At 39.9% G+C, this 57,671-nt stretch carries 37 protein-coding genes, 1 other RNA gene, 2 pseudogenes and 1 riboswitch (1 of these 41 running past the window's edge); of the genes and pseudogenes, 18 read left to right on the top strand and 22 right to left on the bottom strand.

Annotated elements, in window-relative coordinates:
* A protein-coding gene (locus OQ5_RS0108805; RefSeq protein WP_016777138.1) for a pectate lyase family protein crosses the window boundary here: on the top strand, positions 1-1,209 show its 3' portion. It extends 321 nt beyond the left edge of the window; 1,209 of the gene's 1,530 nt are visible here — the last part of the coding sequence; its start codon lies beyond the left edge, outside the window; it ends in the stop codon at positions 1,207-1,209.
* 3 nt (positions 1,210-1,212) lie between these two features.
* Here OQ5_RS0108805 and OQ5_RS0108800 read toward each other — a convergent pair whose 3' ends face one another.
* The 15 genes from OQ5_RS0108800 to OQ5_RS0108735 form a co-directional block, all read right to left on the bottom strand.
* The gene (locus OQ5_RS0108800; RefSeq protein WP_016777137.1) at positions 1,213-2,391 is read right to left on the bottom strand and encodes a glycosyltransferase family 4 protein; all 1,179 of its coding nucleotides are present in this window, start codon (positions 2,389-2,391) and stop codon (positions 1,213-1,215) included.
* Positions 2,392-2,548: 157 nt separating this feature from the next.
* Entirely contained in the window at positions 2,549-3,607 is a 1,059-nt protein-coding gene (locus OQ5_RS0108795) for a glycosyltransferase (RefSeq protein WP_016777136.1), read from the bottom strand.
* Positions 3,608-3,630: 23 nt separating this feature from the next.
* Positions 3,631-5,076, bottom strand: coding sequence for a glucosamine inositolphosphorylceramide transferase family protein (locus OQ5_RS0108790; RefSeq protein ID WP_016777135.1), 1,446 nt, complete (start codon positions 5,074-5,076; stop codon positions 3,631-3,633).
* Positions 5,073-6,164 carry a glycosyltransferase family 4 protein gene (locus OQ5_RS0108785; RefSeq protein ID WP_026055191.1) on the bottom strand — a complete coding sequence of 364 codons (1,092 nt, stop codon included), beginning with the start codon at positions 6,162-6,164 and terminating at the stop codon, positions 5,073-5,075. The genes OQ5_RS0108790 and OQ5_RS0108785 overlap by 4 nt, the downstream gene beginning before the upstream one ends.
* Positions 6,165-6,167: 3 nt before the next feature.
* On the bottom strand, positions 6,168-7,298 hold the full coding sequence (locus tag OQ5_RS0108780) for a glycosyltransferase (protein WP_016777133.1): 1,131 nt from the start codon (positions 7,296-7,298) through the stop codon (positions 6,168-6,170).
* A 250-nt stretch (positions 7,299-7,548) separates the two neighbouring features.
* Positions 7,549-8,772 (bottom strand): asparagine synthase-related protein, encoded by a 1,224-nt coding sequence (locus tag OQ5_RS0108775; RefSeq protein ID WP_016777132.1) that lies wholly within the window; start codon positions 8,770-8,772, stop codon positions 7,549-7,551.
* Between the two features lie 4 nt (positions 8,773-8,776).
* Positions 8,777-9,952, bottom strand: coding sequence for a sugar-transfer associated ATP-grasp domain-containing protein (locus tag OQ5_RS0108770; RefSeq protein WP_016777131.1), 1,176 nt, complete (start codon positions 9,950-9,952; stop codon positions 8,777-8,779).
* A gap of 10 nt (positions 9,953-9,962) precedes the next feature.
* Entirely contained in the window at positions 9,963-11,066 is a 1,104-nt protein-coding gene (locus OQ5_RS0108765) for a sugar-transfer associated ATP-grasp domain-containing protein (RefSeq protein ID WP_016777130.1), read from the bottom strand.
* 111 nt (positions 11,067-11,177) lie between these two features.
* Positions 11,178-12,020 carry a glycosyltransferase family 2 protein gene (locus OQ5_RS0108760; protein WP_016777129.1) on the bottom strand — a complete coding sequence of 281 codons (843 nt, stop codon included), beginning with the start codon at positions 12,018-12,020 and terminating at the stop codon, positions 11,178-11,180.
* 2 nt (positions 12,021-12,022) lie between these two features.
* Complete coding sequence (locus tag OQ5_RS0108755) at positions 12,023-13,276, bottom strand: glycosyltransferase (protein WP_016777128.1); 1,254 nt, start codon at positions 13,274-13,276, stop codon at positions 12,023-12,025.
* A gap of 817 nt (positions 13,277-14,093) precedes the next feature.
* Entirely contained in the window at positions 14,094-15,476 is a 1,383-nt protein-coding gene (locus OQ5_RS0108750; RefSeq protein WP_016777127.1) for an MATE family efflux transporter, read from the bottom strand.
* Positions 15,451-16,701, bottom strand: a complete 1,251-nt coding sequence (locus tag OQ5_RS0108745) for an O-antigen ligase family protein (RefSeq protein ID WP_016777126.1) — start codon at positions 16,699-16,701, stop codon at positions 15,451-15,453. The genes OQ5_RS0108750 and OQ5_RS0108745 overlap by 26 nt, the downstream gene beginning before the upstream one ends.
* Positions 16,685-17,416 carry a tyrosine-protein kinase family protein gene (locus OQ5_RS24510; protein ID WP_016777125.1) on the bottom strand — a complete coding sequence of 244 codons (732 nt, stop codon included), beginning with the start codon at positions 17,414-17,416 and terminating at the stop codon, positions 16,685-16,687. Before OQ5_RS24510 ends, OQ5_RS0108745 begins: the two co-directional genes overlap by 17 nt.
* Positions 17,359-19,032: a GumC family protein gene (locus OQ5_RS20640; RefSeq protein ID WP_255297454.1), complete on the bottom strand. Its 1,674-nt coding sequence runs from the start codon at positions 19,030-19,032 to the stop codon at positions 17,359-17,361. The genes OQ5_RS24510 and OQ5_RS20640 overlap by 58 nt, the downstream gene beginning before the upstream one ends.
* Positions 19,029-19,799 carry a polysaccharide biosynthesis/export family protein gene (locus OQ5_RS0108735; protein ID WP_016777124.1) on the bottom strand — a complete coding sequence of 257 codons (771 nt, stop codon included), beginning with the start codon at positions 19,797-19,799 and terminating at the stop codon, positions 19,029-19,031. The genes OQ5_RS20640 and OQ5_RS0108735 overlap by 4 nt, the downstream gene beginning before the upstream one ends.
* Positions 19,800-20,465: 666 nt before the next feature.
* Here OQ5_RS0108735 and OQ5_RS0108730 point away from each other — a divergent pair.
* Complete coding sequence (locus OQ5_RS0108730; protein ID WP_016777123.1) at positions 20,466-22,175, top strand: asparagine synthase-related protein; 1,710 nt, start codon at positions 20,466-20,468, stop codon at positions 22,173-22,175.
* A gap of 40 nt (positions 22,176-22,215) precedes the next feature.
* Here the strand turns inward: OQ5_RS0108730 and def are convergent, their stop codons facing one another.
* The 7 genes from def to rho form a co-directional block, all read right to left on the bottom strand.
* The gene (def, locus tag OQ5_RS0108725) at positions 22,216-22,773 is read right to left on the bottom strand and encodes a peptide deformylase (protein WP_016777122.1); all 558 of its coding nucleotides are present in this window, start codon (positions 22,771-22,773) and stop codon (positions 22,216-22,218) included.
* A 500-nt stretch (positions 22,774-23,273) separates the two neighbouring features.
* Positions 23,274-23,693 (bottom strand): Holliday junction resolvase RuvX, encoded by a 420-nt coding sequence (ruvX, locus tag OQ5_RS0108720; RefSeq protein WP_016777121.1) that lies wholly within the window; start codon positions 23,691-23,693, stop codon positions 23,274-23,276.
* Between the two features lie 88 nt (positions 23,694-23,781).
* Positions 23,782-26,493 (bottom strand): pyruvate, phosphate dikinase, encoded by a 2,712-nt coding sequence (ppdK, locus tag OQ5_RS0108715; protein ID WP_016777120.1) that lies wholly within the window; start codon positions 26,491-26,493, stop codon positions 23,782-23,784.
* A gap of 199 nt (positions 26,494-26,692) precedes the next feature.
* Positions 26,693-27,703: a dihydroorotate dehydrogenase-like protein gene (locus OQ5_RS0108710; protein WP_026055190.1), complete on the bottom strand. Its 1,011-nt coding sequence runs from the start codon at positions 27,701-27,703 to the stop codon at positions 26,693-26,695.
* 818 nt (positions 27,704-28,521) lie between these two features.
* The gene (gene nifJ, locus OQ5_RS0108705; protein ID WP_016777118.1) at positions 28,522-32,058 is read right to left on the bottom strand and encodes a pyruvate:ferredoxin (flavodoxin) oxidoreductase; all 3,537 of its coding nucleotides are present in this window, start codon (positions 32,056-32,058) and stop codon (positions 28,522-28,524) included.
* Positions 32,059-32,574: 516 nt separating this feature from the next.
* Positions 32,575-33,777 (bottom strand): AAA family ATPase, encoded by a 1,203-nt coding sequence (locus OQ5_RS0108700; RefSeq protein WP_016777117.1) that lies wholly within the window; start codon positions 33,775-33,777, stop codon positions 32,575-32,577.
* A gap of 227 nt (positions 33,778-34,004) precedes the next feature.
* Positions 34,005-35,756 (bottom strand): transcription termination factor Rho, encoded by a 1,752-nt coding sequence (gene rho / locus OQ5_RS0108695; RefSeq protein ID WP_016777116.1) that lies wholly within the window; start codon positions 35,754-35,756, stop codon positions 34,005-34,007.
* A 526-nt stretch (positions 35,757-36,282) separates the two neighbouring features.
* On the opposite strand from rho, the gene OQ5_RS0108690 reads away from it, so the two are divergent.
* The 16 genes and pseudogenes from OQ5_RS0108690 to OQ5_RS20625 form a co-directional block, all read left to right on the top strand.
* Entirely contained in the window at positions 36,283-37,152 is an 870-nt protein-coding gene (locus tag OQ5_RS0108690; protein ID WP_016777115.1) for a sigma-70 family RNA polymerase sigma factor, read from the top strand.
* Between the two features lie 420 nt (positions 37,153-37,572).
* Positions 37,573-38,222 (top strand): annotated as a pseudogene (gene rpe, locus OQ5_RS20635) (ribulose-phosphate 3-epimerase).
* A 244-nt stretch (positions 38,223-38,466) separates the two neighbouring features.
* Positions 38,467-38,868, top strand: a transfer-messenger RNA (tmRNA) gene (gene ssrA / locus OQ5_RS22445).
* A 966-nt stretch (positions 38,869-39,834) separates the two neighbouring features.
* A riboswitch (SAM-I-IV-variant riboswitch) is annotated at positions 39,835-39,933 on the top strand.
* 216 nt (positions 39,934-40,149) lie between these two features.
* Positions 40,150-40,455 carry a hypothetical protein gene (locus OQ5_RS0108675; protein ID WP_016777112.1) on the top strand — a complete coding sequence of 102 codons (306 nt, stop codon included), beginning with the start codon at positions 40,150-40,152 and terminating at the stop codon, positions 40,453-40,455.
* A 66-nt stretch (positions 40,456-40,521) separates the two neighbouring features.
* On the top strand, positions 40,522-41,151 hold the full coding sequence (locus OQ5_RS0108670; protein ID WP_016777111.1) for a hypothetical protein: 630 nt from the start codon (positions 40,522-40,524) through the stop codon (positions 41,149-41,151).
* Between the two features lie 15 nt (positions 41,152-41,166).
* Positions 41,167-41,925, top strand: a complete 759-nt coding sequence (locus tag OQ5_RS0108665; RefSeq protein WP_016777110.1) for a hypothetical protein — start codon at positions 41,167-41,169, stop codon at positions 41,923-41,925.
* A 34-nt stretch (positions 41,926-41,959) separates the two neighbouring features.
* Positions 41,960-42,277: a hypothetical protein gene (locus tag OQ5_RS0108660; RefSeq protein ID WP_016777109.1), complete on the top strand. Its 318-nt coding sequence runs from the start codon at positions 41,960-41,962 to the stop codon at positions 42,275-42,277.
* 139 nt (positions 42,278-42,416) lie between these two features.
* Complete coding sequence (locus OQ5_RS0108655) at positions 42,417-45,806, top strand: helicase-related protein (RefSeq protein WP_016777108.1); 3,390 nt, start codon at positions 42,417-42,419, stop codon at positions 45,804-45,806.
* Positions 45,807-45,816: 10 nt separating this feature from the next.
* On the top strand, positions 45,817-46,152 hold the full coding sequence (locus tag OQ5_RS22440) for a KilA-N domain-containing protein (protein WP_016777107.1): 336 nt from the start codon (positions 45,817-45,819) through the stop codon (positions 46,150-46,152).
* A gap of 64 nt (positions 46,153-46,216) precedes the next feature.
* Positions 46,217-50,035: an Eco57I restriction-modification methylase domain-containing protein gene (locus OQ5_RS0108645; RefSeq protein WP_016777106.1), complete on the top strand. Its 3,819-nt coding sequence runs from the start codon at positions 46,217-46,219 to the stop codon at positions 50,033-50,035.
* Complete coding sequence (locus OQ5_RS0108640; protein ID WP_016777105.1) at positions 50,032-50,448, top strand: EVE domain-containing protein; 417 nt, start codon at positions 50,032-50,034, stop codon at positions 50,446-50,448. Before OQ5_RS0108645 ends, OQ5_RS0108640 begins: the two co-directional genes overlap by 4 nt.
* Before the next feature lie 206 nt (positions 50,449-50,654).
* Entirely contained in the window at positions 50,655-52,349 is a 1,695-nt protein-coding gene (locus OQ5_RS0108635) for an FHA domain-containing serine/threonine-protein kinase (RefSeq protein WP_016777104.1), read from the top strand.
* Between the two features lie 17 nt (positions 52,350-52,366).
* Entirely contained in the window at positions 52,367-54,139 is a 1,773-nt protein-coding gene (locus OQ5_RS0108630; RefSeq protein ID WP_016777103.1) for an AlbA family DNA-binding domain-containing protein, read from the top strand.
* A 196-nt stretch (positions 54,140-54,335) separates the two neighbouring features.
* Positions 54,336-55,442, top strand: a complete 1,107-nt coding sequence (locus OQ5_RS0108625) for a DEAD/DEAH box helicase (protein WP_016777102.1) — start codon at positions 54,336-54,338, stop codon at positions 55,440-55,442.
* Between the two features lie 163 nt (positions 55,443-55,605).
* The gene (locus OQ5_RS0108620; RefSeq protein ID WP_010416888.1) at positions 55,606-57,210 is read left to right on the top strand and encodes an IS1634 family transposase; all 1,605 of its coding nucleotides are present in this window, start codon (positions 55,606-55,608) and stop codon (positions 57,208-57,210) included.
* 183 nt (positions 57,211-57,393) lie between these two features.
* Positions 57,394-57,671: pseudogene (locus OQ5_RS20625) on the top strand (hypothetical protein); the annotation flags it as partial.

Below are 57,671 nucleotides of genomic sequence, written 5' to 3'. Positions count from 1 at the left end.
CTAAGGTATGCCCTTGAGGTAGAGTCGGGTCCACGAATTGTTCTTTTCAAAGTTTCCGGAATTATTGAACTAACCAGTAACATTAAAATAACAGAGCCCTATGTTACCATTGCAGGTCAGACTGCCCCTGGCTCAGGTATCACATTGAAAAATGGTGGGATACAAATCGAAACGCATGATATCATTTTGCGGAATTTCAGGATCAGACCCGGAGATGATACTGAAACAGGAATGCTACCCTCGGCTCGTGACGCTCTGTTTATATATAAATACAGAGATTGTCATAACATCATGATCGACAATATGTCACTCACATGGGGTATTGACGAAAATATGGATATTTCAACTGAATCCAGAAATATTACCATTCAAAGGAGCATCATAGCAGAAGGCCTTTCGAACAGTCTTCATGACGAAGGTGAGCATTCCAAAGGTTTGTTAATGCTCAACGACTTGCATGAAATTTCGATCATCAAAAACCTGTTTGCCCACAATATGAACAGGAATCCGTTGATTTCAAGTAACAGTCAGGACATTCATGTTGTGAATAATCTTATATACAACTGGGGACCAATCAAGCCCGGATACGGCACACACACGCAGATATACAAAGAAGAGCTGCCCATTAACGATGCGGTAATTTATCGTAACTTCTATCGCAAAGGTCGCACCAGCTCTGATCTGCCACTTTACAGAACAGGCAACTGGTATCTTGTTGACGGTTCAACCTTCTTTATTGATGAGAACTATATTGACGACGGAGGAAACGTTAATCCCATTAAAGAGGTAAGTACTTCATTCAACAAATTTCCTGATTTTTATGCCGAATTCATGGTTGATGAAGCTCCTGCCAACTGGGATTCTCATTATTCTGAGATACTCAAAATAGATGAAGTTGCTGACTACGTTTTGAACAATGCAGGGGCACGATACCCGATTTTGGACGATGTGGATGCACGGATTATTGAAGAAACAAGAAACTACACCGGCGACTTTGTAGATTCTCCCTCTGACAGAGGTGGCTATCCGGCTCAATTTCAGGAAACTGCACCAAAAGATACAGATGAAGACGGTATTCCTGACAAATGGGAAATTGCAAAAGGTCTCGATCCTGATTCACCTGAAGATGGAAATGAATATACCATTTCTTCTTACTACACAAATGTGGAAATGTATCTTAACGAATTAGCAGGCGATTACGAGCTTTAATATTTAACCTGCTTTATATTCATCATTCCCCTGAATTTCAGAATCACCTGAATTCAGGGGTTTTTTAGTTTCTATAAGTCTCCAATAAATCTTCGAATATTGTTCAGCCAAAATTTTCCAGTTATATTCACGCTTAAGCCTTTCATAAGCTTTTTGGGCCACCTCAACAGCCAGAGGTCTGTTGCTTAGCACCTGCTCAATTTTTTTTGCAAGATCGGTTGAATTTCCTGTTTCGAAAAAGAAAGTTTCATCATCGTTAAAAACCTGCTTATTTTCCGGAATATCACTACAGATCAATGGTACACGAGCAGAAGCCGCCTCGAGTAACATATTCGACATTCCCTCATGATAACTCGGAAAGACAAATAATCCGGCGTTCTTCAAATAAGCCATTAATAATTGTTTATCCTTAATAAGATCTATAAAACGAATATTCAACGATTTGGAGATTTCATCAAGTTCTTTAGCATATTCCGGCGAATGAGAACGATTTCCAATTATCAAAACACGTCCTGTATATCCTATTTTCACAAGGGCTTCAAGCATTAAATGCACCCCTTTGGATGCGATGATCCTGCCAGAGGCAAAAAGTACATAATCTTTTTCTTCTATTTGCAGAATCTCGCTTTTTTCATCAAAAACAATTCCATTCGGAATAAAAAGAATTTTTCTTTTGGTGCGGGTTTGAAACAATTCTGCAACCGGACGACTGACTGAAGTTATTACATCAGCAGGCATCTTAAAAAACAACCATTCCATAAATCGGAAGTATTGACGAACCAGCCAGCTCCATTTGGCAGCAAACTGCGGACGAGCCCTGTGGCCCGACACAACCCGGTAACGAAGACGCAGCAAAGGAATAATAAAGGCCGCATCGACATGAAAAACATGAATTACATCAAAACTTCCATCCCATAAACAATGCAATGTTGAACGCAGATAATAATAAAAGGTATTTAACGCGCCTATAAAAAATTTAGGATATACGATCTGTTCGATTCCGTTGTAAGTACCTGTTTTACGCGATGTGTGAGTATTTGTATTAAAGACAACAAAATGGAATTCATCTTTTAAATAAAACATCATGTTCTCCCCCGCTCTTGCTGAGCCGCCAAATGCAGGAAAGCCTTTCAATCCGATAACTCCTATTTTGGGTTTATAATTCCTGTTCTTGTTTGTCATCACTAATTAGTATTCGTCTATAAACTTTCAAAAATTTTCACAACATGTGTGTCTGTTCAGAAAGTGTCATTTACAAGGCTTGCGAAGTCCGAAAATACGGAGTTTACTCATCGTAAATGAGTAATTTTCGGACGAGCGTAACACAGTAAATGGCGCTTTATGGACAGACACTAATTAATGCTTTATATCGGTTCAAAAAAAGACTGGTCGAAAATTTGTCTTTCAACCGTTGAAATCCTTCCCCTCCCATCTGCAGAATAGATTGATAATTGTCAAGGAGCTTTTCAAGAGCATCGGCTACCTGAACAGGTGACTTTCTGTCTACTAAATAACCAGTACGTCCATTCTCTACCAATTGCTCATTATCGCCGACATTTGTAGCAACAACAGGCAAGGCGGCAGCCATAGCTTCCATGATCGAGTTAGACAAACCCTCCTTTAACGAAGTAGATAAATAAATATCTGCCTGCCGATACAGCTCTTTAATATTGTCAGGAGCAATTTTCATTTCTGTGCAGTCTTTAATTTCTAATTTCTCTATACCAGCTTTGATTTCATTCTCCTGCAGGCCGTATCCGGCTATAACATAGCGAAAGTTTCTGCCCCTTCTTTTAAGTATCTGAATGGCCTCCAATGCGGTAAAATAATCTTTCTGGGGAAGGAATCGTGCTGCCGTAAAAATAACGGGCACCAAAGCTTCCTGTCGGAGGTGTATTTCCCCGTCAACATCAATGCCGTTATGAATTACCAGCATCTTATCCTTTCTGAATCCCTGTTTTGAAAGGGTAACGGTTCCGGCATAATTATTAAATATGGTGTGATGTGAAATATAATTATGCACAATTTTTTGCCATAATAATTTTCCTGACGCTATCTCACAATTACGAATACCCCCGTAGATTTTTCGTACACGGGCAAGCCTTCCTGTCAAGCCGCCCACAAAATTATTGAGTAACAAAAAATTGAATAAGCAGGAAACCCTTTTCTCTTTAAAAAAACGCCAAAGAAAGAACGCTTTATGCAATGCCGTACCTTCCAAAAAAATAACATTCAGGTTGTTCATTTCAATAAAATCCTGATAGCCGGGGGAAACTATCTTCCGGCTCCAGACAACCAGATAAGCAGGATAATGCTTTTGTAGTTCCCTGGTAAGCAAAAGACTTTGTTTTTCGGCACCTCCGACACTTAATTGTTTTATAAAAACTGCTATTGCCATGCAAATTAGATTAACAGATAAAATTAATAATAACAATCTCCCATCAGCCGGTCTTTGTAAACAGCAATGGTATGGAATGATGATAATTTACTGTACCAGGGAAAAAGAAATTCTCCACATATCTGCTCTTCATAATCATCGTCGGTCAACCTTATTATCTCACACAACATCAGGCTGCCCCCGTATTTGTGCAGGCAATTCTGAGCCGGACGGAATAATCTTCCACGATATGAAAAGACCGCTCCGGCCGAACGGGCTTGCCGAACATCGGAAACCACCGGATTTTTAGGGTGGGAATACCATTCCCCGTTAATGATATCATTCGAATAGAACAAAAACAGATCCTGGTAGGAAGATGCATAATCAACCTGTTTTTTCACCGAAAAAATCCACCACTTTCCATCGTGGAAAAAAGGTGTTGTATCTACCCATTGTTCATCTTCGAAAACATTCCTGACCGGCACCCAGACCAGGGGGAACTGCAATGATTTATATATGGTCATTTTTCTTTCTTCACTACTCTCGGGTATCATATACCAATCGGAACCAACTCTGAAAACAAATGGATATGACATATGGGTGGACTTCTCCATAATTTTTTGCGGAGTGTCGGCAAAAGTCAGAGTCTCTCTGTTTAAACGAACTACCGAAATGTGCCCTTTGTCATTCACTTCTTCTTCAATAAAAAGAAACAATCCTTCATTCGAATCGGCCAGCATCGGGTCTGCCCACTCAAAACCGGCAGGCGGAGAAATCACTTTAGCATTAATCCGTCTCATCTCTTTCAGAGAATCTATATCCATTGTAATTAACCGCCATCGGGGAGCAAGAAATCTTTCACGATATTTCTGAAAAAATTCCCAAAACGGATACTTGAGTATTTTGAACAACTTGTCTCTCAGAATATCAGACGATTTGGCTTTCGGAAAACCATGATTTCTTTCAAAAATCAGTTGATTCAGTAGCTTTTCGATATTGAACCGTAAAAACCCGACATTCTTTTTAAAGCTGTAGCTGCCAACCTGAAAAAATGCATGATAGCTGCAATTCGCATCTTCATCCTTAATTACCAGAGGAGAAGAAAGTGCAAAAAAGTGCCAAAGAAAAAACCAGGTACCCTTATATCCTCCGGCACTTATCTTATTCCCCTTTTCCAAAAACAATCCTTTGTAAAAATGATTACCGGTATCCGGGATTAATTTCCGGGATCTGGGTGAAACCATTCCCAAAAGGGGAGAATCGTAATCACCAGAAACAGGAGGAAACAAACCGGTTATATCGACTTTACTGAAAATTTTCCAGAGTTTTGGGGGTAAAAATCTGTCTAAGAACCGACTTCTTGTTTTTGTTTGCTTCATGATGAGGAGATTTATCTCCAAACCGTTTCCGGAAGAAAAATCTTTAAGCATTTCTGCCACCCATCTGGCAACGTAACCATTCTCAATTGCTATGACCACCCTTTCCTTCATAGACGAATAACTTCTTCGTAAATATTTTCGTATCCGGCTACCATTTGATCAATTGAATACCTGGATTCAACAGTTTTTCTGCCTTCTTTTCCCATCTTAACAGCAAGCGTCGTGTCATCCAGGAGTTTAGAAATTTTCATTCCCATTTCCATAAAATTATCATGGGCCACTAAGTAACCGTTAACTCCGTCTTCTACAACCTCATTAATGCCAAAAACATTCGTTGCAACCACTGGTTTCTCAAAAAGCATGTACTCCAACAGACTGTTTGAGGTTCCTTCACCATAAGAAGCCAACACTCCCACATCAAACAAGGAGACTATCTCTTCAACATTGCGGATTTTTCCGGTGAAAAAGAAATGGTGTTTTTTTTCTTCAGGAACCATGGCCTCTATCTTTTCCTTATCCGGGCCGTCGCCTACAACAAAGAAAAGAGTATCATTTCTTTTCTTTAACACCGACAATGCAGCATTTACATACATAGGAAAATTCTTACGCCAGTCGATGGTAGCTACCATACCAACAATTTTTTTATCACCGTGAATTCCAAGGCGGTCTCTCACATCCTTTCCACTACTCTGATGAACAATCCGGTCAAAATTAATCCCGTTTCTTATCAATCTTTTCTTACGCCCGGGAACCTTATATACTTTAAGGCCGATTTCCGAATTTGAGATTATTACGTCTGAAAATGGAAAGGTGCATTTCACCCTGAACCATTCCGGAGAAAAAAGCTTAAGCCTGGAATTGGCAATCATCCCGTTAACAAAGGGCTTACGATACAACAACACATAAGGCAACGCAACTACGGCCGGGAGTCCCCCCCAGGCATGAACCAAATCGGGCTCAAACTTCCGGGCTTCATGAACAAAAGAATAAAACACACGGGGGTCGGAACGAAACCTGCGTTCTAAATAAAATGTTTGCACTCCGGGAAGATTATATATTTCTTCATAATGAACAGAGTTCTTAAGAAAAAGTACCATTACTTCATACTTCTTACTGACAGAAAGTACCCTTAACAACTCAACCATTCGTCGTTGTTTCCCTCCATCCCTCAAACTTTCTATTATCATTAAAACCTTCATAATTCAATTCTTTAACCGGCCAAGTAACCATTGCAAAATGGATTCGGCTCTCTTACCCCAGGTATACTCTTCACAAAATTTCTGATAGGCATTTCGTGCAATCTGTTCTCGCTTTTTTTCATCGTTTTTCAGAATATCTATAGCATCTACCCATGCATTCTCGTCCGATGGGGCAACCAACATAGAGGAGGTATCCGATAACACCTCCCTCAAGACAGGCATATCACTTACAATAATTGCTCTCCGGGCCGACATATACTCAAATATTTTCAGTGGCGACATATATGAACTGGTTGAATAGGCTTGCTTTTTGGAGACAAACACTTCCGGCTGATAAGGTGCTAAAAGTAAATCGCATGCGTTACGGTACAAATGAACTTCAGAAGGAGGCAGAAAACCATAAAAAAACAGGTTATCAGGGAGTTCAGGGTTTCCGGGTAGGTCCTCTGCAATTCCGCCGAAAATGTGAAAACCAATTTCGGGTTTCTTGTTCGCCATGGCAACAATGATTTCAACGCCACGGCCTTTGTATACATTTCCAAAATATCCGGCATTAAAGCCAAAATTACCTTTTAATTCCCCCTTTTCATCCATAGGCTTGGCGTCGGCTGCATCATGTGCGACAAATATATCTTCGGGAGGGGTTCCTTTTTCAACAAACATCTTTTTCAACGCTGAAGAAATAACCACCAGCCCCAGAAAGTTATTTACCCTGGAAAAATGCTGAAAAAATGTAGAAAGCCATTTATGTGCGGATTGGTCCAATATGACATGCCCTTCGAAAGCAAACGGCCGGTTCAGGAGAGAAAAAAACAAAGAGGACACAGGCGAACGGGTATATGCAATATGGGGCCGGAAAAAAAGAACCTCGAACATCGCCCTTAAAGCCATATAAAAAGCTGCCAATCTTCCGGTACCGGGACTTCTCAATAGTTTAATTTCAAAACTGTCATCAATACCATAATAATTGTACAAATGTTCAACACCAGAGTACTGCTTCGACCGGAACGCCAACAGTCTGACTTTCAGATTCTGTTCAGAGAATGCTTTGCACATACGCATTACATGGATACTACTGGCCTTACGGCCGGGAAGGTGCACTTCTGCAACATATAATAACTTCATTTTTCTCATTCGTAAATATTTAGTTTAAGTATTCAGTCGAATAACCTGCCCCGGTTTATCGGGAGAATTCGCCCCAATTATCAGAAACTTGTTTTATTTTATCAATATTTGCTATAAACATAAACGCAGTTCTTGTCAAAGAGGGACACAGAGAAACACGGACTTTTTAGACACCTTCGTTATTTCTTTTCAACTACATATCGATTTACCTTTCTGCCCTCCTGCCTTTTTACATTTCTACCTTTTCTTCATGCCTGTATCATAACTTTTTCCCGGCTTTCAGATGAATCTCCAGAGAAGCAAGACCCTGAATTATTTTACCATGATCCTGAATCCTGTCCTGGTGGTCTTTCCATAATTTCAGGGGATTTATTGCTTCCGGCAAAATTTTTCGCTGATCCAGATCGCTCAGCTGTGACCACACAAGCTGTTTGAATACATCATCGTCAACAACCCGTGCTGAAAAATTGAAATAATTGATATTAGGATCCTTGCGGTTTCCAAGTCTTTTCCTGAATCCAATCCATTTCTTTCTGAACTTCAACCGCCATCCGGCTACACCAAGAGGATATCCAAGATTGTTTTTTACAGGCAAATTGAAGAGACCGGGTTTCCACCATTGCAGGAATTCTTTAAAGAAAAACTGATGTCGTTTTTGCGCCTCACTCAATCCAAGAAAAAACTTAATGACTTCAGGATCATTGAAAGGAGCCCGATGCTCAAATTCTTTCAGCATAACATGAGGTGCTATATATTTGTTTTGACGATTCAATAAGTCCAGACCTTCTTCAAAGGTTAAAAAACCCTGAGTAGGTCGCGGACGATCAAGTTTCTTTTGGGCGTATGACATGCCATCAGATAACAAAGCACTGTCCTCCCCTTTCACAAACCGGTTGAAATTCAAAAATTTTCTTTCTGCTTCATCGAGCGAACTGGCCAGATTGCCGCGAATATGATCGCCGGTAATTGCTTCGCCTAAAAAGCCCGACCAATGAACACCTCCGCCAAAATCACGCTTAACCATTCTGTAAGGAGCATGAAAAAATAATAAGGTCTGATGATCCATGGCTTTCGACACGGCTAAAAGTTCCTCCAGCGAAAACTCATACTTTTCCAGGGGAATTCTGATATTATTGACGCCAACAGACCTGGCAACTCTTGCTGCTATTTCGTAGTCAAACGACCCGGGAATACCAAAAGTATAAGTAATGATGTTGGAAGCCTCACTAAACTGAAGCAATCCACCCAAAACAGCGCGACTGTCAAGACCACCGCTTAACGGAACAACACAAACCTGTCCGGGTGAATAACCGGCACTGAACGACTTTAACAATTTCTGCCTGGCAGTAATAAACAACTCCTCCTGAAAAAGGTCTCCCTGCTCTACTGGATAAATTTTATCCGGAAGCCGCACAGTTTGCTCCGAATAATCCATAAAGTATCCCAATTCAAGAAAGGAGGCTATTTTTGAGTGTATTTCCATTATGTCAACGAATTATATATTTGAAAGATTTTTTTTTCCTCCTGCAATAGTCTATAATTTCATCAGTAAAATCGCCAAATAAGGGACCGTTGCATTTTTGCACACGTTCAATTCCCACATCATAATTGTTTAATTCGATCAATAAACCTTTCTCCTGCTCATTCACACAAAAGTCAAATCCAATTAACCTGGAATAGTATTGAGCTTCTGCAACCACTTTGGCTTTTCGGATCACATCTTCAAATCCCACGACCTTCCCATGTAAAGTCAGGTCAACATTTCCAACACTCTTATAGGTTTTTCCCTCGTAATCATTAGCAATTCCATTTAGTCTTCCATCCGCAAACAATCCACACGCTTTTCCTCCCAGACTTATATTGTCAATAAAAGATCCTGGTTTCCCAACTCTCAACATAGAAGAAAGTATATGAACCTTTTCATCTTTTACCGACCGGTAAGTATAAATCCTCAAAGTATTCAAAGACGAGGGATTAAAGGCAGAGTAGAATGGATGTTGTTGGACATATTCCTGAATCAAAAAGTTGTCATTATATTCTTTGGACAGCCAGCTCAGGGTTACATGTGCATTCCCAAAAAAAAGTTTACCGTCCCTGGATTCGAGAAGCCGAATACGTCTACCCCCCTGAGAAGAAATTGAAGGCTTAATGATAACCCGCTCATAATCAGCTGCCAAAACTGAAAGAAAATCATCTATGTTATAAACTGTATGATAATCACCATCTAAAAAGCGTCCATGCATTCTTCTTAGCAGAACCTTAGGTAGAAAGCTATGGTCTATCAAAAGAGAATACATATTCTTATCTGCAAAACTGCGTGAAAACTCCACATTATTCATAATCGGCTCAATGTGAGTAAAAAAAATACTATCCGGAACAAAATCCGATGTTTTTATTTCGGAAAAAGGTTGGTAAATCTCTAAAAATACTTTTGGAACATAATTCGAAATTCCTTCCCATCTTTTTTTAAATTCTCCTACCTCCTGCGAAGATACCCTGTCAGAAAAGCAACTTTTGCCTTTTGAAAGATAGGCAGTGGCAAGACAACCGGAATAGATATGATGATTAGATGCCAGGCGTACCATTTTTTTCATGGCTCTGTAAAAGAAATCAAAAATCATCCGATATTTTATTATAAGCTCATATTTTACTACCGTTTCCATTGTAAGTTGATTAAATCATCAAATAATCGTTTTTCTTCTGTTCTTTACAGTATGAAATCACCTCATCGGTAAATTCTCCAAAAAAGGGAAATCCATAAACCTGCATTGCAAGCCCTGGATAAAAAGTATTCAATTCTATCAATCGAGGCTTTCCATCACTATCTATATTTATATCAAATGCCACGACACGACTAAATGGTATTTTTGTTGCAACAAACAAGGCCAGATCATGAATATCTTTTAATCCCGGTAGTTTACCCAAATCGGGCAACTTAATTGATGGATCGCCGGGAATCCATTCAACTCTTCTGTAATCGTGATCAAATCCATGTAACAACCGACCATCAGGCATCACATAAAAACCTATACCTCCAGCCTTTACATTATCAACTAAGCTTCCAGCCCTACCTACTCTCAACATAGTATGCAATACATGAGGAACCTGGTCAATCACTGACCGGTAAACATAAACTCTCAGGGTGTTGAATGAAGTCGGGTTTAGCTTTTTATAGAAAGGATGCTGTTCCAAATATTCCTGGATAACATAATTATTGTTGTAGATAGTATCTAAATCAGATAATTCCAGGTTGATTCTTTTATTGTTAATACATTTCCATTCTCCGGACAAATTTTTTTCAAATGATAGTACATTTTTCCCTCCCCAAGATTCTGATGCCGGTTTAATTATAATTTTTTTTAGCTTTTTCAATTCTGTCTCCAAAAAATCTTTAGGACTATTGATATTGTTGCCTTTAAAATCAAAAAAAAGACCATTCAAGTTTCTCAGGATAGTAACAGGCTCATTGTCAATACCAAAAAGTTGATAATAATTACCTTTCTGGGCATATGCCCATGCCATCATCTTATTATTAAGAATTGGATTTACTGTGGTAAAATACACGTTAATTGGTAAAAATTTTGGTGTCTGAATACCACTCAAAGTCCTGTATAAATGTAATGACCTCTTGGATAAAAAAGCAGACGCACTCCATCCAAGCCACATTTTTTTATGAGCATTAAACACCTCTTTATCAACCGTTTTTATTGGATGAAGTTTCTTTAAAGCATTTCTATTGCTTTCATCGAATTCGAAATCGGCACGCAGGTAATACATTTTAGCTGCGGACGAACGCAATACCTTATAGGCAAAACTTACGCCTTTTGAGAGTTGTATCATCGCACTTGAATTACAGTCATTAAATCACCTAAACAACATACAGAGTATTTAACTATTACCATTATCAAAGATCAAATCGCGAACTTCCTCCTTCAATAATCGCCGTCTACGTTTGTTTTTTTCATATGCCTGCTGAAAAACATTAAAATATCTCATGCCTCTTCTCAGGTATTTTATTCTGGAAAAAAAAGTGGAATAATTTCTTCTAAGATATTTTACTTCAGTAATTGCTCTTTTCGAAACAGTCTTTCCCAGCCCGTATACCGATTTCGACTCGTCATGATTGCGATAGGCCCCCATAAAAACAGGGATATGGAAAAAGTGTGTTTCTTCCAGGAAACGATACCATAGATCAGAGTCCATCACAAAATGCAACTCCGTGTTCAACCCTCCTACTTTATGCCATATCCGTGAAGTAAAAAATGTTGTTTCCTGAGGTATACGAAGCGCAAATCTTGCCATACGTTTCGAGACCGACACCGGTTCAAAAACATCGAGTATTCTCCCCTTATTATCAATAACAACCCTGTCGCCGTAAACCAACTCGTACTGAGGATATTTTTGCATAAAATGAACAGCCACACTTACCGCTTCCGGATAGAGGATATCATCCGAGTTGAGCCAGTTATATATTTGGCCTGTAGCATGAGAAAACCCCTTGTTAATGGCATCGCTCTGCCCGTTGTCGGGCTCACTCACCCACCAGGCCAGCCGGTCTTCGTACTTTTTAATAATATCTACGCTCCCATCTGTTGAACCACCATCCACAACAATATATTCGATGTTCGGATAAGTTTGATTCAGCACCGAGAGCATGGTTTCTTCCAGGAAATCGGCCTGATTATAAGATGGTGTTACAATGGTAACTTTAGGTAAACTCGTTTTACTCATATTTATTTTTGCGTTATAGATTCAAAGATTTGCTTAAGTCTTTTCCCAACAACTTCGGGGGAATAATTAGTTTCAATTTTATTGCGGGCAGCCGACTGCATCTTACGGTACTGATCGTCCGGCATTTTTACCATTCGTTCCAGAGCATCGGCAAGCTTTTTGGTATCTGTTTCTTCTACCAACAATCCGTTTTGCTCATGGTCTATCATATCCGAAATTCCTCCGATATTGAATGCCACAACAGGAGTTCCGCAGGCCAGTGATTCCAGAACAGTATTGGGCAGATTATCTTCCAGTGATGGCAGTACAAAAGCGGAGCTTGCGGCATAATACTTTGCCAGTTCGCTTTTCTCACGAATAAAACCAAGGTTTACAACCTTAAAAGGCACTTTCTCAAGTTCAGGAGATTCTTTCGCACCAAAAACAAGGAAGACAAGATCATCGGCAGGTACCTTTCCTTCAAGCCTTGTAAGAGCATCAACCAGCAGGTGGGCACCTTTGCGCGTATCGTGCATGGAGTTGACCGCCCCAAAGAGTAAAACTTTCTGGTCTTGTCTTATTCCCAAAGATTCCCTGAGAGCAACAGAACCCATTGGCTTAAACACATCAAGTTCGATGCTGTACGGGCAAACTTCGATGCGTTTATCTCCAAAAAGAAGGCTCTTCTTAACCATACCGGCCATCCAGTTACTGGGACATAATACGGTTATGTCCAAATCTTTCCAGTTCTCATATTTTTGAAGCCACAAATACCGGCTCCAATCGTGCTCATGCGAATATTTTAACTTAGGGCAGTTTCCGCATCCCGTTTGGAGTCCCGTACAATCGCCCGGATAATGGCATCCGCCGGTAACTCCCCACAGATCATGAAACACCCATACTATCGGAACTTTGAACTTACCTATTTCAGGCACAGACAGAAAATCGTCGTTAATCCAGTTCAGGCACAACATTTCGGGCTTCAGACGTTTTATCCTGCGGTACTGAAAGCGGGAATACATGGATACCGACCAATAACCTTCGCCGGGAATTTTCCGTCTAAAAGTTTTTCGTTTCTCCTTTTTAAAGAAATACTTCACCAGCTTCCGAAACGGGAGACTGTGTTTTAGATTAACATAACCATTGCCTGGCTCCTCCAGATTCAGCGCAGCGAAAGTAGATTCACCTCCAACACTTCTAAATGCATTAAAGTACCGGTTAGCTGCAATTGCTGCCCCTCCTCTGGTTTGATTGGTATTTAAAAAAACAACATGCATTATAATAGATTGTTAGATTATTAGATTGTTAGATCATTAGATTATTCTTTCATCTAACTTTTTACTACTCCCATTGTCAAAGACAATTTGAAAAAATTTTCCGTCCTGTATTTGGTTACAATACTCCGTTAAACTTTTGCAAAACGCTGCAAACCAATTGTTTATGCTTAAAAAGACTCGCTTGTTAAAATGCAGCATATCAAGGCTTTACGAAACGAGCACGGCAGGGCTTACCAAAGCAAAAACATGTATAAATTCTGACATGCGAGTTCCATTCGATCTAAAAAAATTTTTTACACGGACGAATCATCTTACATCTAACAAAACCACAAACCGCTCAAAACATGTTATTTAGTGCTTGTCTATAAATTACGCAAAACTTGTTTCTGGTTATGTGTCTGTTCAGAAAGTGCCAGTTGCAAGGCTTGCGAAGACGCCAAAACCGGAGTTTACTAATCGTAAATGAGGATTTTGGCGGCAAGCGTAACACAGCAAATGGTACTTTATGGACAGACACTATTTATGCACTTTTGCTTGCTTCTGAAATATGTTAGTACCTCTAAAACATTGCTATTGACTATTGACTAAAAACTACTGACTAAATTACTTATATCTAAAAGTCTAACGATCTATTGTAATTATGCCGTTTTATTTTTGCCACATAATTTCCCTTTTTGGGCATTCCTTGTATCTCAATACATCAATCTCATATCCATCCCCACCACTTTTCTACCTTAGCACCTTCTAACCGTTCTACCACTGGAAGAGTTCAATCCATAACTCCATGCCCCATGCTTTCTGCCCTCTGCTCGCTGAATCACTTATCCCATATTCCCCGGGCGGTTCCGTTGATGATCTTTTTATATTGAACCGGGTGCAATACTGCTCCAATGGCAAGGCAGGCAATAGTTCCCAGAATGACACCCGCCGAACCCATGTTAAGGTATCTGGCAAAAAATATCGATAACGGAATATTTATCACCGCAATAACAATCGACATATAGAGCTGTAAACGTATCTTTCCCACTCCATTGATGAGATATACAAAAACATTATTCCATGTTTTTATCATAAAAAACAACATCATCAATACCGAAAGATGAAACGGGACCGTAATCATATCTCCGATCCAGATTTCATAGACCCACCCCGAAAGTGCAAGCATGATAAGACTCCCGGCAAGAGAAATACCCCAAAGAATAAGCAACTGATTGATCGACTTTCGTATCCATCTGAATTCCTTTTTTACATATGCCTGAGTAAATGCCGACCAGAACGGCTCAAGCACAATCATGAACAACATCTCTACAATGCCAAAATATTTTCGCGCCACGTTATAGGGAACAACATCAGCCGGTCCGGTAATCTGGGCAATGATGATATTATCGGTCGAAAACATCACAATAACCGATATCTGAACGATAAAAAACTGAATTCCGATTGATGCAAGACTCCTGAATTTTCGCCAGTCGACGTATTTTACAGATGGCCGGATGTGCCTGTACCTGCCCGAAAACAAAACTATTGTAGCCACAGCCTGAACCAACAAAACCGACCCACTTGACAACACACCAATAACAACCAGGTTTCCATACATGATCCGGTATTTCAATGCAACCCATATCCCGATGAAAAACAGAACACTGGATATAGAGCGTAAGGCCTGACTTAAAGCTGGTCTTTGATCAGCTACCAAAACAATACCAACCAGTTTCAGTACAAATCGAATCGTAAAGAAAGAAAAAACAATTAAAAGAGTGGAAATCAGCATACTCTCGTAACTGTCCGAAACGGCTACAATCTCAGGCCAGTCAAAAGTAAAAACACTGATCATCAATAAACCCAATAAAACTGAGCTAATTATACTGATAATGGCATAGGTTGAACTCACATAACTTCGTGCCAAAGAGGTATCACCCTGAGCAAGAGCTTCGGCCAGTTTATTGCGCAGGCCTGTCCCAAGGCCAATGTTGAAAAAGGCAAACCAGTTAATGATCCCTCCCAGGGTGAGCCAAACGCCGTGAAGTTCGGTGCCAAGAAATTTCAGTGTCAAAGGAAAGCGAAGATAACTAACACCTACATCAAGTCCTCTTAGTGCCAGAAGACCCAGAATATTCTTCTTCAATCCTTCACCACGCCTGGTATCCGATTTCAGAAATCGCCGTTTAATTATTTCAAACAGATTCCTCTTTTGAGTCATAATAAGATGCAAACAAGTAACACAAAATGAGCCCAAACGTAAAAACCCAGTAATAAACCATCGTTACGTTGGCCCACCAGAACACCATAAATCCGAAAAAACTACCATAAAATCCTGTTCTTCTGGCCACCAGCCATAACCGCCGGGTAATTAACCCCCAAAAAAGAAACGCCAGAAACGTGCCGATAAACCCATAAGAAAACAAATGAGAAAGATATCCGACATGAATCTGGGATGAACGGTTGGCAATGGCTATAATCACATCATCGGTAAGATGCTGACCGGTGCCAAAATAGGGATTCTCAGGAAAAAACCTCATAAATATTTCAAAAGCCAGGATACGGGTTCCCCCCGATTCATCAAGTAAACGCTCCTCAACATACTGAGAAACGTCATATCCGATGATTTGCAGCACAACCCCCATAAATAAAACCATTACAACCAATCCGACTACTGCCACCAACGAATTTCTTAAAATTCTTTTCTGGTAGAACAAGGCTGGGGCAGCTGCTACAAAAAATCCCAACTGTATATATCTTGAATTATTAACTACTGCAATAAAAAATGCCAGTATCAGTATTAAAACCGGTATTCTGTCACGCTCCTTGATCTCGTAACCGGTAATCAGGGCAACCATCGGTAAGAAAGACAAGCCCACGTCATTTACATCGGTAAAACCAAAAACCGACAACCTTCTTACATGCAAAACGTTGGTTCCCCAATCGTAATGCAACATCGATTCCCGAAATTTTTCCGGCGTAAAAAAGAAAGGATCATGAACAACTTGTAACAGCGATACTATCGCACCCAGCACAATCAGTCCTTTCATCAGCCTTACCAACACATCTATCAGCTTATCAGAAAAAGTCAGATTGTCCACTACAAACAATACGGCAACCGTTTGAAGGGTTCTATTCAGGAAAAATTCATAGAAAACGCCCTTCCTGGCTATAACGTCCTGCCACAAAACAAGGTCCCAGGTTGTATAATAAAGCGCCAGTATTATCCCCGCCGGCAAGTAATTCCGGAAAACTACATTTCCTGTCCCGCGGGCAATAAGCAACATCAAAGCAAAAAAAACAATGGTGCCACCAAACAAACGCTCAAACCCCTGATCAATAGAGTGATAATCGATAAAACAAATCAATGGTGACAGTACAAGCGCAATAAAATACCAACGGGCCCAGAAATGAAAAGAATATATACTGTTATTTTCTGTAACCATACTTGTAGTTATAATAACGCCGGTTCAGCCCCATTGAAACATCATTTAATACAAGTCCCACCCTTTCGGCCTTAAACTCTTTCATATTAGAAATGGTCTTTTTCAAAACATGCAGCGGTGTATATCCTGCCCGTGTCACCATCAAAACAGCATCGGCCAGCGGTATTGTCGCCCTTGTATCAGCAACAATAAGCGGAGCTGAATCAAGTACCACAAAATCGAAATGTTTTTTGACCTCTTCCAGCATCTCCCTGAATTTATCAGACTCCAATATTTCACTGGGATTGGAGGGCATACTCCCTGCGGGGACAATATAAAAGCCTTCTTCTGATGAGGGATAGATTATACTCTTCAGATCGACATCTCCATTTACGTAATCAACCAATCCAGCCTTGTTCTTCAACTCGGGTGCGTAATTTGACACAAGACGAGGACGCCTGAGGTCAAGCTCCATAAGGAGAGTTGGTTTATTGAGACTGGCCAGCGATCGAGAAAGAAAAAACGATGTAAATGTTTTACCTTCCCCCTGCACGGAAGAAGAAATTAAGATTAGCTCCGATTTGCCGGAATGTGGAAGGCCATCCTTGCAAAATGCCAGCAAGTTACTCCTCAGAGTCCGAATCGACTCGGCCTGTGGGGTAAACTGATTATTGCCAGTCAGTTTTTTAAGCGACCGGGCATGAAGAACCTCCCCAACATAATGAACGCCCTCCATACCGGCAAAATCTTTTTCATCCTTAACCTTCCCAAAAGCGTTATCGTATGCCAAAGCAGTAAACGTTGAAAAAAACAATGCCAGAAAGATGGCAACCCGGTAATTTTCTTTGCCTTGGGACTCACAAGTTGCGAATATGAAGGCGGATCAAAAACCTCATAATCCGGTAAATTAGAAGCTCTTGCGATTTGAGACTCGGCTTTTTTCTGCATCAGGTAAGTATAAGTTTCGTCATTGAGTCTGAAATCGCGCCGAAATGTTTGCAAATTTCTTTGTGTTTCGGGCAACTGCCTGATCTGTTGTTCTATGTTGGCCAACCGTGTTTCCGCTTTTCTAAGGTTTTGCTCGGCAATGTTCAGAGAATATCTGACATTCTCCCGGATGGTTTTTCTTAAATTACTGATTCTGGATTCTACCTGACTAAGTAAGGGACTTTTGGTTTGCTGGTTTTCTATCAGGCGGGTACGCTGACCTACAAGTCCAATATACTCTTCCATAAGAATGCTCAGGGAATTATTATTCAAAGCCATAATGGCCGACATGGAATACTCGGTATAATCATCATCCTGAGAAATCTGTCCAGACAAATACTGAAGATAGTCTACCTGGGATTCATATTCCTGCTGTTGCTCTTTAACTCGCGACAATTCATTATATAGTCGTTCAGCACTTTGGCTAACGTCCATTACGTCGCGGGCCGACTGATAACGCTGAAGTGTACGTTCTGCCCGTCTCAAAGAATCAGAAACCGATTCAAGAAGTTTGTCGATGTAATCGATGGTAGAATTGGCAATATGGTTTTTCCGCTCCAGATTATTTTCAATAACCGTTTCCAGAAAGGCCTGGAGAAAATCCATTCCTTTACTGGTATTTCCCGTTCTGAAACTAACATTAATCACGGTGCCGTTAAGATTGGCCGGCTCCAGTATTAACCGGCCTTTGTAAGCAGCCACGAGTTGATCATCCGTCAATATCTGAAACTTAAACAGATTATCATCTTCCGGTACCGATTCTTCTTCCCAGAATATAGTAAACTTAAAATAATCACTTTCCAACGGTTTACCGAACTCCCCCACTGCCGAAAACTCCAGGTTTTCCACTTTCCGGGTAAAAGACTGATTCAAAAAGTCATAAACACCTCCGCTTCCTTTTTCGACAGACAGACGATACCGCTCCTTTGACAATACTTCCAATTGAATAGGTACGCCAACGAGCTGAGGCACTGCCCCGTCCATCACAACATTAAATGGACTGGAATTATACAACTCCACATCATCGAAAAAATCAACCTTGTAATATTCCACCCGGCTGTTAAACTTGGAAATGGCTTCACGAATGATAGGCGAAGCCTGAATAGTCAGCAAACTGTTCTCAAAATTGTTGCGTCCGGCAAATAATTCTGATCCCGGAATAAATGAAGTCGGATCCTGTACGCCTCTTTCACGAACATGAACAACCAGTTTTGCACTGAGCTCATGTATGCTGGGCTTGGTTCTTATGTAAAAAAAAGCAAGCCCAACAAATAATATCAGAAAAAAAGGATATAACTTCCAATATTTAATAAGACGACGAAATACACTCCTCACGTCATCGGAAACCTGGTTCTTTTGAATCATAAATCATTCCTCCTTATGTAATCAAAGATTAACAACGAAGTTGTTGCGGCAGACAGAATAAGTGAGAAAGGTACCTGATCGATACCCCATACCCTCCTGTTCAAGGGTTCCACATAAACAATATCTCCCGATTTGAGATAGTAAAAATCAGAAATGAACAAACTTTTATCGGTCAGGTCAACAGAGTTTTTTCTTATTCGCCCGTTACTCTCTCTTAGTATAACGACCTTTTCCCTGTCGCCATATTCCTGTATATCACCGGCAAGACCTAATGCCTGAAAAATATTGATATTCTCCCCCGAATAAAAATACCGTCCCGGGTTTTCAACCATACCGATAACGGTTACATTTTTATTAACAAATGACACCTTTACCGATGGAGAATAGAAATAACTTTTCAACTCTTCCTGTATTTCAGCGGCTACTTCATCAACGGTTTTTCCTTCCACATGCGTCTTTCCTAACAATGGCAGGTCAATATCCCCGTTTTCATCAACCTGATAGGATATCAATGAATAATCGGTACTTGTTCTTCCCCCTATCCTTCCCTCGCCACCGGAAAGCATTTCGGGGTTTTCTTCACTAAAACTGCTGACATGGACGTACAACTCATCAAAAGTCTGTACGAGTGCCCGCTTTTGTTCATTCAGGAATTCTACACCAAGATCCTTCTTCTTTCCCTCGTCCTGAACATAGACCATCCTGCGTCGGGTCATGCATCCCGACAAAAGCGCCAAAATCAAACTGAATATGATTATTCTCCACATACTGTTTACCTTATGTTTTCAAGCAAAATTAGAGCAAGTAGAAGGAGAATGTCAATTTGTTTTTTATCGACGGTTTTCGCAAAAGTCTGCCAAATATATGAATAAAGGCATATCAGCAACTTCTTCTATACACTAACCTGCAAACAGTTATAGAGTATAAGATTTAAAATATCCTGCTCTTTGGACAAAACAAGACATTTGACAAATTAAAGACTACACAGGGTGAAGGTTTTTTAATAATGGATAAAAAAACCCGAATTACGCACACATAAACAACCCGGCATCTGGTCAATTTTTCATTGCTTTTTACAAAAGGTTGTTTTATTTTCTACCTGTTTTCATTAGTGTCTGTCCATAAAGTACCATTTGCTGTGTTACGCTTGCCGCCAAAATACTCATTTACGAAAAGTAAACTCCGTTTTTGGCGGCTTCGCAAGCCTTGCAACCGGCACTTTCTGAACAGACACACATGTTGTGAAAATTTTTGTGAGTTTATAGACGCAATAGTCAGTTAAAAAAAGCCTAAAAGCAGAGACGCAATGACGCAAAGTTTTTATTATGAAAGAGTTCCGTTTTGTGGCATTTACTATTTAAACAATTAATTATCAAACAACTGTAAAAGTTTAACAGAGTATTGAGACGAGCACTAACTAAAAATCAGAAATTATGGCCAAAACCATTTGGATTTGTTCACGAAAAGAACTTCCCCGGGATACAAAAGATAAAATACACTCCGTTTGTGACAAGATAACGCCCGACAATATTACTCCCCTGCCACATAAAGTTGTGACAAACACCAAGGTCGCTTATGGTATAACCAACCCGCAAGACACCCTGATCATCAAAGATAACAGCCTGATGCTGGGCATGCTTTTCGAAGAAGCAGATAACTGGCATATTCCCGGTGTGAAACATCCAGATGGTTCGTTCGCCCTTATACGCGACAACGATGATTTTTGTGAGTTGGTTACTGATGCGGTTGCTTCTCGAACCATCTGGTATTATAAGAACGATGATCTTTTTGTGGCTTCAACCTCTCAAAGGGCAATAATCCTGTTTATCGGCGGATTTGAGTTCAATAAAAGAACCATTCCCTGGATGCTTGCTACCGGATGTCCCGGGCCCCAATATTCCTGGGACAAAAGAATAAATATGGTACCTCCCGATTCTGCTGTTATTCTGAATAAGCATGACTGGAGTATTCAAATGAAACAAACCCCCATAGTATTTGAAGAAGTCAAAAAAGACAATAAATTTCACGAAGAAAAGCTTAAACAAACATTAGAGTCAACTTTTAATTCTATTGACTTTGATTTTTCTGATTGGGTGCTTCCGCTTTCGGGAGGATTCGACAGCCGGGGCATCCTCTGCTTTCTTAAGCAAAAAGGTAAAACTGACAATCTGAAGACTGTTACCTGGGGACTAAAATCATCATTGAAACAGCGGAAAAACGATGCTTTTATAGCAAAAAAACTGGCCGAAGCATTCAATGTCTCACATCAGTATTTTTATACCAACTTATCGGATGAACCAACTGAAAAAATCCTTCATCGATTTTTAATTAACGGGGAAGGTCGCCTCGACAATTTTGCCGCTTACATGGATGGGTTTCATATTTGGAAGGCGCTTCTCGAGAATGGCTTCAAAGGTATTATCAGAGGTGACGAAGGTTTTGGCTGGAGAGAAGTATCTTCACCTCTTACAGCCAGACTCTCTGCCGGGCTTGGCTTGTGTTCTGATTATTCTAATCTGAAGGAATACAGAAAATACGATATTCCTGAACAGGAAATTCCTGATGATCTTCTGCAAAGAGAGAACGAATCAATTAAGCAGTGGGCCGACCGGCTTTATCATGGATTCCACCTGCCTGCTATTCTGGCTGCTCTTTCCGACCTTAAGTTATCTTATGTGGAAATTGCCAACCCACTCCTTTCAAAAAGAATACTTCTGCAAGCAAGACAATTACCCGATCATTTGCGCAATGACAAAGCTCTATATAAGAAAATTGTCAAATCGATGAGTCCCAAAGTTCCTTTTGCCACCCGGCATGCCGAAGCTCTTTTGCCCAACAGTGTTAAACAAAAAAGAGTAGTAGACTTAATAAAAAAGGAACTTGAATCGGATTTCGCCAAAGAAATTTTTTCGGAAGAATTTCTTAATCAAATCATTAAAAACCTAAGAATTGCCGACGATCAAAAGTCCAATGAGGCTAAGCCTTTTTCTATAAAACTCTTGTTAAAACAAATACTTCCGGTTTCAATAAAGAATTATTTAAAAGACAGAGCCTCATCCAAATTGTCGATAGACTACAACCTTTTAGGTTTTAGGGCTTTTATCATATTAAGGATGAATAAGTTATTAAAAAAACAGATTTAAACAAGAACAATTGTTTGTCAAAGCCACGGGCATCAACCGGTTATTTTGGAAGTTTTATTCTGTAATTCACATTCACTTTACCTTTGCTTATTGCATTCAGTTTACCTTTAAGAAGGCGCTTCTTCAATGCAGCCAGATGATCTACAAATAAAATTCCCTGAATATGGTCATACTCGTGCTGGACTACACGGGCAGCCCAGCCTTCAATCACTTCTTCATGCTCTTTAAAGTCAGAATCTACATACCTGATCTTCACTTTAGTCTGCCGGGAAACTTCTTCGTTTATTCCGGGAATACTCAAGCAGCCTTCATAATCAGAAGCCTGATCACCGTCACGTTCGAGTATCTGTGCATTGATAAAGACTCTTTTAAATTCAGCCAATTCGGGAAATTCGTCTGCCAGAGGTGTGGCATCGATTACAAAAATACGCTTGGAAAGACCTATTTGCGGACCTGCCAGGCCAATACCATCGGCATTGTACATAGTCTCAAACATATCGTCAACTAATTGTTTGAGTTCTTCTTTTTCTTCGGGCACAAAGTCTTCGGTTTCTTTTCTTAATACCGGATGCCCGTAAACAACTACAGGATATATCATTTTATTAGATTATTAGATTGTTAGATTGTTAGGGTTGTTAGGGTTGTTATTTATTGGATTGATTGTCTCGTATAACTATATAGTGTCTGTCCATAAAGTGCCATTTACTGTGTTACGCTCGTCCAAATTTACTCATTTACGATGAGTAAACTCCGTATTTTCGGACTTCGCAAGCCTTGTAAATGACACTTTCTGAACAGACACAGGATAAGCAGGAATCTTTTCCTACTTTATAGATACGCACTGATTAGTGTTTGTCCATAAAGTACCATTAGCTGTGTTAAGCTCGTCGCCAAAATACTCATTTACGAAAAGTAAACTCCGTTTTTGGCGGCTTTGGAAGCCTTGCAACTGGCACTTTCTGAACAGACACATATTGCGAAAATTTTTGCGAATTTATGGATAAGCACTATATTGTTCGTTAAAAAGATATTACGATCTATCGTGGTATAAGGGAGAAATAAAAATTACTCTGCACCTTCAATCAAGCAACCGGATATCTAACCCTGTTTATTCTCTTCCAGATAAGTCTGAAGTATTATTGTTGCACTGATTTTATCAACCAACATTTTATTTTGACGTTTCTTTTTACTCAATCCTGCATCAATCATGGTCTGAAAAGCCATTTTACTGGTATAGCGTTCATCCACCATGTGAACGGGAATGTTCGGGTATTTGTTCTGTAACGAGCGTACAAACGGCCTTATCTGCTTCATGGACTCCGAGTCTTGGCCTGAATCTTTGGTAGCATGTCCTACCACAAAAGCATCTACCTCCTCCCTGGCCAGATATTCTTCCAGAAAAGAATAGATTCTGGCCGATGGGATAGTATCCAACCCGTTAGCAATGATCTGTAACGGATCGGTAACTGCCAGTCCGATTTTCTTTTTACCGTAATCGAAAGCGAGAATTCTTCCCACAACAATTTATTTTTCAGGCACAAAATTAACAAAAAAAGCGGGAACCGCCCGGCTCCCGCTTTCTAAATAAGCTATTATAATAAATTGTTTATTGTTCGCGGGCAGCCGCTTGAGCAGCAGCCAAACGTGCAATGGGCACACGATAGGGCGAACAACTTACATAATCCATGCCTGTGCGATGGCAGAATTCAACCGATGAAGGTTCACCGCCATGTTCACCACAAATACCGACTTTCAGTTCCTTTTTGGCCTCACGACCTCGTTTGGTACCCAGTTCCACAAGCTGACCAACTCCTCTCTGGTCGAGAACCTGGAAAGGATCCTCTTTCAGGATACCTTTGTCCAGATAGACGGGCAGGAATTTCCCTGCATCATCGCGGGAATAACCAAAGGTCATCTGCGTGAGGTCATTGGTGCCGAACGAGAAGAAATCGGCCTCTTTGGCTATCTCATCGGCAGTAAGGGCTGCTCGTGGAATTTCAATCATTGTTCCCACCAGGTAATCAATCTTATCGCCTTTTTCTTCAAACACGTTCTTGGCAGTAGAATGAATAATTTCGGCCTGCAATTGGAATTCTTTCAGTGTTCCCACCAAAGGCACCATAATTTCGGGACGTGCATCTACACCTTTCTTCTTAAGATTAAGTGCAGCCTCAATGATGGCACGTGCCTGCATCTCAGTAATTTCCGGATAAGTGATGCCTAAACGGCAGCCTCGGTGTCCCAGCATTGGGTTGAACTCCTCAAGTTCGGCCACAGTATTACGGATTTGTTCAATAGGCACTCCAATTTCTTCAGCGAGAGCTTTTTGTGTGGCTTGCTGGTGAGGCACAAACTCATGCAACGGCGGATCGAGCAGACGTACTGTTACACCATAACCGGCCATGGCTTCGAAAATACCCTCGAAGTCTTCACGCTGGTAAGGCAACAATTTGGCAAGTGCCTTCTTGCGGCCTTCGGTAGTAGTAGCCAGGATCATCTCACGCATGGCCTTGATGCGTTCTCCTTCGAAGAACATGTGCTCTGTACGGCACAGTCCAATCCCTTTTGCGCCAAAATCACGGGCAACTTTAGCATCATTGGGAGAATCGGCATTGGTACGAACGCTCATTTTAGCAAACTTATCCGACAACTCCATAATGAGAGCAAAGTCGCCACTCATATCAGGTTTACGTGTCTCCACTTTCCCTTCATAAACTTCTCCTGTAGAGCCATTCAGTGATATCCAGTCGCCTTCTTTATAAACTTTACCATCGATGGTCATGGTACGGGCACGATAATCAAGCTTAACAGCCCCTGCACCCGACACACAGCATTTGCCCATACCCCGGGCAACCACAGCTGCGTGTGAGGTCATACCTCCCCGGGCAGTTAAAATACCACGGGCCACGTTCATACCTTCGAGGTCCTCTGGCGAAGTCTCTGTACGAACCAAAATAGTTTGTTCGAACTTGGTTGCCTCATCTGCAAAGAAAACAATCTGTCCGGTTGCAGCCCCCGGAGAAGCCGGCAATCCTTTGGCTAATACTTTGGCCGAACGAATGGCTGTTGAATCAAAAACAGGATGGAGCAATTCATCCAGCTTAGCTGGTTCCAGACGTAACAAAGCGGTTTTTTCATCGATGAACTTATCACGATACATATCCATGGCAATTTTCACCATTGCAGCACCAGTGCGTTTGCCGTTTCTGGTTTGCAGCAGCCAGAGCTTTCCTTCCTGAATGGTAAACTCAAGGTCCTGCATATCTTTGTAATGCTCTTCAAGCTTTCGTTGAACTTCAAAGAGTTCCTTGTAAAGCTCCGGCATCGTTTCTTCAAGAGAAGGAAATTTGCTGGCTCTTTCTTCTTCGGAAATACCCTGTAGTTTTGCCCAACGCCGGCTTCCTTCGAGCGTTATTTCCTGTGGCGTCCGAATACCGGCTACAACATCTTCTCCCTGAGCATTGATCAGGTACTCGCCATTAAAGATATTCTCTCCGGTCGCAGCATCACGGGTAAAAGCAACGCCTGTAGCAGAAGTATTACCCATGTTCCCAAACACCATGGCCTGAACGTTAACAGCAGTACCCCACTCATCCGGAATACCATGCAGGCGACGGTAATAAACGGCTCTGGCATTACTCCAGCTGTCAAAAACAGCAGCAACAGCGCCCCATAGCTGATCGTACGAGTCGGTGGGGAAATCTTTTCCGGTGCGTTTTTTTACTGCATCTTTAAACTTTTGAACCAGCCCTTTAAGATCATCAACTGTGAATTCGGTATCCAGTTCAATACCTTTTTCCTCTTTCACCTTTTCCATGATCTCTTCGAAAGGATCCGAATCCTCTTTCGATTCAGGCTTAAGACCCATTACCACATCGCCATACATTTGAATAAAGCGGCGATAAGAATCCCATGCAAAACGCTCGTTACCGGTCTTTTTTGCCATTCCTTCCACTACCTCATCGTTTAACCCGAGGTTAAGAATGGTATCCATCATCCCGGGCATTGAGGCCCGGGCACCAGAACGTACAGAAACCAGAAGTGGATTGTTTTTATCTCCGAATTTAGTGCCGGTCAGTTTCTCAACATGAGCAATGGCCTTTTCAACTTCATCTTTAATAAGTTCAATGACCTTTTCGTGGCCCAACTCATTATATTCGGTACAAACGTCCGTTGTGATAGTAAATCCCGGAGGTACCGGTACTCCAATACGGTTCATTTCGGCAAGGTTTGCCCCTTTGCCACCAAGGAGCTCCTTCATATCTGCCCGGCCCTCGGCTTTTCCATTTCCAAATGTGTAAACACGCTTTTTACTCATAATTACCTCTTTTGTAATGTTTTATGATTAACACTTAAATAATTGCAATTTTTCCGGTCTAAAATTAATTATTTTTCCAGGGATAATTCAATATTTTGAAAGTTTAGATGCTTTTTACTTCCAATTTGTCAAAGAGTTCCGAAAAAAGCCGGACTGTAACAACTACAATCCGGCTTTTGCATTATTGTTCTTCACGGCTCTAACGCATAGGATATTTTTTAAAATACTCTTTCGACTTCATTAAAAAGTCGACATACTGACCGCGCTTATATGCGAAAGGTTCGTTAATACGGCTGTGTGACATTTTGCCTTTAAAATCATCAATAGTCTGGTACCCTTTTTCTTTCATCCAGTCGCCCAATTCATCAAGCATTTTGGTAATCTGATCGGCACCATTACGATATATGGTACTTACTACCTGTGCAACATCGGCCCCGGCAAGAAGTGTTGCTATCAAATCTTCGCCATCGAGAATTCCTGTATTGGCAGCAATATTGGCCTGTATACGTCCATGCAATAAACCTGCATACCTGATAGACAGACGATTATCGCCCTTATGGCTGAGATTGTAAGGCATTTCAAATGATTCTTTCCAGATATTTATATCGGGTTGGAAAAGCCTGTTAAACAAAACGAAAGCATCGGCTCCGTCTTCACTCAGCCGGTTAATAAATTCCAGGGCATTCGTATAAAAAGGACTGAGCTTAACTGAAACCGGAATTTCAACTTTCCTTTTTATTTGTTTCAATATATCAATACGAGTCGACTCTATTTCCTGAGGTGTTTTATTGGCATCCGTGATGGTACTGTAGAAATTAATTTCGAGACCGTCAACACCTGTTTTCTCTAACAATTCCGCATACTCTACCCATGTAGAGTCGAAGATACAGTTCAAGCTGGCAATGACCGGTATTGAAACCGATTCTTTAAGCTCCTTTACAGCTATTAAATGCGCTCTGGGGCCGGAATGTTTGACCTTTGGAAAAAGATCGATCATCTCGGCATGACGGTCGTCGTATTCATGCAGGTCATCTTCAAGCTCAGCAGCTTCCAGATTGATCTGTTCCTCAAAAAGCGATTTGTAAACAATGGCGGATGCGCCAGCTTCTTCGAGCTTTTTTACCATCTCCGTGTCGGTAACCAGATTACTGGCTCCAACCACCAATGGATTTTTGAGGGGAATCCCCATGTAATGTGTTGATAAGTCCATATTCTATAGCTTCTTTTTGTTATACAATACTCCGTCCAATTGTTTGTGTTTAAAAAGAATTGTTTGTTAAAATACAGTATATAAATATTTTACAAATAATTTTGAAATCTTACATCTTACAATCTTATTGAATTAACATTTTTATAGTTATTTTGTTGACCTCAGTTCATTAAAACCAAAGCGTCAAATTACCCCTAAGTTAATAAAGCATGGTGAACAAATCAACCAGAAACCTTCCATAATATTATTCATGGTACTTTTCCCCAATAGTCAGTTAAAAAGGCCTAAACATAGAAAGGCAATGACGCAAAGTTTTTATCATAAGACCTGATTTCTGCAAAGGGTTTATATTTTTTGGTGAGTCCGGTCTCAATAGATTGTTAGATTTTTAGATATAAGTATTTTAGTCAATAGTCAATAGTCAATAGTCAATAACAATGTTTTAGAGGAACTGACATATCCCCGAAGCTGACAAAAGTGCATAATTAGTGCTTGTCTGTAAACCCGCAAAAATTTTTTCAATATGTGTGTCTGTTCAGAAAGTACCAGTTGCAAGGCTTGCGAAGCCGCCAAAACCGGAGTTTACTTTTCGTAAATGAGGATTTTGGCGGCGAGCGTAACACAGCAAATGGTGCTTTATGGACAGACACTAATTACAAACAACTGGTTTGCAACGTACTGTAAAAGTTTAACGGACTGTTGCGGTCTAAAAAGTAATCTTTATTGCCAAACTCTATGTTGTTTTAAACAGACACTTTGTTAAAAAAAAAGGCTGCCTCATAGAGACAGCCTCTTTTTTATCTGGAATACTAAAACTTTTATTCCGCCTCGGAATACGACATAGCAGCCAGTCGCTTATACGTATTATAACGCCATTTGGAATTTTCCTGTGCAGCTTTGAAGAGCTCCTTCGCCTGCTCAGGAAAAGTTTTCATGAGTGCCGTATAGCGTACTTCTCCTTTGAGGAAGTCCTCGAACTTACTCCAGTCGGGTTCTTTCGAGTCGAGCTGGAAAGGATTCTTTCCTTCGGCCTCAAGCATTGGATTGTAACGATACAGATGCCAGTAACCGCACTCAACAGCACGTTTACCCTCACTTTGTGATGCACCCATACCGGCTTTCAGACCGTGATTAATACATGGAGAGTAAGCAATAATGAGCGATGGCCCCGGATAAGCTTCGGCTTCTTTAATTGCCTTGAAGTACTGGTTCATATTGGCTCCCATCGACACCTGCGCTACGTAAACATATCCGTAAGTAGTAGCCATGAGACCAAGATCCTTTTTCCGGATTTGTTTCCCGGCAGCTGCAAATTTAGCAACAGCTCCAACCGGTGTCGATTTGGAAGCCTGACCTCCTGTATTGGAATACACCTCGGTATCCATAACAAGAATGTTGACATCCTGACCAGAGGCTATTACATGGTCCAATCCACCGTAACCGATGTCATAAGCCCAGCCATCGCCGCCAAAAATCCAGACAGACTTCTTCACCAGGTAATCTTTAAGTGCAAGGATTTCTTTGGCAACCTCATGTTTCTCGTTCTCCAAAGCTTTAACCACCGCGTTTGAAACCTCACGTGTCTTTTCGCCGTCGTTTTTAGCTTCAATCCATGCTTCGAAGGCAGTTTTGGTATCAGCGGCAACTTCTGCCATATTCTCCTTCATGAGGCGTTCAATCCTATCCCTAAGCTTATCAACACCAACAGCCATACCCATACCATACTCGGCATTATCTTCAAATAATGAGTTGGCCCAGGCAGGTCCGTGTCCATCTTTATTGGCGCAATAAGGTGTAGCAGGTGCCGATCCGCCATAAATTGAAGAACAACCTGTGGCATTGGCTATCATCATCCGATCGCCATACAGTTGTGTAATCAGCTTAATGTAAGGTGTTTCGCCACAACCTGCACAAGCACCGGAGAATTCGAATAAGGGCTGGGCAAATTGAGAAGCCTTGAGATTGGTGGTTTTTGGTGTGATGTTGTCTTTTATGGAAACTTTCTCAACCATATAATCCCATCTTTCGGCTTCATCCATCTGCGAATCAAGTGGTTTCATTATTAACGACTTCTCCTTGGAAGGACAAATATCCACGCAGTTGCCGCAACCTGTACAATCGAGAACACTCACCTGAATACGGAACTGAAGCCCGTCAAAACCTTTTCCGTTGGCTTTCTTGGTAACAGTGCCTTCGGGTGCATTGGCCATCTCTTCCTCATTGAGAAGGAACGGACGAATAGCAGCATGCGGGCAAACATAAGCACACTGATTACACTGAATACAGTTCTCCATCTGCCATTCGGGTACTTCAACGGCAATTCCGCGTTTTTCGTAAGCTGTTGTTCCCGGAGGGAATGTTCCGTCTTCACGTCCCTTAAAAGCACTCACGGGAAGATCATCGCCTTTCTGAGCATTAATCGGGAATACAACCTTACTGATGAATTCCGGAACCGGTTTACCGTTGGAGTCTGCTTCAGGCTGAGCATCGGCCCAATCTGAAGGTATTTCAACTTTGGTAACATTACCACCTTCTTCAACCGCCTTGAAGTTCATATTGACGATGTCTTCTCCTTTTTTGCCGAAAGACTTTACGATGAACTTCTTCATTTCTTCAACAGCCTGGTCGTAAGGAATAACTTCGGCAATTTTGAAAAATGCGGACTGCATTATGGTATTGGTACGGTTACCAAGGCCTATTTCTTTGGCAATCTGTGTGGCATTAATAATGTAAAAGTTGATATTATTTTTGGCCATATACCGTTTCATATCAGCCGGGATGCGTTTCCTGGTCTCCTCTTCATCCCAGATACTGTTCAAAAGAAAAGTACCACCCTTTTTAAGGCCTTTCAGCATATCGTATTTACCCAGATATGAAGGAACATGACAAGCTACAAAGTCGGGGGTGTTTACCAGATAGGGTGAACGGATCGGCTCATCGCCAAACCTCAGGTGAGAAATGGTAATACCGCCAGACTTTTTAGAATCGTAGGCAAAATAAGCCTGAGCGAACTTATCGGTATTTTCTCCTATGATTTTGATGGAGTTCTTATTGGCACCAACTGTTCCGTCTGATCCAAGACCGTAAAACTTACCTGCAAATGTACCTTTGGGTGCGAGGTCGATCTCTTCCTTAAGCGGCAACGACTTATAGGTAACATCGTCGACAATACCCACTGTGAAATCGTTCTTGGGCTCTTTCATCTTCAGATTTTCAAAAACGGATATGATCTGAGCAGGAGTAGTATCCTTGGAAGACAGACCATAACGACCGCCAACAATAATGGGAGCATTCTCTTTTCCGTAGAAGAGATCACGGATGTCAAGATAAAGCGGGTTGCCGTTTGCACCTGGTTCCTTGGTACGGTCGAGTACTGCTACACGTTTGGTGCTTTTGGGAAATGCCTCGAAAAAATATTTGGCAGAGAAAGGACGATACAAATGTACAGCAATCAGTCCTACTTTTTCTCCATTGTCATTCAGGTAATCAACAGTTTCTTTAATGGTGTCGGTTACAGATCCCATAGCTACAACCACATGTTCTGCGTCATCGGCGCCATAATAATCAAATGGCCGGTATTTACGTCCGGTTATTTTTGAAATTTTGTCCATATAATCGGACACAATATCAGGAACTGCATCGTAAAAGGGGTTGGCTGATTCGCGTGACTGGAAGTAGATATCCGGGTTTTGAGCTGTACCACGGGTAACCGGATGTTCGGGATTCAGGGCATTGTCACGGAACTTCTTCAAAGCATCTCTATCCACCAGAGCTGCCAGAGCATCCTGATCAATAGCTTCAATTTTCTGAATCTCATGAGATGTCCGGAAACCGTCAAAGAAATGCAGGAATGGAATACGACTTTTTATGGCTGCAAGGTGAGCTACACCGGCCAAATCCATTACTTCCTGAACACTCCCGGTAGCCAGCATGGCAAATCCGGTCTGACGGGTTGCCATTACGTCACTGTGATCCCCAAAAATTGAAAGAGCCTGAGCTGCAAGACTACGGGCGCTGACGTGAAAAACCCCGGGTAACAATTCACCGGAAATCTTATACATATTGGGAATCATCAGTAACAATCCCTGAGAAGCCGTGAAAGTGGAAGTAAGCGCACCTGCCTGCAAAGCTCCGTGAACAGCTCCGGAGGCGCCACCTTCCGATTGCATCTCTTCAACTTTTACTGTTTCTCCAAAAATGTTTTTTCGTCCATTGGCCGCCCACTCATCAATATTTTCGGCCATGTTTGACGACGGGGTAATGGGATAGATGGCAGCTACCTCACTAAACATGTAAGCCACGTGAGAAGCAGCATAATTCCCGTCACAGGTAATGAACTTCTTGTTTTTAACCATTTGTCTGTTCTCCTTATTATTTAAAAATTCATTAACTGAGTCTGCTCCTGAAAGAGACTTTTAGGAGTGGACTCATAATTCGATTTACTTAAATATAAAATGTTAATGCTTAAATATTTTAATTCATCAGTATAAAATTAGTCTAAGTTATTGGTCTGATGGAACTCGCATGATTGGAACTTATACATGTTCTTATTGTGTTAAACCTGTCTATGTTCATTTCATCTTATATCTAAAAATCTAATGATCTATTATAGCAAACCTTGTCATGCTCGTTTCATTCGTATATTAGTTTGTCCGATTTATTGGAGTAATATTTCCCGATTTATTCTCCATGCTACCATCCTGCCCCTTTACCTTATCACCTTTCCACCTTTCCCCCATGCTCTTTGCCCCATGCTCTTTGCCCTATGCTCGTTTCATTAGTGAGTCCGGTCTATAAAGCATCTTTATTGCCAAACTCTTTGTTGATTATCAACATTATACCATTTATTCAAAATCTGATAATCTAATTCTCTAAAATTTAAGGCTTTTAAAATAAAAACCAAACAGCCACAAAGGAATTTGGTTAGCCTCACCAATCTCAACCATATCGCGGGCAAAGAAACCATTGTTCACTTCCGTTTTTTTCTCAATATTGCGTCCTCCGATATAAAAAGGCATATCATTATTAACTCTGAAATCAGCTTCACCATCAAAACTGACGCGATTTAAATAACCAACCTGATTATAGAAAAACGTTTTGTGCAAAACATCCATTTCTACCTCTCCTGAAGCCACTGAAAAAACAAGGTTGGGGTTATGCATATAAACGCAAGCAGGCTTTTTCAATGGATCGGGGTCATCTTCGTGAAGAAGATTAACCAGACGCCCCTGGCGTAAATAGTTAAGATAGTTCATGATGGTAGCCCGGCTGGTTTCGACATCATTACTCAGCCGGCTTATATTGGGTTGAAAGGGTGCTGATTTCCCGACAATATATAGTAATTTGCGCAGTTTGGGCAAATACTTCAGTTCTATCTGTTGTAAATAACTGATGTCTATTTCAAGAACCAGATTAATGGTTTTAAGAAGATTTTCGAGATGATTTCGTTTCTCCAGGAAAAAAGGATAATACCCGTGATGCAGATAGTCGGTAAAATAAGCCAGGGGCTTCACTTTATCAACCACCTCAGCAGCAATATCCTCGTGCCTGCGGAGTAATTCATTCAACCCAACCGGCTTGAAATCATTCCCGGTTTTAAGATTGAGGTATTCCCTGAAAGTAAACCCCTCAAGATTATATACGCGGGCACAGTCATCAAGATATGCATTTCCCTCATCCAGACGCATCAATGGCGATCCGCTGAAAACAATCTTCAGATCATCAAAGTGGTCGTAACAATACCTTAATTCCTCCGCCCAGTTGGGGTACTTATAAATCTGGTCGAGTAATAGTATTTTACCTCCTGTTTTTCTGAACTCATCGGCAAAATCAACCACACTGGTTTCGGCAAAATAAAGATTATTCAGATTGACGTACAGGCAGGATTTATTGTTACCGTAAAAAGTTTTGGCATAGTCGAGCAGAAAAGTGGTTTTGCCCACACCACGTGCGCCCTGAATTCCGATCAAACGATGATCCCAGTCGACATATTCGAGCAAATGCCGGTGCACCGGAACATTCAGATGATCCAGAAGATAACGGTGTGTTTTTATGAAAGCCTGCATCAAAACCATTCCCTTTAGCTTTTGTTGGCAAATTTAAACAAAGGTTTTTGGATTTTGCAATATGCAGATTACATTTTTGGGGATTGATTGTTATTTATAATTAGTAAAGATAAAAAAAGGCCACCAATCTCCTGGTGACCTTTTTTCATATTTTTTAATTTTCAAACTTTGATGCAAGTTATTGCAAACTGAAAATTAGCCAACTACTGCCAATTCCCTACAAACTACCTCCTAATCTAACCGTCATTCATCGAAATCAGAAACTCCTCATTTGATTTTGTCTTCAGCATTCTATCCTTAAGGAACTCCATTGCTTCAACGGGATTCATATCTGAAAGATAATTGCGCAATATCCATATACGATTCATGGTTTCTTTATCCAGCAGCAGCTCTTCACGACGTGTACTGGAAGCATTGATATCCACAGAAGGATAAATACGCTTATTGGAAAGGCGACGATCGAGCTGCAGCTCCATGTTACCTGTTCCTTTAAATTCTTCAAAGATCACGTCGTCCATTTTGGAACCGGTCTCGGTAAGAGCAGTTGCAAGGATGGTAAGTGATCCTCCGCCTTCAATGTTACGGGCAGCACCGAAAAATCGTTTAGGCTTATGCAATGCATTGGCATCCACACCACCGGAAAGGACTTTCCCGGAAGCAGGTGAAACCGTGTTATAGGCACGTGCCAGACGGGTAATAGAATCGAGAAGTATCACAACATCGTGGCCACACTCAACAAGACGTTTGGCCTTCTCAAGAACAATATTGGCCACCTTAACATGGCGCTCGGCAGGCTCATCAAAAGTGGAAGAAATCACCTCGGCATTCACACTCCGCGCCATATCGGTCACTTCCTCGGGACGTTCGTCAATGAGGAGAATAAGCATGTAAACCTCGGGATGATTGGATGCAATGGCATTGGCCACATCTTTCAGCAATACTGTTTTACCGGTTTTTGGTTGTGCCACTATCAATCCCCGCTGACCTTTCCCGATTGGGGCAAACATATCTACAATTCGTGTTGAGATATTGCTGTAAGGGCCTTCGGTGAGATTAAATTTCTGATCGGGAAAAACCGGTACCAGGTGATCAAACGGCACACGGTCGCGCACAAAATCGGGTGATCTTCCGTTGATCGATTCCACCTTAATGAGGGGAAAGTACTTCTCTCCTTCTTTAGGCGGACGGATGCTTCCTTCAACGGTATCACCTGTTTTCAGACCAAACAGTTTGATCTGCGACTGCGACACATAAATATCATCGGGTGAATTAAAGTAGTTATAATCGGATGATCTCAAAAAGCCATAACCATCCGGCATAATTTCAAGAACACCCGAAGCTGTGACGATTCCTTCAAATTCGAAGGCTTTGTCGTTGTATTTGTTATCCTGTTGGCTTTGTTTGTCGTGCCGTTTGCGCTGCTGATGAGACGGTTGCTGATCGTTATCTTTGTTGCTTTGCTGTTGCTTGTCGGTACGTTGTTGTTGCCACTTATCCTGATGTCTCCGGGATGTTTGTGTGGCATTACGGTCATCACCTTTCTCTTGCTGGGGCTGAGTAAATTTTCTGCCACTTTCGGCAGCCGATTCGGCAGCAACCTTTTCAGGTTTTTGCTGATTTTCGTTAACCTTTTGTCCGGCTTCGCTTTTCTGTTCCTGCACCTTTGTTTGCCGTCTCTGTTTTTCGGATTTATCTTTTTGTCCGGTATCCCGGGATTGAGCCACTTCCTCCTGTTTTTTGGTTGTGGTCTCCTTTTTTGCAGGCCGTCCTCTTCCGGGACGTTTTTCTGTTTTAGTACTTTCTTCAGAACTTTTCTTATTCTCGGTTCCTGCTTTTCTCTTTTCAGACTCTTTAATAGCCTGCTCATCAAGGATCCTGTAAATCAGGTCTTGCTTCTTGTACGATTCAACGCGCCTAATACCAAGTTCTTTGGCAATTTGGCGTAACTCAACAAGTTTCTTGCTGTTCAATTCAATGATATCAAGCATATAAGTATACTACTACTTTTTAATAAGTGAAATTGGATTTTATCTCTTCTAACATTGGTTCGGTATGGTCAACGGGGATAAGACAACTGCGTCCCCAATGAAGGTCATATTTTATTTAAAGTAAAAACCAGGAATGGCAAACGAGCGGCCATCCGGGATGGAATTCTTTGCAAACATACACTATTCTGTCAAAACTTGCAAAATATATTTCGATATTTTTTGTTGTAAAAATAGTCTGATAAAGAAAGCTTAAACACGGAAGCACCATGATACGGAGGCTTTATTAAAATAAAAATTTAGCGTCCTGGCACCTCTTCGTTTAGACCGTTTTTAACGGAATATTCTATTTCAAAAAAATCATTACCTCGCAGAGAATAGAAAACTTAAATTTAGAAAACTATAATTCAGTATTCCAGCAATTTAGAAACGATCTAATATCCTAAATCTAAAAATCTGACGTTCTGTTGAAACAGTGAAGTAAGTTTTTTGTTAATATTACAACCCCTAAACATCGAACCAGGTTATTATGAGACAACTGAAAATTACCAAACAGGTAACCAATCGGGAATCCCCTTCTTTAGACAAATACCTTCACGAAATTGGCAAAGTTCAGCTGATTTCGGCGGAGGAAGAAGTTGCACTTGCCAAGAAAATAAAACAGGGCGACGAAAAAGCGCTGGAACAATTGATAAATGCCAACCTCAGATTTGTTGTATCTGTTGCCAAGCAATATCAAAATCAGGGACTCAGTCTGCCCGACCTTATCAATGAAGGCAACCTGGGCCTGATAAAAGCTGCACAAAGGTTTGATGAAACACGTGGTTTCAAATTCATTTCTTATGCGGTTTGGTGGATTCGCCAGTCTATTCTTCAGGCTCTCGCCGAGCAGGCACGTATTGTAAGGCTGCCCCTTAACAAAATCGGGAGCGTCAACAAAGTGAATAATACCTTCTCGTTGCTCGAGCAGGAATATCAGCGTGAACCGACTTCCGAAGAAATTGCCGAAGTACTTGACATGGCTCCGAAAGATGTGAAAGAAGCTCTGAAAGTTTCCAACAGGCACGTTTCAATGGATGCACCTCTTAAGCCGGACGAAGAGAATACCCTTTATGATGTTCTGCTCTCTTCCGATAATGCGAGTCCAGACTCACAGCTTCTTGACGATTCCCTTCGAAGGGAAATAGAAAGGTCGCTATCTACCCTTTCGCCGCGCGAGGCCGACATTATCCGGCTTTATTACGGGCTTGGAGGTGAACCACCATACTCCCTCGAGGAAATCGGAAAACTTTTTAATCTTACACGTGAAAGAGTTCGCCAAATTAAAGAGAAAGCCATTAAGCGACTGAAACACACTTACCGAAGCAGAATTCTCCGGAATTTTATTAATGATGATTGAGGCGGGTTTTGAGTTGTGGAAATTCGTTAATAGGTTGGTAGGTCAATAGGTTAATTGGTTAATTGGTAATTGGTTAATTGGTAATTGGTTAATTGGTAATTGGTTAATTGGTAATTGATCATTGTAAAATTTGTGGCGAACTACTATCCTCAACCTTATCCTCTGCCTCTTCCCCTGCCAAACATTGGCAACTGATCACTAAAAATAGTCAGGTACAAAAATTTTTCTTAAACTTGCCAAAGTAACAACAGACCGTTAGATTTTTAGATATTAGATGCAATGTAATTTGTAAAACTTTGACTTGCTGCATTTTAGTAAACACAATTCGTTTGTCACTAACAACTAACCTGCAATTTATTACAAAAGTATAACGAAGTATTGCAAATCATCAAACCATTGATAAAAAAATTCTATTGAAACATGAGTAAAATGGTTGCACCGTCGTTACTGGCGGCAGACTTTTTAAACCTTGCAAAGGATATTGACATGGTAAACAGAAGTGACGCCGACTGGTTTCACCTCGATATTATGGACGGCGTTTTTGTCCCCAACATCTCTTTCGGGCTTCCGGTAGTTGAGGCCATCAACAAGCTGGCTCACAAGCCGCTGGATGTTCACCTCATGATTGTCAGTCCTGAAAAATACATAGGCGCATTCAAGGATGCCGGGGCTCATCTTCTCAATGTTCACTACGAGGCATGTACTCATCTGCACCGCACAATTGAAGAAATACATCAGTCGGAAATGAAGGCTGGCGTTACGCTTAACCCGCACACACCGGTAAGCCTTCTGGAGGACATTATTGATATGGTGGATCTGGTGCTCATCATGTCGGTCAACCCCGGGTTCGGCGGACAAACATTCATCGAAAATACTTACAACCGCATCGAAAAACTGAAGAACCTGATTCAGAAAAAAACAGCAACGCCCTGATTGAAGTTGACGGCGGCGTTACTGACAAAAATGCAGGAAAATTGTACAATTGTGGAGCAGATGTATTGGTATCGGGAAGTTTTATCTTCAAATCCGACGATCCTGCCGGCACCATCCGGCAACTCAAAACAAGTTGACAAAATCATTGACAAACCATAAAAAGGCATTATCTTTGCAGTTCTGAAAAAAGACAACCACTAATTAGTGCCTGTCTATAAAGAAGGCAAAGTTTTTTACTTATTATGTGTCTGTTCAGAAAGTGGCATTTACAAGGCTTGCGAAGTCCGAAAATACGGAGTTTACTTATCGTAAATGAGTAATTTTCGGACAAGCGTAACACAGTAAATGGCACTTTATGGACAGACACTAATTACCACCAACGGGGCTGACATGGACTTGACAGCAAGGTAAAGTGGTAAGTAAGCATGCCGAGCGTTGTGCAGCTGGCTCGTAAATCTCAGGGCTCAACCTTTTTAACTGGCGAAGACAATTACGCTCTCGCTGCGTAACCGAATAACAGTACGTTACGCTTAATCCCGGCTCAAGGAGCCGGGACGGGACATCTCCCGGATGCCGTTGTTTCGGGGCTATCCGATCAGGAGGTGCAGGAAAACCGAAACTAGTCTGAAGCTTGCTCCGCGCTTCGGACGAAATTTCAGGAGCTAAGGTCTGGTTCGGGTGTCGCTTCCCTCGCCAGTCCCGACAATCAACAAGCGACTAAGCATGTAGAAAGCTTATGGCTTCCTTGTCTGGACCCGGGTTCGATTCCCGGCAGCTCCACAAAACAATTCGGGAATCATAAATTCAAAACCTGTAACCTCATAATTGATAATCAATATCTTACAAGATTCCCATCGTAAAAAATTGACGTAATTTTGCCAAAAAAATTTGGAAGTTATGCAAATGCAGTTGCCATTACCCCCCTTCTTCAACCAACTTGATAAATGCCACTTTAAGTTTTTATGAACTGGAGTGTTTTGTGTAATAAATTTGCGACATCTTAATTTGCTATTAAATCAGAAGTTCTGAATTTGGAACATTCAATTATCTTCTCATGCCCCCTACCCCCGGCCACCTAAAGGGTGTACCCCCGCGCAATTCCAATTATTGTATCATTCGCATGTTTTAATTTGCCGTGAATTGCGGGCCAGCCCGGTTCTCCCCCTTTAGGAGAGTTAGAGATGTAGTGGAAGGGGAAGCTGTTAGCTTTTAGCACCTGTTATTTTTCAACATGGTCGAAGCCTGGATAATGCCGTATATTATTTGTTTTACAGGCGTTTATAGCCAATGGACTGTTAAGCTATTTGAATTTGCTTTTATCTTAAATAAAAGTAGAAAATCGTCAGGAACTGGTTTCCAAAGACAATAAACATAAAATAAAGGTAAATGGTGCATTGGGCAATGCCACAGTCGCTTTTACTTACTCCACAGCCTGTGGCTTTCTTATCCGCCCGTTGGAAGAAACAGGATTTAAAAAACTTTGTTCTTTCAATTAATAGACCCCAATAAATTGTTAAAATAACTTTGGAAATACAAACATTTATTACACTCCGAAAAATCGTCAACAATCCATAAAAAGCTAAAGGACAACTTAATTCGTTAAAATTTACAGAATAGAGGAAAAGTGGCTTTAACCCTTGTTCTATTGGAAAAAAGTTTAACTCGATCCAAATCCCATAACATTTTTTTGTTAAATTCAAAATTTTTGTTTATATTTGTTCTTGTTAAAAAAAAGTTCTATGCAAACTACAAAAACATCCAGAACCGCAACAGGCGGTACCAACCGGGAGATTTCCCCTCCACGGTGGTTTTATGATGTGGACATTCTGTCAAAAATAAAAAGGGAAAATTCCATTTTCAATTTTGATCGAGCACAGTAACGCAATGTTTAACGCCAGAGAACTCAACAGGAAACCCAGCGATTTCGACCGTTGTCGAAACCTCTTAATTACAATCAAAGACCGCGATAATGCCTGGATAGTAAACCAGCTTTACAAGAAGTATAATAAATTTAATAATAATGTTGTTACATTGTAAAATTAAATGAAATGTTATCAACAAAATATGGAAAATAAAAATTATGACTTCAAAGAAATCTATTCAGTTCATCTTGAAGAATCTGAAGACCCTCCTTTTTTTATGGGCGAACTTATTCCAAGAAGTAAAAACAGGAATGAGAACAAATACTTTGGCAGAACATTCATCACTTACGATGGAACTTACACCTATACAATCGGCAGAAACAGGAATGAAATAGAGCGAAAATCTACTGAGCTGGCCAGATACACTTTAACCCGCCTTCCAGACGCCCTTGAAAAAGCCAGGATGTTCATGATCGGGGATGCACCACCACTGACAAGCTACAATTAAAATGCAAAATCAACCTAAAGCAGTATAGAATTTGATAATCAGGCTTTTATAACTAAGATAATAAAAATGGAACACCATTTCACAACTGTATCCGGAGAACAACTTTGCATAGACTCTAAGCTCATAGAGCAATTTGACTTCCAGGCATTTCAATCATCCAACTATCTGACAACAGACCAATTTTATGTAAAAGGATGGCTTCCAAAGGAATATATGAATAATCCCCGTTCTGTCAATACTGACTATGCGTCACTTTTTGATCAAATGAAAACCTATAACGAATTCATGTACAAATCGTTTATTTTTAACAAAATACTAACCAACACAGATAAAATATTAAAAAGACCTGAATTTTTTCTATTGCGTTTCCCTGCTTTGTATTTTAATCATGGATTCAAACAGAAAAATACCATTTTTACCCTGGGCAGCTTATTGGAGTCCTGGAAATACTTCTCTCATCTTCACACAATGGATGACATGGGAGAAGTTTTGCTCATTACCTTATTGTATCCACAACACGTTTATGGTTACAGGGTTAGAGGATGGTCTACGGAACGACAAGATTTTACAGAAATGGGAATAATGGGAGCCATCGATGATTGCATAACGGAATTCGAGAGTCTTAACAAACGTTACCCCTGGCAACTGAAGAATAACCACACCTATGCCCGGCAATTGATTAAAGAAATACAATGACAAAAACCATTAAGCATGCGTACTACTTTTATTTTTCTGACACTGATTATTACTACTATTATCAAGGCTCAGGTCGGACACGGCAGTATGAGCGTAAAACCTATGACTCAATTTTACGATGAATGCCCAACCAGAGGCTACACCAAAAAGGCTATCCTTGAAACCTATTCAACAAGTTTTAGATATAAAGGTGACTTATACATGCTCTCTTACGAAGACCGCATATCGACCAGTGCCAGAAGCAACTATATTCCCTATACCGATATAAAAAAATATGACATCGAAATATACGCTCGCAAAATTTTCATCTTTAAAAAAACAAACGAAAGTTGGGAGAGATGGTCTTCTCCATTATTCAATTCAGTAACCAACGGTATTAGTTACATCGAATACAACAGCAGTCCGGGCCAATCTTTCATACTCGACAATGGATGGATAATACTCGGACTCAATTACAGGATACAAACCGAACAATCAGCTTTCTCCTACCCAGTGCTCGTGTTATTGTACCCGGTAAAAGACAGCCGGGATGAAATATACAAATTCGAGGAAGAAATTTTTATGCCTGTGGCCAAACCTCACCGACGAGTAAAGGATGTCATCCAAAATGGTCACAAGCCATACACCATAATTATGAATGATGATACAGAAATACATCTGACTTTTATTCTTGAGGAAAATGAGTACGGCAGCATAGACATCTTTGAAATAAATGATGAGCTGGGGAATTCAATGAAGTCAAGCATAAATCATTTCCCCGGCGAAATTTACTAACAACAAAAAAAATATCAAACAAAGAATCAATGTTATGTACAGCCTATTTTTTTTCAATTTTATGAGTCGCCAACGCTTCCCTAAGGAGTTTCACGAAAGCCTGGAAAAATTATCTGAAATCATTCCGAAAAACGGAATTCTGTATACACCTGAAAATGAACTGGCTAAGCAACTCAACATCCGTAGAGAAACAATCAGATACATCCTGAACAAACTGACAATGACCCGCCCTCCACTGGCAGTAAAAGAAGAAAACCGATATGTTTTTGATTACACTCCCAAAGAAATTGAAAGAGCCGCTCACTTTCAGGCAGCCTTAAGCAATATGGAGCTTTCGCCGAATGATTTTTGAATAAGCAGGAAAATGCCGGAACCATTGTTGAAAAATGACATAAAACATTTAGTATTTTAACGATTTCATCTATTTTTTGGATATTTTAAGCGCTAATTGCATAAAAATTAGAAATCTGTACCTCTGAAAAATACCGGATATGATACTTGATAACGAAAATAAAAATCTCAAAGTACACGAATGGATTAGCAAATATACTGAAAAAGGAAAACTGGATATTGTAACCGGTTATTATACCATAGGTGCTGTGGCATGGCTTTCCCATGAGGTAAATAATAAAATCAATAAATTTAATCTTGTACTTGGCGACATTGTCAACTTAGACAAAGAAGAAAACAGACCATTAGACCTGTTGAATGAAAATATTACCATTGAAGCGGCTCTAAAACTTAACCATGTGGCCAAAGAAGCCGTAAAGTTTCTTAAACAGGATAAAGTTACTGCGCAGACTCTGGAACCAAATTTTTGCCATGCCAAAAACTATTTGTTCAGTCCTGAAAAGGATGATGACAGAGATAAATTTTTCATAACAGGCAGCTCAAACCTGACAGAAGCAGGGTTAGGATTAAAGAAGACAAACAATGTAGAACTAAATATTGCAGAAACAGGCAATAACCATCAATACAAGGAACTTGTAAGCTGGTTCGATAAGTTGTGGAAAAGTCCTCATGCACATAAACAAAAAACACTGCTATTACCTGACGGGAAAACCTCCAAAATGGATTTTAAACAATACCTAATCCGGGAAATTGAGCGTATTTTTGTTGAATATACCCCCCGTGAACTATATTTCAAGGTACTGTTCGAACTTTTTGGAAACCAAATTCTCGATAAAGAAAACGACCCCGAATTTAACCGCCAGATTGGCCGATTGGAAAATTCGGTAATCTACAACACCCTTTACGACTTTCAGAAAAAGGGCGTCCTCAGCTTAATACGCATGCTGCAAAAATATAACGGGGCAATTCTGGCCGACGCTGTTGGTCTTGGGAAAACATGGAGCGCATTGGCCGTCATGAAGTTCTTCCAGCTTCAAGGCAGGGAAGTTCTTTTGCTTTGTCCCAAAAAGCTGGAGCACAACTGGAGAAGATACCTCAAAAACCAGGACTCGAAATTTGAAAAAGACCAGTTGGAGTATTTTATCCGGTTTCACACCGACATGAATGAAAACCGGCTTGAAAAATATACAGACAGGGCCGATAAATATTTTACCAACGATAAACCCCGACTTATTGTCATCGATGAAAGTCACAACCTACGCAACGACAAATCGAACCGCTACAAATTTTTATTAAATAAAATCATTAAAGCAAATCAGGACATTAAAATCCTTATGATCTCTGCTACGCCCATCAATAATTCATTGATCGACATCCGAAACCAGTTCAAACTGATAACAAAAGACAATTCACACGGATTTGAAAAATCCCTGGGCATCAGAAACCTCGACTATTCATTCAGAACGGCCCAAATGGTTTTTAATGACTGGCGGCAGGAAATTCATCCAAATATCAGCAATTTCATAAAAAAATTGCCACCTAACTTTTTTACCCTGACCGATTCGTTAATTGTAGCACGTACCAGGAAGATGATAGAAGAGCAAAACGCAGAATTGACATTCCCACAAAAGACAAAACCTATCAACCTTTTCGTCACCCCCAGGCAATTGGGTAACTTTGAATCTTTCGAAGAGTTATTCGACCATTTTCCCCCAATGCTTTCTGGATATCAACCCGCCTTTTATTTAGAGGAAACTGATAAGGACATCCTCCACGATGAGCGACAAAGGGACAGGTTTTTGGTGAAAATGATGTACATCCTGATGGTGAAAAGACTGGAATCCTCATGGTATTCGTTTTATTCCACCGTTGAAAAAATTAAAAACCACCATCAAAATGCTTTGGATAAAATCAAAAGCTACCAGAATAATAAAACCAATGATGAAATTGACTATGAAAACAATACACTCTTCGCCGATGATGAACTGGAAGATGAATTTGAAGATGAATTTGAAGAATTGACTCTGGGGAAAAAACGCATTATAAAACTTTCTGAAATTGATAAAGCAGGAAACCTGGACAATTTCAAAACAGACCTGAAAAAAGACCTGGAAGCTTTGGACAATATTTTTTTCAACTTACAGAAATTCAGCTACAAAATTGAACAGGAGACCAAACAGCCCCGGAATCTGAAATCGTCAGACGACAAATTAGAAACCCTGATAACGCAAATTCAAAAGAAAAAATCATCCGGCGAAAACAATGGCAACCCCAAAGTCATCGTTTTTACGGTATACCATGATACAGCTTTTTATTTATTTGATCAATTGAAGAGACGTGGTTTTGATAAGTTAGCCATGGTATCGGGAAGCGGATCGCGAACGGCCGATTCGGACGAAGAAACCAAAAATTTTGAACCCATCCTGGAACGCTTTGCACCCTACACAAAACTGTTTATGGAAAAAGAGTGGGATTTTCATTCACAAAGAAAGGGGGCAGATGCCTACAATGAGTGGATTGAATGGGTCAGACCGGAACATCCCAGAACTTTTGAAAAAATCCGGAATCCAATAGACATTCTTATTGCCACCGATACCTTAAGTGAGGGACAAAACCTGCAAGATGCAGATATGGTCATCAATTATGATGTACACTGGAATCCTGTACGCATCGTTCAAAGAATGGGACGTATAGATCGCCTGGGAAGTCCCAACCGGAAAATATTTGGCATTAATTTCTGGCCATCCAATAACATCAATACCTATCTTAATCTTCAGGGAAGAATAGAACAACGAATGGCTGCTATGAAACTGGCAGGTGCAGAAGTTGATGAAAGGTTTTCTGACTCTTTCAATGAAATGATTCAGGACGAGTCGCTGGATCAAAGAATGCGAAACCGCATGATGCAACAAATGGAAACAACCCTTGACGACCTGGAAACTGAAGAAACTTTCGGTTTTGATGATCTGTCATTAGAAAAATTTCGTCAGGACTTGCTGGAAGAATTCAAAAAAGATAAAGATAAATATCTGAAAATGCCCAAAGGGGTTTATACCGGTTTCAAAGCCGATGCTGATGTTTGCGCCGATAACGGACTTGTCGCACTGTTGGGCTATCCGGCCAACCCCCCAAAAACAATCAATCACCAATACAAGTCATTTGATCTCATATACATCAACGAAAAGGGAAAACCCGTGTTGATGAATCAAAAAGAGGTGCTCGACGCCCTGACCCATCACAAAGACCACCCACGTTTTGTCCCGGACGAGATTGACCGGGGGGAAGAAACTGCCATTCAAAAACTGGTGGCGGCTCTAAAATCGTGGCTGAAAGACCAGGCCATTGAAGAAGTACAACAGGAAGACGGAACCACCAAAAAAAGAATGGGGGCTGAAGCAAAGGACCTACTCTCCAAATTACGGACAGGAGACAAAAAAGCCATAGAGCGTGTTAAAGAAAACCTAACCACAGAGGAAAAGTATAAAACCGATAACTTTGATTTAATTACTTGGTTTTTGATAACCCTTTAACTCATTTAAGATGGCAAAGAATAAAATATTAAACGTTAAGGGAACCGAAATCAAGATTTTTAAAGGAGAAACTGATGATTACATTTCTCTGACAGATATTGCCAGGCACAAGAATGCTGCCAATACAGATTCTATTATTCAAAACTGGCTTAGAAACAGAAATACCATCGAATTACTTGGTTTTTGCGAACAAATGTACAATCCAGATTTTAAACCCCTCGAATTCGATGGGTTTGGTGATTTTGCTACACTGGAACAACTGGTTGTCCTTTCTAACCTCGAAAGTATCAACGCCGTCCTGATCAGGCAAAATCTTTTCAACTCCGCAACGCCTGGAGCAACTTAACCAAATTGCCATCACCCAAATGACTTCCCTTGTCAACAATTCGAACCTTAAAAAACTAAAATAGATGAACCTGCACGTTTTTAAAGACAATACCCTGTTTCATGCCATGAAAAGCTTCTTCGCGGATCTCAACATTCCCATTTCTGAGTACACGGAACACCCGGCCACCCCCCGCGACATGGCCCCAAAGCATTACAATGAAAATAACCCGGCTCATGCCCTCATCGACGATGTTTATTTCCTGGGAATGGTCGATGAACATGCATTTGCGGGCACTGAAAACCCGGAAAGCCCCGAATCCATAAGAAACCGGGACAACGATTACGACGGCCTGCTCATTTTTGGCATTGAACTTAAAGAAAGGGACAACGGCCTCCTACCCTCACGTACACAACTTTCTGAAATTACGCGTTTATTTAACCGTGAATACAATTACACACCTGTTACCATCGTCTTTAAATATGGTGAGCACCTGGCCCTGTCCAACAGTGAAAGGCTCAAATACAAACAGGGGTGGCGCGAAGGGGAAAAGGTGGGAAAGGTAATAATGCTCAAAGACATTAACATTGCAAACCCCCATACAGCTCACCTTAAAATTTTAAGTGACCTTTCCATTGATAAGAAAAAAACCAATTCCTTTGAATTACTCTATAAATACTGGCAATCTAAATTTTCTATTCAAGCCTTAAATGATCAGTTCTATAGCGATTTACAGCAATGGTTTTATTATGCATCGAAAAACATTAAACTTCCTTATAAACCCGATTATCTGGATGAAAAAGAAAACATCAAAAACTTTTTGGTAAGACTTCTTGCCCGCACAATGTTTTGTTGGTTTGTAAAGGAAAAAGGATTAATCCGAAAAGAATTACTTGAGCTGACTGATTGGCGTGAAAACAAATACAGATTAACAAACGACCTTGAAGATGAAAATTTCTTGAACAACAATTCTTACTACAGAGGTATACTCCAGAACATCTTTTTTAATGCCCTCAATAAAAAAGAGAAGAAAGGCAAAAACGATTTTGGGTGGACAAAATATTGGAACCCGGAATTATCAACCGAATGGTTTACAGAAATCCCATATTTAAATGGTGGCATATTCGACAAGCTGGAAGAAGACAATGCCAAAGAAAGCATTGAAGATGCTGTCATAAAAGTGCCCAACTTTCTTTTCTACGGAATTGAAACCGAAGAAGAGGTTGAAAAAGGCAAAGGCAAAAAAGCAACAAAATCCATTGAAAAGGTTGAACACAAAGGACTCAACGAAATTTTAAAATCCTACAAATTCACGCTTGATGAAAATACCCCTTTTGAGGAAGATATTGCCCTGGACCCGGAAATGCTGGGACTGGTATTTGAAAACCTCCTGGCAGAATTGGACCCTAAATTAGAAGAAAACACCAAAAAAAGCATTCGGCGACAAACCGGAAGTTACTACACACCGCGTAAAGTAATCTACGAAATGGTGAATGACAGCTTAAACCTATATCTGTCAAAATTCCTTAATTCTAACTATTCTTTCCTGGGAGATACAACAGACAAAGTTAACGAACTGGTTTATTACAATATTCCCCCTAAACATGATGCCAAATTTGAACACGCCGTAGTGGATGCCATTGACCGTTTCAAAATACTTGACCCGGCTTGTGGGTCAGGAGCCTTCCCAATGGGTATGCTGCGTCGTATTGTAGAAATTTTGAATCTCGTTGATCCAAACAACGAAAAATGGATAGAACTCAAGCTTAAAAATGTTGACCCTGCTCAAAGAAGTGATTTCAAAAAAGTACTCACAACTCATCTGGATGATTACAGCAGGAAATTAGGAATTATCCGAGACAGCATTTATGGCATTGACATACAACCATTGGCCGTGCAAATCACAAAATTGCGATTTTTCATCTCACTGCTTATCGATCAAAAAACTTATAAGGGCATCACCCCCATGCCCAATATTGAAACCAAAATAATTTGTGCCAACAGCCTGCACAATATCCAGGCCGATTTATTCAGCAATGATGCCATCGACAAGCTCATTGCTGCACGCAACAGGTATTATCAACCCGATATTTCCCAGGAGGAAAGAGATAAGATTGCTGATGAAATTATTCATATTCTGGATGCAGCTTTTCCGACTTTCTCCGTTCAGGTTACCGGAAAACAAATACCCGGCCAAAACAAAGAACTCATCAGACAATGGTTTACGCACGGCAATCTGGCTGCCCCCTTTTTCAATATGAATTTCTTTTTCCCTGAATTGCAGCACTCCGGTGGTTTCGATTGTGTCATTGGCAATCCGCCTTACGGTGGGGAAAAAATTAGCGACCAGATTCGCAAGGAACTCAATATTGGCAGCAAAGATCCGTATGCAGCTTTCGTCGCCCGTTTCCTCAATGCTCACAATCACCCCACCCCGTTGAAACATGGTGGTGTTCTGGCCTTTATCGTGAGCGATACTTTTATGACCATTAAAACCCATCTTAAATTGCGCAGCCACATCATGCAAAACTATGTGCATAAAATGCTGCGTATGCACCCGGACACTTTTAAGGCAACAGTCAATACCGTCATCATGATAGCTGAACGAAATACAAATACGGAAATTGACGAAAACCATATTTGTATGATGGCCGACCTGACCAACATCAGCATACACGAACAATACGAACATTTTATTGAAGTTCTTAACCAAACCAAGGGGACAAATTTTGAAACACCCGGGGAAAACATCTCAAATGAAGAATACGCCATCTATTATTATCCGCAGGCACTGATTAAAAACAATAGCAACCTGCCCTTTTTCGTAGCCAGCCCTAAACTTTTTGCTTTGATGAATGACAGTGGCAGCGACCTCAAACAAGAACTTAAAGAAATAGAAGGCAAGAAAGTGGCGGTCCGTCAAATTCCATTAAACGGGAAAGAAATTGAAGTGGTAAAACTGGGCGATATTGCTGATGTAAAGGTCGGTTTACAAACAGGGGACAACAACGCCTACCTGTTTCAAAAACCGGAAGCAAGAGGTTCCTACCGCAATATTGAAGAATACAAGGATTTCCTTTTAACGGAAACAGATTTGGAAAAAATTCGCAATAATGAAGAACTAAGATTTGAAGTGATTGATAAAGGAATTAGCACAGATAATCCAGAAAGTAACCGGTATTTTAATGGTAGATATATAGTTCCTTATGACAAAGGAGGTGAAAGCGATGCAGAAGGAGGTTGGATGCCTAATTATCTAGTTAGAACTGAGTATTATATTGATTGGAGTGATTATGCTGTCAATAGAATGAAATCATTGACAACTTATGAAAAAAATAAACTTGAAGGCAAGAATGGTGGTAATAACAAATTATGCTCTCGATTTCAAAACGCTGACAGCTACTTTAAATATTACATAAGCTATTCTAGAACGGGAATATATGCACCAACTTTTAGAATTGGATCACCCACTCCCTATGATAACAAAAGTTGTGGAATATTCACCAGTAGCAATGAGTATAAAAAAATACTAGCAATTTTATCTTCAAAACTTTCTAAATTTTGTTTCAAGGCATTCCTAGGGCATTCCGTAGATTCTCAGGTAGATGATATTAAAGAATTAGTTATTGCTTTTAATACAAAAAATGGAATTTCTAATAGCATAGACACTATTATCAAAAAACAAAAATCTAACCCCCGCTACGACTATGCCAGCCACGAGCAAATAGAAATAGACAAACTGGTTTACGAAGCGTACGGTTTGAACGCGGAAGATGTTCAGGAAGTGGAAAACTGGTATGCCCGCCGCTACCCGCGTCTCAGCGAAGCCCAAAAAGCCAACCTTCGAAAACTGGGCAAAAGTGACAATTACCTGGAATTGTATGGATTAAAACAGAACACATGAATTACTGGCTTGTAAAATTTGCACCGTTCCGTTATAGTTGGCAGGACGTATTGCGCAACGGAAAGTTCGAGATTTATTCTGTTCGCAATCATCAGGCCCGAAACAACCTGAAGGCTATGAAAATAAACGACTATGTACTGTTTTATCACAGCCAGCAAGGCAATGAAGTAAAAGGAATCATGAAAGTAAAAGAAGAAGCCCACCAGGACAAAACCACCGCCGATCCAAGGTGGGTTTCAGTAACTTTTGAACCCGTCGAAAGTTTCCAAAACCCGGTTTCATTAAGTCAAATAAAGAATGATAGCGGATTAGAAAATACAGGATTGATCAAACAACCCCGATTGGCCGTAATGCGCCTGAAGAAAGAAGAATACACCTGTATTGTGGATTTAGCTAAAAATAAACCGAATTAATGGAAGCAATTTTGAAATCTGTCTCTCATAGCAGAAAAGGAAGCAATTGCATCACATATAAAACACCGGTTCATTTCACAAACATACGTAAACATGGAGCAATCCCGAAAACGAAGTGGTAAAACGTATGGGGATGTTTAAAGAGAAGAGTCCGGATGTTTTGAAGGTAATTATGGAGAGTTGAAAACACATAACCTCACAAAATAATGCTCAACGGTTATAAGTACATAAAAAGTCTGGGGTTCGGCGGCTTTGGCAAAGTTATTCTGGCCAGGGAAGAGATTTCCGGACGTTTGGTGGCCATAAAATCTTTAAATGATAAAAAGAACTTAGCAATTGACAATATTAAACACGAAATACAAATTCTTAGTCGTTTTTATCACCCCCATATTGTAATCTATCACAACACCATTGAAACACCAGATGGTCTGCACTTTGTTATGGAATATTGCGAAGGTGGAAGCTTGCAACAACGAATGAAAGAACAAAATCTTTCCCAATCCGAAGTAATAAAAATAATCCTTACCATTGCCAAAGCCCTGAAATTTGTACACGATCAAAACATCATTCACCACGATATAAAACCGGCTAATATCCTGTTTGACAAAGAAGGCACAGTGAAACTTGCTGATTTTGGGGTCGCCAATACTTTAGGCTTCACAAAATTATACCTGCCACCGATAATATCCGATTTTACAGCTTTTGTTTCCGACAAACGGCACGATATTTATTCATTAGGCATTACAACCATCGAACTCCTCAACAGACAACATCCATTCACAGGTCTTTCCAACGAACAAATAATAAAAAAATTAAAGACCGGCGATATAGGCATTTCTCATTTCCCGGATTGGCTGCAGGAAATAATTTTTACTGCTACACACATTAATGAAAATGCACGTTTTCAAACTATTGACGATTTCATCGAAGCCATTGAAAATAACAATATCTCTTATGAAATCGACGAAAAACTCATTGAAGCTGCCAAACTTAGCAAAAGATTAAAATGGCTCCTAAGCCAAAAAAAATATTATACAGCTTCACGTGAACTCCCATTTTACGATAAATCTTTATTGAAATACCCGATTCTGAAACACCAGGTAGGTTTGTACTATTTAAAAACAAACCAGATACCAAAGGCAAAAAATACTTTTGAGGAACTTCGTTCCGATCACGGAATACTAAAAACAAGTAAGGAACTGGCCATCATAAATATTGAATTGGGCTATTATTCCCGCGCAATAAATTTCCTGAAAGAACATCTGCTTACTAAACCTGATGATCCGGAAGGATATAACTTACTGCTTGAGTGTTACTTTTACTTAAAAAGATACAATACCGGCTCTAAACTATGCCATCAACTAATAAAAACCTTCCCAAAAGAGTCTTGTTTTAAAACCAACGTTTACCTGTTTGACCGACTCAAAAGTCATGCACCCCACGAAACTGATCAAAAGTATCAATACACTACCAATAAACTCATCCTTTTCAACCGGGATATTTTTCGCCAAAGCCATTCAATCATCAATCCAAATAAAAAAGATAATCTGCTGAAAAAATTGATCTTCTGCCATTATGATTTAACAAAAAATCCTAAGTACAACGACACATTGGAAATATCCCAGGGTGGTAAAGTCATTAATCTTCCTCCAAATTCGATAATCACAATTGGTAGAAAAGATTTCAACAACACAATTGAACTTTCAGGACTTAGCGTCAGCAGAAAACACTGTGCCATTATTCCTCTAAAAAAGGAAACCTGGCTCTACGACCTGGACAGTACAGGAACATTTATTGATAACCAGAAGGTTCAAAACCGGGTTTTGCTAACCCATAAACATGAAATTGATATAGGACAACATTCACTCACAATCAATGTGGACAAGAATAAATTATTTTAACAAACAACAACGATATCATGGAATTTATACCTGGCAGTTTTTATGAATTAGTGGTTGTGGAAATCCGCGAAGAAAACGAAAACAAATACATCTATCTTTCGGATGGAATAAGGGAGACCTACAGGGTAAAGCCCTACGATTTTCAGCTTGAATGGGAAGCTGATCTCTTACCCGATAAGATGAAAGTTTTTGTCTGCGATGTGAACTTGATGAACGGGTTACCCTATTTGATACAGGCACGTAAAGAAGTGCTGGAACATTGCTATACTGAATGGGGCGAAGAGTATCCGTTTAAAATAATGGCTATTGAAACAGATAAAAATACCGGAGCAATCTATTATGATTTAAAAGATGATTTCGGCATCCGACACCGTTATTACCCACAGCCTGATGAACCTAAACGGGAAGTTAGTGATATTTTTTCGCTTCAGGTAAATGGTATTGATGTAAAGGAAGGTAACAATGCTTTCCTTAAATTGAATTACATTCCGGATAAGGAAGAAAAACCGATAACCAGGCAGGCCCTACCTCATACCACAGAAAAAGAAGAAGAAAGTAAATTCGGTAGAGAGGATAACTTTACAGAATTTAAAAGCACCATCGTATTCCCGGCAGGTGGAACAGAACCGGATATTGACAGACAGATGCAACAAATTCTTAAAATCATTGCCGGTTTCCAAAACAAAGAAGGTGGTAAACTACTAATAGGAATCAACGATTCGGGAAATGTTTGTGGCATTAATCAGGATTATCCATATTTGAATACCAGTCAAAAAGACCCGTATAACAATTATCAGCCCAATACAGACGGATTTGAAAACAAAATACGTACAGCAGTGCATCATTCCCTGGGCCAATTAAGCAACAGCAAAATCTCTTTTGAATTTAATTCGGAAGAAGGCTTAGATTATTGCTGTATCACTATAAACAAGGTGCTAAGGCCTGTTTTCCTGAATGAAACGAAGTTATTTCAACGGGCAGGCAATATGACCCAAATACTTACCGGCGACGAAATCACCTGGTTTATTGAAGACCGGATGATCCAGCGTAACAATCTGCAAAATCAGCACCTAAACCTGGCAAAACAGGAAAATGCACAACAAATCAATGAGCAGGAAGAAGCGCCGGCCACTACATCACGACCATCTGTTACAAAACCGACAGTTCATCCTGAACCGGCAGCCACGCAACCTAAAGACAGTATTTGGTTTTTTATGACTTTCTATAAGAGCGGAGACTGGTCGTACCAGACCAAAGCAGTTAACTCCGAAGAGGTTATTTTCGAAATTCCGATCATGAAGTCCCTGAAAAAAGAGCGTTTACTAATGGTTTATGCCAATGGGTGTATTAATATGGTTTGTCCATACGACATAATCAATCCAACAAGGACCAATGGCAAAAGAAAATATAAAACCAAAGGAAAACGCTATCAAAACGGGTGGAACACCGACAGCCGGATTATCAATATGTATACTGCACACCGGCAGGACTTAATTTCTGTTCAAAGCGAAGATTCAAGCGGCAACAAATACATTAAAATCCATAATGTTTCGGCAGTTTCAGTGCACAACAGTCTTCATTCAGCCGGAAATATAGTCGTAAATCCCAAATTCCATGCAATTCCCATTGCTGTCCATCACCTGGCATCAGTATACCGCAACTCCATGTCGTCCTTAATTGTAAAAGATTACCAAACCTCAACGATTTTGGGATTCAATCAAAATGACAGAAATATTCAGAGTAATTTGAATGCGTTGAAAAAGATTTTAGGAAGACTGAATAAGAAATAATATCAAAAAAATGCCAAAAAACTGAACACAAATTTTAATTTTACATTAAAATGGAAAAACTTAAGGGTGCAGATTCAACCCGCTAATCACATCAATTTCAAAAAAACAGGAAAAATAATTTCTATCAATTAAAAATTGCTTAACAGCTAAAATACCACATATTATACTTCTATTTCAACTTCAAAGCAAATAAGTTATGACACCCAAAGACCTATATTCAAAAAAATTTATAGATAAAATAAATACATTGAGTAAAAAAAACTCAAACAGAATTTTCATAATCCTTGGACAAGCTGAGCTTATAACGACCGATAACAAAGAAGAATATTTTGCTGACCTGGATACATTTAAAATTAATGGTAATGAAACAATATTCAATAAAGACTGGTTTACCAAAGTTTTTACCATTCTAAATTTATCAAAGGATTTACATATTCTATCTTATATCCAATTTAGTTATCTCATCCATTATATTGATCCATCTTTCTTTATTGATAGAGTCATAATCCTTAAAGATAACCTCAGACAACTATTCCCAATAACAAAAGACGAATACCTCGAAAAAGGTGAAGAAGAAAACATTGAGATACGACCAGAAAAACTACCAATATATCAAGCAGAACAAGTTGCTATAAATGGGAAATATTACTACTCAGTTAAAACCCCGATAAAATCATTCATTTCCATTGATGTTTTTGAAGAAAAAAAAGAACTCAAGAAATCATCTGATTCAGACATAAAATGCATAGATATTACTTCTGATCCATATTCTATTGATATTTTTTTTAATGAATGCTTGGAGCAGAAAACCCCGGTCAATCGGGTTCTTGTCAAACTACACAAAAAGCAACCTTTAAACCCCGCAATAACAATTATTTTAAAAGAATTAAACCATTTTCTAAGTCATTTTGATGGCGAACTTCTTTTCCTAGATGAAACATCAATTACTCAGGAATACAAGATAAGTGAAACCACAGTAGATCTTTTACATCAATTTTGGGGAAAGACTTCAAACTTCAGAGATATTTCTGTTTACAAAAATCCTGACACCGGAAATGAGATATCGAAAATTTCGCAAGGATTAATTGTTGACACAATTATCAAAGAGTATAAAAATTCATTACAAGGCAAACCTTGTAGAGATTTATTTTTAACAGCCCCGACAGGTGCCGGAAAATCTTTACTTTTCCAACTTCCAGCTTTTTACATTTCAACAAAAGGAGATGTCACAATAGTTATTTCGCCCTTAATCGCATTAATGAAAGATCAGGTTAACGCAATTATAACGGAACTTCCTGTCTAATTTTATCGGCAAATCACAGCACTCCCACTGCCAGGCTAAGTTTAAGAGTTTTTTTTGCTCAAATATGTGTGGCTAAGAAAGAATTAATACAAAAATTCTATAAAACATTTGCATATAATCTTTTAAATTATTATATTTGTGGCTAAGATATAAATTTAGCTATATGTTTATTCAAAGAACATACCGTAAGACAAAAAATAAGGTTTACCAATCAGTTGTTCTGATGGAAAATTATAGGGAGGGTGAAAAAGTTAAACATAGAAGCATTACCTCTTTAACAAAATGGCCAGAACATCTTGTAAATGATTTGGAAAAATTAATTAAAGGTAAAGCTATTACGGCAATAGAGGACTTGAATCTTTCTAATGGCAAATCATTCGGTGCAATTGAAGTAATCAAACAAGTGGCCAACCGACTGGGAATATATCAGGCCTTAGGCAGTTCTAAACAAGCAAAACTGGCAATGGTGCAAATTGCAGGGCGTATAATTACGCAACAGTCAAGGAATTACATTGCCAACGAATGGGTGATTAATCAGGATATTGAGAATGTTTACAATGTGTCCAGTTTCAATGAAGATAGCTTATACGATAACCTGGATTGGTTAAGCGCTAATCAGGAAAAAATAGAAAAGAAAATTTTCAGACACCGTTATCAAACAGAAAAAATAAAGAATATATTTTTATACGATGTAACTTCATCCTATTTGGAGGGGACAAAAAACGAACTGGCCACATACGGATATAATAGGGACAAGAAAAAAGGCAAGATGCAAATAGTTGTAGGGCTGATGCTCGACAGCTATGGATACCCAATTACCATAGAGGTATTCAAAGGGAATACCGGTGACACAAAAACAGTTTCGTCACAACTTAAAAAACTCAAAGAAGTATTTGGTGTAGAGCGAGTTATTTTTGTTGGGGATAAAGGAATGATAAAATCAAGCCAGATTGATGAAATCATATCAAACCAGTATAAATGGGATTATCTCACAACAATTACCAAAGAGCAGATTAAATCATTAATAAATAAAGGGGTATTGCAGCTATCTTTATTTGAAGACGAATTGGTAGAAGTAGCTGGCGAAAATAATGTGAGGTACATATTGCGGAAAAACAAGTATAGGGCAATAGAATTAAAACGAAATAGAGAAGACCGAATTAAAAGGTTGATGGATTTTGTGACTAATAAAAACAAATACTTAAAAGAACATCCAAAAGCACAAATTAATGTTGCGCAAAGAGATATAAACAATGAGCTGGTAAAATTAAAACTAAAAAACATCGTCACGGTAGATGTGAACGAAAGAGGGTTCTCTATATCTATAGATGAGGAAGCAAAAGAAAAACAAGGGGAGTTAGATGGCTGTTATGTGGTTAAAACGGGAGTCCCAAAAGAAGAACTAAACACAAAAGAGGCCCATGATAGATACAAAGATTTAGGATTGGTTGAATTTGCATTTAGGACCATGAAGACCACAATTGAAGAGCTTAGACCAATATTTGTAAGAAAAGAGGATAGGACAAAGGGCCACGTATTTGTTGTGATGCTGGCGTATATGATAACCAAATATATTTCAGATAAAATAGCCAGTTTAAACTATACCCGAAAATTTGCTATTGAAAGCCTTGATAAAATACAATATATAGAATATGATTTTAAAGGAACCAAAATAAAAGTACGCCCACATAACTTATCGAATCATCAAAAAGAAATATTGGATGCACTGGATATAAAACTAAATGTAGCTAAGAAGGAATCAGCCTGATAATATGGCGCATCCCTTGACAGAAAAGGGGTTTAAGGGATATTTATTTTCTTTAAGATAGGAAGTTCCGTTATAAAAGAAAGACACTATGATAAAGTTGCATACATAAATAGTGAATTAAGTCTTATTGACAGGGATCGTATCATTGAAAGTTGCAAAAACGGCGATTTAGATATTCTTTATATGTCACCTGAATTGTTTCTTTCTTATGATATTACTCATTTCATTGGTTCCAGGAAAATTGGATTATTAGTAATTGATGAAGCCCATCTCATAACAACCTGGGGAAGAGATTTCCGCGTTGATTATTGGTTCCTGGGAAACCATATCCGTAAAATCAGAAAATACCACAATCTAAAATTCCCCATGGTAGCTGTAACAGCTACGGCAATTTATGGTGGTGCCAATGATATGGTTTTTGACAGTATTGACAGCCTTGTAATGCATGACCCACACATCTT

Origin of the sequence: Anaerophaga thermohalophila str. Valhall (genome assembly GCF_000250735.1) — a bacterium.
GTDB classification, from domain to species: Bacteria; Bacteroidota; Bacteroidia; order Bacteroidales; family Marinilabiliaceae; genus Anaerophaga; species Anaerophaga thermohalophila_A.
This window is presented reverse-complemented; position numbering and strand designations above follow the sequence as displayed.

Excerpts from the sequence above, each read along its gene's own strand:
- OQ5_RS24510 (WP_016777125.1), bottom strand. The coding sequence starts at position 17,416 with ATGGAGGGCGTTCATTATGTTGGGGAGGTTCTTCATGCCCGGTCGCTT.
- OQ5_RS0108640 (WP_016777105.1), top strand. The coding sequence starts at position 50,032 with ATGAATTACTGGCTTGTAAAATTTGCACCGTTCCGTTATAGTTGGCAG.
- OQ5_RS0108675 (WP_016777112.1), top strand. The coding sequence starts at position 40,150 with ATGGAAAATAAAAATTATGACTTCAAAGAAATCTATTCAGTTCATCTT.
- OQ5_RS0108645 (WP_016777106.1), top strand. The coding sequence starts at position 46,217 with ATGAACCTGCACGTTTTTAAAGACAATACCCTGTTTCATGCCATGAAA.
- OQ5_RS0108770 (WP_016777131.1), bottom strand. The coding sequence starts at position 9,952 with ATGGAAACGGTAGTAAAATATGAGCTTATAATAAAATATCGGATGATT.
- def (WP_016777122.1), bottom strand. The coding sequence starts at position 22,773 with ATGATATATCCTGTAGTTGTTTACGGGCATCCGGTATTAAGAAAAGAA.
- OQ5_RS0108625 (WP_016777102.1), top strand. The coding sequence starts at position 54,336 with ATGACACCCAAAGACCTATATTCAAAAAAATTTATAGATAAAATAAAT.
- OQ5_RS0108760 (WP_016777129.1), bottom strand. The coding sequence starts at position 12,020 with ATGAGTAAAACGAGTTTACCTAAAGTTACCATTGTAACACCATCTTAT.
- OQ5_RS22440 (WP_016777107.1), top strand. The coding sequence starts at position 45,817 with ATGGCAAAGAATAAAATATTAAACGTTAAGGGAACCGAAATCAAGATT.
- OQ5_RS0108710 (WP_026055190.1), bottom strand. The coding sequence starts at position 27,703 with ATGGACTTATCAACACATTACATGGGGATTCCCCTCAAAAATCCATTG.
- OQ5_RS0108620 (WP_010416888.1), top strand. The coding sequence starts at position 55,606 with ATGTTTATTCAAAGAACATACCGTAAGACAAAAAATAAGGTTTACCAA.
- OQ5_RS0108755 (WP_016777128.1), bottom strand. The coding sequence starts at position 13,276 with ATGCATGTTGTTTTTTTAAATACCAATCAAACCAGAGGAGGGGCAGCA.
- OQ5_RS0108780 (WP_016777133.1), bottom strand. The coding sequence starts at position 7,298 with ATGAGAAAAATGAAGTTATTATATGTTGCAGAAGTGCACCTTCCCGGC.
- OQ5_RS0108745 (WP_016777126.1), bottom strand. The coding sequence starts at position 16,701 with ATGGTTACAGAAAATAACAGTATATATTCTTTTCATTTCTGGGCCCGT.
- OQ5_RS0108800 (WP_016777137.1), bottom strand. The coding sequence starts at position 2,391 with ATGACAAACAAGAACAGGAATTATAAACCCAAAATAGGAGTTATCGGA.
- ppdK (WP_016777120.1), bottom strand. The coding sequence starts at position 26,493 with ATGAGTAAAAAGCGTGTTTACACATTTGGAAATGGAAAAGCCGAGGGC.
- OQ5_RS0108700 (WP_016777117.1), bottom strand. The coding sequence starts at position 33,777 with ATGGTTTTGATGCAGGCTTTCATAAAAACACACCGTTATCTTCTGGAT.
- OQ5_RS0108765 (WP_016777130.1), bottom strand. The coding sequence starts at position 11,066 with ATGTATTACCTGCGTGCCGATTTCGAATTCGATGAAAGCAATAGAAAT.
- OQ5_RS0108665 (WP_016777110.1), top strand. The coding sequence starts at position 41,167 with ATGCGTACTACTTTTATTTTTCTGACACTGATTATTACTACTATTATC.
- OQ5_RS0108635 (WP_016777104.1), top strand. The coding sequence starts at position 50,655 with ATGCTCAACGGTTATAAGTACATAAAAAGTCTGGGGTTCGGCGGCTTT.
- OQ5_RS20640 (WP_255297454.1), bottom strand. The coding sequence starts at position 19,032 with ATGATTCAAAAGAACCAGGTTTCCGATGACGTGAGGAGTGTATTTCGT.
- OQ5_RS0108690 (WP_016777115.1), top strand. The coding sequence starts at position 36,283 with ATGAGACAACTGAAAATTACCAAACAGGTAACCAATCGGGAATCCCCT.
- OQ5_RS0108660 (WP_016777109.1), top strand. The coding sequence starts at position 41,960 with ATGTACAGCCTATTTTTTTTCAATTTTATGAGTCGCCAACGCTTCCCT.
- nifJ (WP_016777118.1), bottom strand. The coding sequence starts at position 32,058 with ATGGTTAAAAACAAGAAGTTCATTACCTGTGACGGGAATTATGCTGCT.
- OQ5_RS0108775 (WP_016777132.1), bottom strand. The coding sequence starts at position 8,772 with ATGGAAATACACTCAAAAATAGCCTCCTTTCTTGAATTGGGATACTTT.
- OQ5_RS0108790 (WP_016777135.1), bottom strand. The coding sequence starts at position 5,076 with ATGAAGGAAAGGGTGGTCATAGCAATTGAGAATGGTTACGTTGCCAGA.
- OQ5_RS0108730 (WP_016777123.1), top strand. The coding sequence starts at position 20,466 with ATGGCCAAAACCATTTGGATTTGTTCACGAAAAGAACTTCCCCGGGAT.
- OQ5_RS0108785 (WP_026055191.1), bottom strand. The coding sequence starts at position 6,164 with ATGAAGGTTTTAATGATAATAGAAAGTTTGAGGGATGGAGGGAAACAA.
- OQ5_RS0108670 (WP_016777111.1), top strand. The coding sequence starts at position 40,522 with ATGGAACACCATTTCACAACTGTATCCGGAGAACAACTTTGCATAGAC.
- OQ5_RS0108630 (WP_016777103.1), top strand. The coding sequence starts at position 52,367 with ATGGAATTTATACCTGGCAGTTTTTATGAATTAGTGGTTGTGGAAATC.
- OQ5_RS0108655 (WP_016777108.1), top strand. The coding sequence starts at position 42,417 with ATGATACTTGATAACGAAAATAAAAATCTCAAAGTACACGAATGGATT.
- OQ5_RS0108735 (WP_016777124.1), bottom strand. The coding sequence starts at position 19,799 with ATGTGGAGAATAATCATATTCAGTTTGATTTTGGCGCTTTTGTCGGGA.
- OQ5_RS0108795 (WP_016777136.1), bottom strand. The coding sequence starts at position 3,607 with ATGGCAATAGCAGTTTTTATAAAACAATTAAGTGTCGGAGGTGCCGAA.
- rho (WP_016777116.1), bottom strand. The coding sequence starts at position 35,756 with ATGCTTGATATCATTGAATTGAACAGCAAGAAACTTGTTGAGTTACGC.
- OQ5_RS0108750 (WP_016777127.1), bottom strand. The coding sequence starts at position 15,476 with ATGACTCAAAAGAGGAATCTGTTTGAAATAATTAAACGGCGATTTCTG.